We start from the raw sequence: 55,491 nt of genomic DNA on the forward strand, positions 1-55,491 counted from the left end.
GGCCGCGCCCGAGCGTCTCCGGGCGCGGCGGGGGCCGGTTCGCCGTCCGGAAACGCGTTGAAACCACAGGTCGGAGCCGGCCTGCGGCCCCGCGAAAAGCGAAACGGCTCTACGGCGCGCCGACCACCAGCCCGCCGGGACCGAACAGCCACCAGGCGAGCGCGGCCAGCGTCACCAGAACCAGCACCTTGCCCACCCGGTCTGACACGACCGGCCGGCCGGCGAAATGGGACACGATGTACCACAGCGCAGCCACGCAGAGCGCCGCCAGCAGGGCGAAGAACAGCATGCGTGCCATCGGACCCATCCATCGTCACTTGGCCTTCTCGTCTCCCGGCAGCACGTAGTCCGTGCCTTCCCACGGCGACAGGAAGTCGAAGTCGCGGTACTCCTGGCGCAGCTCGACCGGCTCGTAGATGACGCGGCGGGCGTCGACGTCGTAGCGCACCTCGACGAAGCCGGTCAGCGGGAAATCCTTGCGCAGCGGATGCCCCTCGAAGCCGTAGTCGGTGAGCAGGCGGCGCAGGTCCGGGTGACCGGTGAACAGCACGCCGTACATGTCGTAGACCTCGCGCTCGAACCAGTCGGCGCCGGGGAAGACCTCGACGGCCGAGGGCACCGGCGTGTCCTCGTCGGTCGCCACCTTGACGCGCACGCGCTGGTTCTGGCGCGGCGACAGCAGGTGATAGACGACGTCGAAGCGCTTCTCGCGCGCCGGATAGTCGGCGCCGCAGATGTCGACCAGGCAGACGAACTGGCACTGCACGTCGGTCTTGAGGAAGTTGAGCACGGCGATGACGTCGCCCGGCTCGGCGATCAGCGTCAGCTCGTCGAAGGCGACCAGCGCGTCCTGCACCTGGGCGTCGAGCCGTTCCTTGGCGTAGGCCGCCAGATCCTTGAGGGCTTCGCTCATGGCGCCTTCCTAGCGTTCGATCGTGCCGGTGCGGCGGATCTTCTTCTGCAGAAGCAGGATGCCGTACAGAAGCGCCTCGGCGGTCGGCGGACAGCCCGGCACGTAGATGTCGACCGGCACGATGCGGTCGCAGCCGCGCACCACCGAATAGGAATAGTGGTAGTAGCCACCGCCATTGGCGCACGAGCCCATCGAGATGACGTAGCGCGGTTCCGGCATCTGGTCGTAGACCTTGCGCAGGGCCGGCGCCATCTTGTTGGTCAGCGTGCCGGCGACGATCATCACGTCGGACTGGCGCGGCGAGGCGCGCGGCGCGATGCCGAAGCGCTCGGCGTCATAGCGCGGCATGGAGACGTGCATCATCTCGACCGCGCAGCACGCCAGGCCGAACGTCATCCACATCAGCGAGCCGGTGCGCGCCCAGGTGATGAGCGCCTCCGACGAGGTGACCAGAAAGCCCTTGTCGGAGAGTTCGGCGTTGACGCCGGCATAGAACGGGTCGTCGCTGCCGACCGGCTTGCCCGTGTTGGGATCGATGATGCCCTTGGGCTGCGGCGCCACCAGGCTGCCGTCGTTCAATCCCATTCCAGAGCTCCCTTCTTCCATTCGTAGATGAAGCCCACCGTCAGCACGCCCAGGAACACCATCATCGACCAGAAGCCGACCCAGCCGATCTCGCCGAACGACACCGCCCAGGGAAACAGGAACGCCACCTCGAGATCGAAGATGATGAACAGGATGGCGACCAGGTAGAAGCGCACGTCGAACTTCATGCGCGCGTCGTCGAAGGCGTTGAAGCCGCACTCGTAGGCCGACAGCTTCTCCGGATCGGGATCCTTGTAGGCGATGATGAAGGGCGCGACGATCAGCGCCGCGCACAGGCCGAGGGCCACGCCGATGAAGATCACGATAGGCAGGTACGCGCTCAGAAGTCCGTCCATGTTCCGACTTTCCGGTCGGCACCCGCGCACGCGCTCAGCGCCCCGGGCGCTTGGGCGGGCGCTTGCCTCGTCAGACCGGCAGTGCGGTGCGGCAGGGCCCGTGTTGCATCGCGGCGACGGTTAGCGCAGGGCGGTGGGGGACGCAAGCGAAACCTTGGCCTTTCGCGCCGCCGGCGGGCGTGCCGTGCGCGCCTGCGCATGCCGTGCCGCGAGGCCTAATCTAGGGTTCCCTTGGCGCCGATCAATCGTTGCCGCAGGTCACCACGTGGCGGCAGGCTGCGGCCTGCCGACGCATTGCGGGTGGCCGCGCGGCGCGCCTGCCGCTAGGCATGGAAAGCGCGGCCGGCCGGGCCGCCAGGAGGAGGCGCCGCCCGCATGACCGAAACGCTCTCGCCCGCCATGGCCCGCCGCATCGCGCTCGCCGCGCAGGGCTTCGCCGACCGCAGGCCGCGCACCGCGGTCGCCCGCCGCCACCTGATGAGCGCCATCGGCCGCACCGGGCTTCTGCAGATCGATTCGGTCAACGTGGTGTCGCGCGCCCACTACCTGCCGCTGTTCTCGCGGCTCGGCCCCTACCCGACCGCGCTGCTCGACCGCGCGGCGCAGCGCCGGCCGCGGGCGCTGTTCGAATACTGGGCGCACGAGGCCTCGCTGCTGCCGGTCGCGCTGCAGCCGCTGATGCGCTGGCGCATGGCGCGCGCGGCGGACGGCCACGGCATCTATGCCGGGCTCGCCCGGTTCGGCCGCGAGCGGCGCGGCTTCGTCGCCGAGGTGCTGGCGCGCGTCGCCGCGGAGGGTCCGCTCGCCGCCTCCGACATCGAGACGGCGCCCGGGCGCAGCGGCTGGTGGGAATGGGGCGAGGCCAAGCGGGCGCTGGAATGGCTGTTCTGGGCCGGCAAGGTGACGACGCATGCGCGCCGCGCCAGCTTCGAGCGGGTCTACGACCTGCCCGAACGGGTGCTGCCCGAAGCGGTGCTGGGCGCGCCCACCCCGTCGGCGGACGACGCGCAGCGCGCGCTGGTCGAGATCGCCGCGCGCGCCCACGGCGTGGCGACGGCGAGCGACCTGCGCGACTATTTCCGGCTGGCGCCGGCCGAGACCCGCGCCCGCATCGCCGAGCTGGTCGAGGACGGCGTTCTGGTGCCGGTCGCCGTCGGCGGCTGGCAGCACCCGGCCTATCTGCACCGCGCGGCGCGGCTGCCGCGGCGCATCGCCCGCAACGCGCTGCTCGCACCCTTCGACCCGGTGGTGTGGGAGCGCAACCGCTGCGAGCGGCTGTTCGGCTTCCGCTACCGGCTGGAGATCTACACGCCGGCCGAGCGCCGGGTGCACGGCTACTACGTCCTGCCCTTCCTGATGGGCGACCGGCTGGTCGCCCGGGTCGACCTCAAGGCCGACCGGCAGGCCGGCACGCTGCGCGTGCGCGCCGCGCATGGCGAGGCGACCGCACCGGCGGCGACCGCGCCGGCGCTGCGCGCCGAGCTCGCCCGCATGGCCACGTGGCTCGGCCTCGAGCGCGTCGCGGTGGCACCGCACGGCGACCTCGCCGCGGCGCTGGCGGCGGTCCCAGACCCGCTCGACGACGCGGCGGACGACTCGTCTGCCGGTATCGCTTCGTGAAAACATGTCGCGCGATGCGAAACGTTCTTGCCCGTCGCGACGGCCCGACCTATGGTCGCCGCAGCGCAGGAGGACGACGATGCAGGACACCCCCGAAACGGCCGCGACCGAGGACCGCAACCCCTTCCGCCGCGCCTTCGGCCGGGGCCGGCCGCTGGTCGGCACGTGGTCGATGCTCAACTCCTCCAACGTCGTCGAAGGGCTCGGCGAGTGCGGCTTCGACTGGGTGCTGATCGACGGCGAGCACTCGCCGATCACGCTTGCCGACATGATCGCGCATCTGCGCGCGATCGCCGCCTCCGACACCGTGCCGATCGTGCGGCTGCCGTGGAACGACCCGGTGCGCATCAAGCAGGCGCTCGACATCGGCGCCACCACGCTGATGCTGCCCTACGTGCAGAGCACCGGCGAGGCGCAGGCGGCCGTCGCCGCCATGCGCTATCCGCCCGAGGGCGTGCGCGGCGTGGCCGCCATGCACCGGGCGAGCCGCTTCGGCGCCGACAAGACCTATCTGGCGCGCGCCAATGCGGGCGTGGCGCTGATCGTGCAGATCGAGACGGAGGCCGCGCTCGGCCAGGTCGAGGCGATCGCCGCCACGCCGGGCGTCGACGCGGTGTTCTTCGGCCCCGGCGACCTGGCCGCCACCATGGGCCATCTCGGCCGCCCGGCCGCCGAGCCGGTGGTCGCCGCGATCCGCGACGCGCGCGCCCGCCTGCGCGGCAGCGGCGTGCGCACCGGCGTGCTGGCGCCCTCGCCCGAGCTCGCCGAAGCCTTCATCCGCGACGGCTTCGACTTCGTCTCTGTGGCCAACGACGCGGCGCTGCTGTTTTCCGGCGCAGCGGCGGCGGCCGCCCGCTTCCGCACCGTCGCCGAGGGGGTGGCGCCGCGCTGAGCGGCGCCGTCTCACAGCGCGCAGACCGCCTGCACGGCGCGCGCGATCGGGCTCGCCGGCTCGAGATACTGGTCCATGATGTTGAAGTGGTGGTAGCCGGGCAGGACGTGCACCTCGGGGTCCTGGCCGTGCCGCCGCAGATGGGCCGAGTAGCGGAAGCTCTGGTCGACCCAGGCCCACGGCTCGCGGCCGCCGGCGAAGACGTAGTTCAGCGCCTCGGTCTGCGGCGGCAGTCGCTCGGTGTCGTTGGCGCGCACCGTCTCCTCGCTCAGCGACAGCTCGGCATTGACCGAGATCAGCCGCGCCGGCGCCGGGTCGAAGATGCCGGAGATCATCACCGTGCCCTTGACGAGATCGCCCGGCAGGCCGCGCGCCCGCCAGTCGGTGGCGAGCGCGATCGAGCACAGATGCGCGCCGGCCGAGTTGCCCGACAGCGAGATGCGCTGCGGGTCGCCGCCATAGGCGGCGATGTGGCCGTGGCACCAGGCCACCGCCTCGCGCGCCGACGCGCTGACGGCGTCGAGCGTGACGGCCGGACACAGGTCGTAGTTGACGACCACCAGCGTGATGCCGCGCGGCACCAGGTCGCGCGCGATGAAGGCGAAGTTCGCCTTGTCCTGCGTGCGCCAGTAGCCGCCGTGGAAGAACATGTGCACCGGCGCGCCCTCGCCGGCGGGAAAGATGTCGACCTTGTGCAAGGCGCCCGGTCCGTAGGCGACGTCGAGATGCGCCGTCATCGTCTCCCGGCAGACCCGGCTGACGGCCGAGCGGTGCACCTGGAAGCTCTGGAAGTCGGCGACCGAATGCTGCGGGTTGAACTGGTACTCCAGCTCGTCCGCGCTGAGCTCTGTCCAGTGCATGGCGCTCACCCGGCGAAGGTCGGTTCGGGCAGCCCTCGCACGCCCAGGTCGGTGATGGCGAACAGCGCGCCGGCGAGCGGCTGGTCGGCCTCCTCGCCCGGCTTGAGGAAGCGCCGCGCGGTGACGACGTAGAGCGTGTCGAGGTTCTCGCCGCCGAACGAGCACATCGTGGGATGGCGCACCGGCAGGGCGACGCGGCGGTCGAGCTTGCCGTCGGGCGAGAAGCGGCACACCGAGCCGTCGTGGATCATGGCGCACCAGTAGTAGCCTTCGGTGTCGACGGTCGCGCCGTCGACGCGGCCCGGCATGTCGTCGGTGCGGAAGAAGACGCGGCGGTTTGCCGCCGTGCCCGTCTCGATGTCGTAGTCGTAGGCGTAGACGACCAGCGCGCGCGTGTCGGCGAAGTACATGGTGCGGTCGTCGGGCGACCAGGCGAGGCCGTTCGACACGAAGATGCCGTCGTCGATGCGGTGCGTCGTCCAGTCCGCATCGAGCCGCCACAGCACGCCGGCGCCCGGCTTGAACTCGCGATGCATGGTGCCGACGAAGTAGCGGCCGCGGCGGTCGCACTTGCCGTCGTTGAAGATGATGCCCTCCTCGGGCTGCGGATTGACCACCGGCGTGACGGAGACCGGGTCGAGCGAGACGCGGCAGAAGCCCGATTCCAGCCCGGCCACGATGCCGCCGCTGCGGTCGAAGACCAGCGAGCCGATCACCTCCGGCATCGGCCACGAATCGACCCGGCCCGTCGCCGGGTCGAGCCGGCGGATGTGGGAGCCGAAAGCATCGACCCAGTAGAGCCGGTTTTCGGCCGTGTTCCAGATGACCCCCTCGCCCAGCACGTCCTCGGTGCGGGCGGCGCACTCGATCTTCATCGCCTTGTCTCCCTCGCCAGGGCCGTTCTGCTTGTCTGGGACGCGCAGACCGGCTCCAAGTTATCGTTTCGACGCGTTTGCCAACGGCGAACCGGTTTCCGCTTCGCCTGAAAACGCCTCAATCTCTCGACTGCAGGCCGCGGCCGATCAGGATGACGGCGAGCGAGGAGACGATCAGGGCGAGGCCCGGGAAGATCGCCGTCCAGCTCGCGAACAGCACGTAGTCCTTGCTCTCCTGCAGGCTGGCGCCCCAGTCGGGCGTCGGCGGCTGCACACCGAGGCCGAGGAAGCCGAGCGCGGCCTGGATCTGCAGCGCCAGCGGAAACAGGATGATGTACTGGGTGAGGATCGCCGGCACCACGTTGGGCAGAAGGTGACGGAACACCACCCGCCCGTCGCCGAGCCCGAGCACCTGGGCCGCCTCGACATAGGGCCTGGCGCACTCGACCATGGCGGCCGAGCGCGCCGCGCGGAAGAACAGCGGCAGATAGACGACGGCCAGCGCCAGCACCAGGTTGGCGACGTTGGAGCCGAGGATGCCGGTGATCATGACGCCGAGGAAGATCGGCGGGAACGACAGGATGACGGCGATGAACTGGCCCGACACCAGGTCGGTCAGGCCGCGCAGATAGCCGGCGACCATGCCGCTCAGCCCGCCGATCAGCGCCGACAGGGCGAGCGAGCCGCCGACGATGCCGAGCGTGACGCGGGCGCCGTGCACGACGCGCGAGAAGATGTCGCGGCCGACATGGTCGGTGCCGAACCAGAAGGCGGCCGAGGGCGGCTGCAGCGCGCGGCCCATGTCGATCGCCACCGGCGAGCGCGGCGCGAACAGGCCGGGAAACAGCGCCACCACCGCGATGCACAGCGCCAGCACGCTGCCGATGGCGAGCGCGGGATTGCGCCGCAGGCGGATGAGTGCGGCGCTCATGTGCGCAGCCTCGGGTCGATGGCGCGATAGGCGACGTCGACCAGCAGATTGATGAGGATCGCCGAGATCAGCACCATGACCAGCGCGCCCTGCACGACGGGGAAGTCGCGCGCGTAGAGCGCGTTGACGAGCAGGCGGCCGAGCCCGGGCAGGCCGAACAGCGATTCGATGACGACGACGCCGCCGAGGATCTGGATGAAGATCAGCCCCATGAAGGTGATGAGCGGCACCAGGATGTTGCGCAGCACGTGGCGGCGCAGGATGGCGGCCGACGGCACGCCGCGCGCACGCAGCGCGCGCACGTAGTCCTGCCGCATCGCCTCGATGACGTGCTGGCGGACGAACTGGGCATAGGCGGCGATCTGCAGGAAGGCGAGGCTGAGCATCGGCAAAAGGAGGATGACGAGGTTCTGCCCGAGCGCGCGCAGCGGGCCCATGTAGATGGTCGGCGGCGACCAGTGCAGGAAGGTCGAGGCGCCGAACAGCAGCATCAGCGCGAGCCAGAACACCGGCGTGGCGAGGAACAGCACGTTGAAGGCCTGGATCGCGGTGTCGAGGGCGCCGCCGGCCCGGTAGCCGGCGACGAGGCCGAGCGGCACGCCGACCAGCGACGACAGGACCAGCACCAGGAAGGCGAGCTGGAACGACACCGCGAAGGCGTTGAGGACCAGCGTCGCCACCGGGCTGCCCTGGCGCCAGGAGGTGCCGAAGTCGCCGGTGACGACGCGGCCGAGCCAGTCGAGGTACTGCACGTGGACGGGCTGGTCGAGGCCGAAGAAGCGCCGCAGCGCCGCCTCGCCCTCGCTGCTGCCCATCTGGCCCATCATGGTCTCCACGATGTCGCCCGGCACCGCGCGCACCATGGCGAAGACGACGATGCTGGCCAGCAGCATCGTCACCAGCGCGGCGGCCGAGCGCCATAGCAGAAAACGGGCCATCGCCTGCGCCTACCGGTCGAGCCAGGTCTTGACGAGGCCGAAGTGCCAGCCGATCGGATGCATGGCGTGGTTCTTCACCGCATCCGACACCACCACGATGTGGTCGGCGCCGAACATCATCACCGTCGGCGCGCTCTCCGACAGCAGCTTCTGGAACTCGGCGTAGATCGCCTTGCGCTCCTCGAACGCCTTGGCCTGGCGGCCCGCGTCGAGCAGCCGGCTCGCCTCGGCGTTGTCCCAGTTGCGGAAGTCGGCACCCTCCGGCCGCTGGTGGAAGTGGCGGTAGTAGAGGATGTTGGGGTCCGGCGGCGTGCCCCAGTCGTTGAGCGTGAACCCCATCTGCCGGGCACGGAAGTTCTGCAGCCAGGTGCCGAGGTCGAGGCGCTGGATCTGCGCGCGCACGCCGCCCTGGGCGAGCTGCTGGACGAGCGCCAGCGCGGCCGGCTCCATCCAGTCGTAGCCGATGATGGTGCGCAGCTCGAGGTCGATGCCGTCGGGATGGCCGGCCTCGGCGAGCAGCGCCTTGGCCTGCTCGACGTCGACCTTCTGGGTCGCCAGCTCGTCGAGCGGCACGCCCCAGCGCTCCTGCATGCCCGGCACCATGGTGCCGAGCACCTGGCCGTAGCCGGAGATCGCCGCCTGCATGACGGCCTCCTTGTCGACCAGCAGCGCGATCGCCTTGCGCACGCGCTCGTCCGACAGCGGCCCGTAGGTGCTGTCGAGATCGAGGCTCTTCTGGTTGAGCGAGCGCGAGCGCTGGACGGTGAGGTTGCCGACCCCCTCGAGTTGCTCGGCGTCCTGCGGGCGCACCAGCACGGCCATGTCGACGCGGCCGTTGCGCACCGCCACCAGCATGCCGGCGCTGTTGGGGATGAAGTTGACGACGATCTCGTCGAGATAGGGCAGCTCCGGCTGCCAGTAGTCGGGGTTGCGCTCGAGCCGCATGTAGCTGTTCTGCACGAACTCGGCGAGCTTGAACGGACCGGTGCCGACGCTCTGCCGGTTGAGCGCGGCGCGCGCGCCCTCGCCGGCGAACCAGTCGCGCGGGATGACCGAGGCGTTGCGGTGGGTGAGCGTGATGAGGAAGGCCGAGTTCGGTTTCGACAGGGTGACGCGCACGGTGCGCGGGTCGACCGCCTCCACGCCGGCCACGTCGGCGAAGTCGAGCGCGCCGATGGTGCCGTTCTCCGGGTCGCGCATGTAGTCGAGGCTGTACTTCACGTCGGCCGCCTCGAGCGGCTGGCCGGTGTGGAAGGTGACGCCCTCGCGCAGCCGGAAGGTGTAGACGGTGACGTCGTCGCTGACCTCCCAGCTCTCGGCGAGCAGCGGGTGCGGGTTGCCGTCGTGGTCGGCGTAGACCAGCGTCTGGTACATCAGCGGCGCGACGAAGTTCACCGCCTCGCCGGCCTGGTGGTAGATGTCGAAGGACGGCGGCTCGATCAGCGAGCCGACGGTCAGCGTGCCGCCGCGCTTGGCGGCCGGATCGCCGGCGCCATAGAGCATGGCGTCGTCGGCCCGGGCGCCGGTGGCCATCAGCGGCACGCCGAACAGCGACAGCAGCGGCACGGCGGCCGCGCCCTGGAGCAGGCGTCTGCGGTCGATCGTCAGGTTGTCTTTCATTGCGGTTCTCCTTCCCTGGCAAAATTCGCGATGCAGTCGCGGATCACGGCATCCGGCGCGAAGTCCGGCACGAAGCCGGCGTCGCCGGCGATGCGCGCGGCCGAGACGAGCGGAAACACGGTGGCCTCGGGCGCCGGTGTGGCGCGGATCGGCATCGCCGGGCACAGGTCGCGGGCGACGCGGGCGATGGCGCCGATGTCGGTCGGCCCGGCATTGACGTGGTAGAGCGGCGCCAGCGGCCGCGTCGTCTCGGCCAGCACGCAAAAGGCGCGCGCGGCATCGGCGACGTGCACGATGTCGAAGCGGTGGCTGCCCCAGGCGATCTCCTGCGGGCCCGTGCGGCCGGCCGCGCAGGCCGCGAACAGCGCCTTCAGCGGGTCGAGCAGGCCGCGATAGGGGTGGTCGGGGCCGAGCACCAGCGTCGGACGCACGGCGCACACCTCGAGGCCGCACCGGGCGTGGGCGAAGGCGCCGATCTGCTCGGCGAGGCTCTTGGTCAGGCCGTAGACGCTGTCGGGATGGTGCGGCGCGTCCTCGTCGAGCGGCTGCGGACCGTGCCGCGCGGCGGGTCCGAGCACCGTGGTCGAGCTCGCCCAGACGAGCCGCGGCACGCCGGCATGGCGGCAGCCGGCGATCAGGTGGCGCAGGCCGTCGACATTGACCGCGAAGGCGGCCGCCGCGTCGCGCTCGGCCGAGACGCCGGGACCGCTGCCGCCGCCGGTGTGGGCGGCCAGGGAGACGACCACCTCGGGCGCGGCCGCCCGCACCGCCGCGGCCACCGCATCGGCATCGGCCAGCGAGCCGCGGCGGTAGTCGGCCAGTTCCGCCGGCGCGCCGGGCGCGACGTCGAGGCCGTGCACCTGCCAGCCCGCCGCGGCGAAGGCGCGCACCACGTGGCGGCCGATGAAGCCGCCGGTGCCGACAACCAGGACGCGCCGCGCGCTCATCGGCGCGCCCCGCCGGCGTCGAGCGACAGGTCGGTGCGGATGCAGGCCGTGCCGTGGCCCGGCGCCACCGGCCGGTGGCGCATGTCGGCGGTGCGGCATTCCGGCAGCGCATGGGGACAGCGCGGATGAAAGACGCAGCCGCTCGGCGGCGCCATCGGGTTGGGCGGCTCGCCCTCGAGCACGATCGGCGTGCCGGCCGCGGCGCCGGGATGGCGCGGCACCGAGCGGAGCAGCGCCTCGGTGTAGGGATGCGCCGGGGCGGAGAAGACGCGCCGCGTCGGCCCGATCTCCACCACGTGGCCGAGATACAGCACCATGACGCGGTCGGAGATGTCCTTCACCACGCGCAGGTCGTGGCTGATGAACAGCATGGCGAGCTCGTGCGCGCCCTGCAGCGTCTTCAGCAGGTCGATGATCTCGGCCTGCACCGAGACGTCGAGCGCGGAGGTCGGCTCGTCGGCTACCACGACGCTCGGCTCGACCGCCAGCGCCCGGGCGATCGCCACGCGCTGGCGCTGGCCGCCCGACAGCGCCGCCGGCAGCCGCTCGGCGATTTCCGGGCGCAGGCCCACGCCGTCGAGCGCGCGGGCGACGCGCTCGCGCAGGTCGCCGCGCGCCAGGCCGTGCAGGCGGATGCCCTCGGCGATCGCCTCGCCGATGCGGATGCGCGGGTTGAGGCTGCCATAGGGGTCCTGGAAGATGAGCTGCATGCGGCGGCGCAGCGGCCTGAGCTCGGCGCGGCCGAGCGCGGTGATGTCGCGGCCCTCGAACCAGATCGTGCCGGCGGTCGGCCGGGTGACGCGGATCGCGGCGCGGCCGAGCGTCGACTTGCCGGAGCCCGATTCGCCGACCAGCGCGACCACCTCGCCGCGCTGCAGCGAGAAGCTGACGTCGTTGACCGCATGCAGCAGCGCCTGGCGGCCCAGGCCGCGGCGCTGGGGAAAGCTGACGCCGACCCCCTCGAGCCGCATGATCGCGTCGTCGCCGGCCGCGCTCACGACGCCTCCTCCCAGAACAGGCAGCGCGCCTGCCAGCCGGGCGCGGTGTCGATCAGCGGCACCTCGTTCTCGCATTGCGGCCGCGCGATCGGGCAGCGGCTGCGGAAGCGGCAGCCGGTGAAGCCGGCGCCGATGCGCGGCACGGTGCCCGGCTTGGCGCGGCGGAAGCCGGGGCCGTCGTCGGCCGCGGCGTCGAGGCGCGGCAGGCAGGCGAGCAGCGCGGCCGTGTAGGGGTGGCGCGGCGCCGTCAGGATGTCGCCGGCCAGCCCGCTCTCGACGATCTGGCCGGCATACATGACGATGACGCGGCGGGCGACCTCGGCCACCACGCCGAGGTCGTGGGTGACCAGCACGATGGAGACGCCGCGCTCGTGCTGCAGGCGCTCGAGCAGGCGCAGGATCTGCGCCTGGATGGTGACGTCGAGCGCGGTGGTCGGCTCGTCGGCGATCAGCAGCCGCGGCTCGCCGGCCAGCGCGAGCGCGATCATGACGCGCTGGCGCATGCCGCCGGAAAGCTGGTGCGGATAGGCGTGCACCCGGCGCTCGGGCGCGGCGATGCCGACCTGGGTGACGAGCTCGACCGCGCGCCGCCAGGCGGCGGCCGCGCCGAGGCCGTGGTGCAGGCTGACGGTCTCGGCGATCTGCGCGCCGACCGTCATCAGCGGGTCGAGCGTGGCGCTGGCATCCTGGAAGACCATGGCGATCTCGGCGCCGCGGATGTCCTGCCAGCGGCGCGCGTCGGCGCTGCGCAGGTCGTGCTCGCGGCCGTCGGCCGCGCGGTAGACGACGCTGCCCTCGATCGCCGTGTCGCGGCCGTCGACGAGGCCCATCACCGACAGCATGGTCACCGACTTGCCGGAGCCCGATTCCCCGACGACGGCGAGGGTCTCGCCGCTGCCGACCTCGAAGGAGACGCCGTCGACGGCGCGCGTCTCGCTGCCGCCGGCGCCGAACGCGACGCGCAGGTCGCGCACCTCGAGCAGCGGCCGCCCGGCGGCGGGCCCGGCTGTCGCGGTGGTGTCTGCGCGCGTGCGCGGTCCGTTCAAATCGCTCCTCCCCGGTGCGACGACGCCCTCGGCATGGCGCCGCGGGGAGACCTCCGTTACAGTCGCGGGCGACCGCGACCGCCTCCCCGGCGTCATGGCGCGACGCTACAAAAGCGGCGTCGCGGAAACAAGCGGAATTTCACCATTCGGCTGCTTGTTTCGTATCTTGAAACAAATCGGACAGTCTGCTTCGCTGATGCGGGGCCGGCGAGCGGCCGGCGGAGGGACACGCAATGGCAGCGCACGGAAGAGCCGAACGCATCGCGGTGGCGCGCGTGGAAACCGCGTTGCACCGCGCGCCGGTGGCGGTGCCGGTGCGCACCTCCTTCGGCGTGATGCACGACCGGCCGGCGCTGTTCGTGCGCCTCACCGACACCGACGGCGCCACCGGCTACGGCGAGATCTGGTGCAACTTTCCGAGCGTCGGCGCCGAGCACCGGCGCAACCTCGCCGAGCAGGTGGTGGGGCCGCTTCTTCTCGCGGCCGGGCCGCAGGCGCCGGGCGGCTGCTTCGCGCGGCTGATGGAGCGGCTCGCCGTGCTCGCCATCCAGAGCGGCGAGTGGGGGCCGCTGCGCCATGTCGCGGCCGGCCTCGACGCCGCCCTGCACGACCTGGCGGCGCGCCGCGCCGGGCTGCCGCTGTTCCGCCTTCTCGCCCCCGAGGCCGCGCCCGAAATCGCCGCCTATGCCAGCGGCATCGGCCCGGAAGACCCCGCGCGGGCGGCCGCCGGGGCGCAGGCGGCCGGCCACACCGCCTTCAAGCTCAAGGTCGGCTTCGGCCGCGACACCGACCGCGCCGCGCTGCGGGCGATCCGCGCGGCGATCGGGCCGCGGGCCCGGCTGATGGCCGACGCCAACCAGGGCTGGGAGCCGGCCGAGGCGCGGCGGCTGATCGCCGACTATGCCGGCTTCGATCTCGCCTGGGTGGAGGAGCCGATCCGCGCCGACCGGCCGCTCGCCGAATGGGCGGCGCTCGCCGGCGCGGTGCCGGTGCCGCTCGCCGCCGGCGAGAACGTCAGCACCGAAGCGGATTTCGACGCGCTGATCGAATGCCGCGCCGTCGGCTATCTGCAGCCCGACGTGGCCAAGTGGGGCGGCGTGTCGGGCTGCCTGGCGGTCGCTCGGCGCGCGGCGGCGGCCGGCCTCGTCTACTGTCCGCACTTCCTCGGCGGCGGGCTCGGCCTGCTCGCCTCAGCGCACGTGCTGGCGGCGGCCGGCGGCGACGGCCTGCTGGAGATCGACAGCAACCCCAACCCGCTGCGCGAGAGCCTCGCCGGACCGCTTCTCGCCGTCGACCGGGGGCGCGTGCGGCTCGCCGAGACGCCGGGCATCGGCATCGAGCCGGATCACCTGTTCGCCTGACGCCGGGGCGGCTGGGTCCGACCGGCGTCAACTTATCTTCTTGACGCGTTTCCGGACGGCGAACCGGTTCCCACTTCGCCTGGAAACGCGTCAATCCTGCGGCGGCACGAAGGGCGCGGGGTCGAGGAAGCGGTCGACGGCGTTGCGCGTCAGCCGCGCCACGTCGTTGTCGGGTCGCGGATCGCCGAGCGAGCCGGCCCAGGCGACCGAGCCGGTCGACAGCACCGCGCCGCCGGCCGCCGTCTCGAAGAAGACGAGGTCGGCACGCAGCAGCGGGCTCAGCCGGCCCACCACAGTCGGCCGGTTGACCAGCACCTCCTCGTTGGCGAGCAGATAGCTGTCGTCCATGGCGCCGGCGCTGGCGAGCGTCAGCGCATGCTCGGGCGTGCCGAGCGCGCCGTCGGCGCGGTCGATCTCGATGCCGGCAGCACCGCCGCCCGACAGGCCGAAGTCGCCGAGCGGCGTGTCCGCGGCCGGCGGCGCACCGCCGAACAGGAAGGCGGCGCGCGGATCGGCCGCCGCCGCGGCGACCCGGTAGGGGTGGCAGCGCAGGAAGCCCTGCCCGGTGTAGCCGACGCCGACCGTCGCCTGCGGCGGCCGGCCGTTGCGCCGCCACAGCCCGCCATAGGCGCCGTCGAAGGCGTGGTAGTACTCGCCGGGCTCCGACGCCCAGCTTCGGTTGCCGTCCTCCGCGCGGCGCAGCTCGATGGTCTCGGGATGGCCGGCATGCACCGCCACGCGCCAGTAGAAGCCGTTGCCGCCGAGATAGATCAGCCGCCCGCCGCCGTCGAGGAAGCCGTCGACCGCGTCGAGGCTGGCGGCGGTGTGGTATTCGGGATGCGAGCCGGTCAGCACGCAGCGGTAGGGCGCGAGCGCCGCCGCGCCCTCGGCGTCGATCGTGTCGTCGCTGACGATCTCGCAGGCGAGCCCCTCGCGGTCGAGCCAGGTCAGGATCAACAGGTCGGCGGAGAAGTTCCACAGGCCGCTGCCGAGCGCGCCCTGCCAGGCGCGCTGCGTGTGGCGCAGGGTCAGGCACGGCCGGCGCCGGCTCGCATAGGCGACGCCGCTGCCGTCGGCATGCGTGTCGTAGAGCGACAGGCCGTATTCGGGATGCGCGGCGAGCGCCACGTCGCCCGCCGTCAGCGCCAGCAGCCGGCCGGCCAGCACCTCCGGATTGGCACCGTGCAGCAGGCAGCGGTCGTTGGCATAGGCGAGATAGGTGAAGGTCGGCGCCAGGAAGGCGAGCGCGGCCCGTTCGCCGCGACGCTTCGCCTCGACGAAGACCGGCAGCGTGTCGCGGCCGGCCGGCCCGGCGACCTCGATCAGGTAGAGGCCGCTTTCCAGGTCGTCCGGCAGCGCCAGATGGCCGGCCGCCGGCCAGCCGGCATCGGCCAGGTCGTCCTGGTGGAAATGCACGGCGGCATAGTCGCGCGGCGCATGCACCCAGCTCTGCTCGCGGCCCGACCAGCGCACGCCCTTGACCGCGCGCATCGGCAGGTTGACGAGACGCCCGTCATGGCCGCCGGCGACGTCGGCCGCGCGTGCGGTGTCGATGTGGCGCGCAAAGTCCCAGGCCGCGATGGCGCCCGGGCCGGCCTCGCCGCTGGCGGCGAAGGCGTCGAGCCGGGCGAAGGCGGCCGCCGGATCGCCGGCGCCGACGAGCAGCATCGGCGCCTCGATGCGCCCGTTGAAGGTCGGCAGGCCGTCCGCCCCGCCGTCCGCCGCCAGCGTCAGCCGGCCGGCGGCGGCGAAGGAGGGGGCGGCCGTCTCGAGCGCGGCGGCATGGGTGCGGCGGCCGGCCAGCGTGGCGAGCGCGACGCCGCCCGCTGGATCGACGGCCAGCGCCAGCCGGCTCCAGTGGCCGACGGGCAGCGCGTGCGACAGAACGAGGCGCAGCGGCGTCTCCGCGCCGGCGCCGAGCGCCAGCACCAGCCGGCCGTCCGCCGCCAGCGACAGGGCGAGGCGCGCGGCGCCGCAGTCGAGCGCGCACAGCCCGTTGCCGCGCGGGTCGAGCGCGGTCGGCCGCACCAGCATGGCGAGCGTGAAGCCGCCGGCGGGCAGCGTGCCGGCCGGCAGCGCGGCCTCGAAGCGCGAGCCGAGCGCGATCGTCTGCGGCGCCACGTCGACGGCGAACGGCGGCAGCGCGACGGGATCGGCGACGAGCTCGAGAGCGCCGTCGCGCGGCTCCAGCCGGCGGAAGCGGTGCAGCCGCACGTCGGCCCGGCAGGCGGCGTCGGCCGACAGGTGCAGCGCCACCCGCTCGCCGGGCCGGGCGGTCCAGCGGTCGGTGTAGCCGGTGATGCCGAAGTCCGGCGCCAGGCTCACGCCGCGCCCTCCCCGGCCGCGCCGCGCGCGGCCAGCCGCAGCAGGAAGACGCGCCGCTCGGCCGCCGCCAGGTCGTCGAAGCGCTCGTCGAGCAGCACGACCGGCCGGCCGCGCCCGCCGAGCCTGGCAAGACGCCAGCGCCGGCCCGGCACCTCCTCGACCAGCACGTGCTTGCCCTCGGCCGGCGCGCTGCGCAGCGTGTAGAGCAGGCGCTGCAGGTTGGGGCTGTGCTCGCCGAGCGGGTCGGCGAGGAACCCCTCGGCGAGCGCCCGCGTCGCCGGGTCGAGGCCCGACAGATCGTCCGCCATGGCCGCCATCAGTGGTCGATGCGGGCGCGGTGCACGCGCTCGAAATGCTCGTGGTAGTGATGCGGCTCGATCTGCACGTCGAGCAGCGCCGGCACGCCGCTGCGGTTGGCCTCCAGCGCCTCGTTCAGCGCGCCGTCGATCTGCTCCGGCCGCTCCACCCGGAGGCCGAGGCAGGACTGCGCCCGGGCGATCTCGGAAAAGTCGCTGTTGACCTCGAAGCCGGTCGCCACGAACGGCTTCTGGCCGAGCAGCTGGTTGTACTGCACCCAGCCGAAGGCGTGGTTGTTGAGCACCACCCAGGTGACGCCGCATTTGAGCTCCGCCGCCGTCGCCAGCTCGGCCAGCGACATCTGCATGGCGCCGTCGCCGGTGAAGCAGACGATCTTCTTGTCGGGCCGCGCGATCTTGGCGCCGATGGCGCCGATGACGCCCATGCTCATCGCCGTCTGCTCGCCCATCGGCACGCAGTCGTCGACGTCGAGCACGCGGTAGTGCGGCCAGTAGTAGCACCACAGGTCGGCACCGCCGTTCTCCTTCATCAGGATGGTGTCGCGGCCGAAGATGCGGTTGACCGCCGCCAGCACGCGCGGCACGCGGATCGGCGTCGCGTCGTCCTGCGCCCCGGCCTCGTATTTCGGCCGGTAGTCTTCCTTGAGCCGGGCGAGCTTGTCCAGCCGGCCGGCGCGCGCGGTCGCGTCGACCGGCGGCAGCGCGGCGGACAGGTCGTCGAGCGCCAGCGCCGCATCGCCGACCAGCGCGATGTCGGGCCGCATGTTCATGCCGATCGTCTCGGGGTCAATGTCGATCTGCACGAAGCGCGCGTCCTTCGGCCAGAACTGCCAGGAGTTGGTCGAGAAGGCCTCGAGCCGCGAGCCGACCGAGACGACCAGATCGGCCTCGTCGAACCAGCGCTTGCCGGCCTCGGTGAAGTAGAGCCCGGTCTGGCCCATCGCATAGGGGCCGTCCTCGGGATAGATGCCGCGCCCGCCGGGCGTCGTCATCACCGCCATGCCGACGGCGTCGGCGAGCCGCGCGACCGCCGGCCCGGCGCCGGAGAACACCGCGCCCGAGCCGCACCACAGGAGCGGCTGGCGCGCCGCCGCCAGCGCCTCGGCCGCCGCGGCGACCGATTGCGCGGCCGGCCGCGCCAGGTGGCGGCGATAGCCGGCGCGATAGGCCGGCATCTCGACCGTCTCGTCGGCCAGGTCGGACGGGATCTCGATGAACACGCCGCCCGGCCGGCCGTTCATGGCGATGGCGAAGGCGCGCTCCATCACCCACGGGATGCGGCGCGGATCGGTGACGCGCGTCGCCCATTTGGTGACCGGCCGCATCAGCGACACCGCGTCGAGCTCCTGGAAGGCGCCCATGCCCTCCTGGCCCTGCACGACGCCGTTGACGATGGCGATCACCGGCAGTGAGCCGGAGGTCGCCTCCAGCATGCCCGTCACGAGGGTGGTGATGCCGGGGCCGGGGTTGGAGAAGACGATGCCCGGCCGGCGCTTGAGCCGGGCATAGGCATAGGCGCAGGAGACGGCCGACTTCTCGTCGCGCACCAGGACGAACTCGACGGGCGTGTGCTCGGTGAGGTCGTAGACCAGGTGCTTCGGGTTGCCCGGCAGGCCGAACACGTGGTCCACCCCCTCGGCCGCCAGCGCTTCGGCGACCGCCCGCCAGATCGTCTTCTGCTGCATGTCGTTTTCCCTTACTTGGCGCGTGAGCCCGTGTGCGCGGAGAGCATGCCGCGCCCGGGGATGGAATCGATGAGGAGCTGCGTGTAGTCGTGGCGCGGCTCGAACAGCACCTGCTCGGAGGTGCCCATCTCGACGATGCGGCCGCGCTGCATCACCGCCACGCAGTCGCACACCTGGGCCGCCACCCGCAGGTCGTGGGTGATGAACAGCAGCCCGATGCCGAGCCGGTGCTGGATGTCGGAGAACAGCTTGAGCACGCGCGCCTGGATCGACACGTCGAGGGCGGAGACCGGCTCGTCGGCGACGATCAGGTCGGGCTCGAGCGCCAGCGCGCGGGCGATGCCGATGCGCTGGCGCTGGCCGCCGGAAAAGGCGTTCGGATAGCGGTCGGCGACGGCGGGATCGAGCGCCACCAGGTCGAGCAGCTCCTCGACGCGGCGGCGCGCCTCGCGGCGGCCGGTGCCGTGGGCGAGCAGTCCCTGGGCGACGATCTCGAACACCGTGCGGCGCGGGTTGAGCGAGGCGAAGGGATCTTGGAACACCATCTGCACGCGGCGGCGCAGCGGCGCCAGCTCGCGATGGCCGAGCTCGAGAAGGTTGCGCTCGACGCCGGCCAGCCGCACCTCGCCGCTGTCGGCCGTCAGGAGGCGCACGATGATGCGCGCCAGCGTCGACTTGCCGGAGCCCGATTCGCCGACGATGCCGAGCGTCTCGCCGCGCGCCAGGCTGAGCGTCGCGTCGGTGACGGCCGGCACCTCGCGGCGCGGGCCGAAGAAGCCGGAGCGCGAGGCGTAGACCTTGGTCACCCGGTCGGCCGAAAGCAGCGTCTCGGCGCCGGCCGGCTTGGTCGACGGGTTGGGCTCGAGCCGCGGCACGGCGGCCAGCAGCGTGCGGGTGTAGTCGTGCTGCGGGTTGCCGAGCACCTCGGAGACCAGACCGCGCTCGACGATCCGCCCGTGCTGCATGACGGCGACCTCGTCGCCGATCTCGGCGACGACGCCGAAGTCGTGCGTGATCAGCACGATCGCCATGTCGCGCTCGGCCTGCGCCGTCTTGAGCAGCGCCAGGATCTGCTTCTGCGTGGTGACGTCGAGCGCCGTCGTCGGCTCGTCGGCGATCAGCAGGTCGGGGTCGAGCGCCAGCGCCATGGCGATCATCACGCGCTGGCGCTGGCCGCCCGACAGGCGGAACGGATAGGCGTGGCGCAGCAGCTCGGGCTCCGGCAGGCCCATCTGCTCGAGCAGCGCGACGATGCGCGCGTCGTGCGGCCCCGGCACGCCGTGGAAGCGGAACACCTCCTCGATCTGCTTGCCCACCTTCATCACCGGGTTGAGCGCGGCCATCGGCTCCTGGAACACCATGCCGATGCGGCTGCCGCGGATGCGCCGGTGGCGGGCGGCCGGCATGCCGACGAGATTCTCGCCGCCGTAGCGGATCATGCCGTCGACCTTGAGCGGCCGCGGCACCAGCCCCATGATCGCATGCGCGGTCATCGACTTGCCGGAGCCCGATTCGCCGACGACGCACAGCACCCGGCCGCGATGCACCGACAGGTCGATGGCGTCGACGGCGCGCGCCCGGTCGCCGCCGAACGGCAGGCCGATGGTCAGCCCCTCGATCGAGACCAGCGGTTGGGTCGTGGTGATCGCGTTCATCGCTCGAGCCCGATGCGTCCCTTGAGGTGCGGGTTGAGCGCGTCGTTGAGCCCCTCGCCGACCAGGTTGATGGCCAGCACCGTCAGCACGATGGCAAGGCCGGGAAAGACCGACAGCCACCAGGCCTGGCGAAAGACGGTGCGCGCGGCGCCGATCATGTAGCCCCAGGAGATGCGGTTGGGGTCGCCGAGGCCGAGGAAGCTCAGCGCCGATTCGGTGAGGATCGCGGTGGCGATCATCAGCGAGCCCATCACGATGAGCGGCGACACCGCGTTGGGCAGCACCTCGGCCAGCATGATGCGGCCGCGCGACACGCCCGACAGCACCGCCGCCTCGACGAACTCGCGGCTGCGCAGGCTCATGAACTCCGAGCGCGCCAGGCGGGCGATCGGCGGCCAGGTGACGACGGCGATGGCGACGACGATCGAGGTCAGCCCGGGGGTCAGGATGGCGACGAGCAGGATGGCGAAGATGAAGCTCGGGATCGTCTGGAAGAACTCCACCACGCGCACCAGGACGTCGTCGACCCAGCCGCCGAAGAAGCCGGCGAGCGCGCCGATGCTGACGCCGATCACCACCGCGACGACGGTCGACAGGACGCCGATCCACAGCGAGATGCGGGCGCCGTGGATGATGCCGGCGAGCACGTCGCGGCCGAGCATGTCGGTGCCGAGCACGAAGTCGGAGCCCGGCGGCAGCAGCGGCCGGCCCTGCGTCGCCCACGGGTCGGTTGGCGACAGCACCGGCGCGGCCAGCGCGACGAAGACGATCGCCGCCAGGATGACGAGGCCGAGAAGCGCACCGCGGTTCTCGGCGAAACGCTTGAGGAACGACATCAGGCGCGGCTCCCGATGCGCGGATCGGCGACCCGCAGCAATATGTCCGTGACCATGTTGAAGAAGACGACCATCAGCGCCGACAAGAGGAAGACGCCGAGCAGGAGATTGTAGTCGCGCTGGAACAGCGCGTCGAAGGCGAGCCGGCCGATGCCCGGCCAGGCGAACACCGTTTCCACCACGATGGCGCCGCCGACCAGGTGACCGGCCTGCAGGCCGGCGAAGGTGATGATCGGCAGCAGCGCGGTGCGCAGGATGTGCGCGGTGGCCACGCGCCACTCCGGCAGGCCCTTGGCCCGCGCCGTCTTGACGTAGTCGAGCGTGGCGGTCTCCAGCATGGAGGCGCGCGTCAGGCGGACATAGACGGCGACGTAGAACAGGCCGAGCGTGACGGCCGGCAGGATCAGGTGGCGCAGGATGTCGAGCGTGCGCGCCAGCGTGCCTTCCACCGGGATCAGGCTCTGCATGCCGAACGGCGGCAGCCAGCCGAGCTGCACGGAGAACACCAGGATCAGGAGCAGGCCGACCCAGAAGATCGGCGTGGCGTAGAAGAACAGCGCCACGACCATCAGCGCGCTGTCGTAGACGGTGCGCGCCTTCATGGCGGCGATCGCACCGAGCAGCGGGCCGAAGACCAGCGCGAAGAGATAGGCCGAGCCGGTCAGCAGCAGCGTCGCCGGCAGCCGCTCGAACAGCATGTCCACGACGGCACGCTGGTTGCGGTAGCTCTGGCCGAGATCGAGCGTCAGCACGTTCTTGAGATAGATCCCGAGCTGGACGAGGAGCGGACGGTCGAGGCCGAAGTCGCTGCGGATCTGCGCCAGGAAGCGCTCGTCCGCAGCGCCGGCCTCGCCGGCCATCACGATGGCGGGGTCACCGGGCGCCAGCCGGATCAGCAGGAAGTTGAGGATGGTGATGGCGAGCACCACCACCAGCGCCTTGACGAGCCATCCCACCAGGAATCCGAGCTGGCGCATCGGTCGGCCTACTGCTCGAAGTAGGCTTCGGCGAAGTTGTCGTTCGGGCCGAGGCCGTTGCGAACGACGTTCTTCAGCTTGGCGTCATGCACGGTCGGCCACTGCAGCTCGGCGAGCCAGGCGAGCGCCACCTCGTCGGCGATGATCTTCTGCACCTCGTGGTACATCTCGAGCCGCTTCTCGTGGTTGGGCTCGGACGCCGCCTCGGCGAACAGCCGGTCGACCTCCGGATTGGAATAGCCCGCAGTGTTGGTGAACAGCACGCCCTTCTTCTGGTTGTCGGTGATGTAGCTGCGCGCCACGCCGAGCGCCGGATCCGACAGCGTCGTCAGATAGGTGGTCGACATGTCGACGTCCCAGTTGGCGATGCGGCTGCCCCAGCCGGCGACGTCGGAGGCTTCCAGCGTCACCTCGACGCCGACCTCGCCGAGCGCCTGCTTGATGTACTGCGACAGGCGGTCCCACAGCTCGCCATAGGGCAGGCCGAGCAGGCCGATCTCCGCGCGCACGCCATCGCCGTCGGGCGTCAGGCCCATCTCGTCGAGCAGCGCGCGGGCCTTGTCCGGGTCGTGCTCGTAGGTCACCACGTCGTCGGTGTAGAACGGCGACGAGGAATGGATCGGCCCGGTCGGCACCTTGGCGTAGCCGAAGAAGATGTTGTCGCGGATGAACGCGTGGTCGAGCGCGTACATCACCGCCTTGCGGAAGCGCACGTCGCCGAAGGGCTCGCGACGGTGGTTCATCTCGAGCCACGAGATCGGCGCGCCCCACTCCCAGCCCTTGGTGGTGACCTCGAGATGCGGCATCGCCTCGAGACGGCCGAGATCGACCAGCTCGATGTCGTTCTGGGTGGCGAGCTGCACCTGGCCGGTCTCCAGCGCCAGCGCGCGCGAGGCGCTGTCGGGAATGAAGCGGTAGTAGATCTCGTCGAGATAGGGCCGGCCGTCGAGATAGTAGTCGTCGTTGCGCACGAGATGGATGTACTCGCCGCTCTTCCACTCGGAGAACTTGAACGGACCGGTGCCGATCGGCGACCGGTTGACCGGGTTCTCGCGGATGTCGGAGCCGGCATAAACGTGCTCCGGCACGATCGGCGCGCCGATGGCGTCGAACGAGCGGATCAGCGGCCCGTACGGCTCCTCCAGGGTGAGCACGACGGTGTGGTCGTCCGGCGCCTCGACCTTGGCGCGGGCGAAGGTCGGCCGCGAGCGCGCATGCACCTCGGGGATGAACTCGGTCAGCGTGTAGACCACGTCCTGCGAGGTGAAGGGCTCGCCGTCGTGCCATGTCACGTCGTCGCGCAGGTTGAAGGTGTAGGTCAGGCCGTCCTCGCTGACCTCCCAGCTCTCGGCCAGCATCGGCTGCGGGTTGAGCTGGAAGTCGTAGGTGAGCAGCCCCTCGAAGATCTTGGTGCTGGGCAGGAGTGTCGGCGCGTTGAGATTGATGCCGATGACGATGCCCGGCGGCTCCGGCCACAGGGTCGAGTTCAGCGTGCCGCCACGCTGCGGCTCGGCCTGCGCCGCCGCGCCGGACACGGCGAGCGCGACGGCGGCGGCCGCCAGGCCCGTGGCCCATCTGTTGATTGTTCGTTGTGGTCGCATTGTGTTCTCCCTCACATGCACTCCAGCGACGACTATTCCCGATGAAGTGTTCTTGAGGAAGAGCCAATTCCGGCTAATCTGACGGAGCCACTTGGACAATCGGGGAGACGGCGGCGTGGCCAGGCGCGGCAAGGACAGGACCACGGAACTCTTCGCCGGCATGGACGGCGCGCAGGGCACGCAGTCGCTGCAGCGCACCGTCTACGAGCGCATCGCGGCGGCGATCCTCGACGGCCATCTGCGGCCGGGCGACCGGCTGCCGTCGACGCGCGAGCTGGCCAAGTCGCTCGGCATCGGCCGCAACACCGTCACCTGGGCGGTCGAGCAGCTCGCCGTCGAGGGCTTCGTGGAGACGCGGCACGGCTCCGGCACCTTCGTGTCGATGCAGCTGCCCGACGCGCCGCGGCCGAACGGCGACGACGCGGCCGGCCGCGCGGCGGCCGTGGCGCGCATCGCGCGGCGGGCCGAACGCTACGCGGCGGTGGCGCGCTCGCTGCGCGTGCCGCAGCGGCCGGTGCCCTTCCGCATCAACATGCCGGCGGTCGACGACTTTCCCGTGTCGCTGTGGCGGCGGCTGATGAAATCGCTGATGAGCGACAGCGCGATCGGCGCGGCCGCGCTGCTCGGCGAGACCGAGCCGGCCGGCTACGGCCCGCTGCGCGAGGCGATCGCGCGCTATCTGATGATCAACCGCGGCGTGGTGTGCGCGGCCGACCAGGTGGTCATCGTGGCCGGCGCCCAGCAGGGCCTCGACCTGGCCATGCGGCTGCTGCTCGACCCCGGCGACAAGGTGTGGTGCGAGGATCCCGGCTTTCCCGGCTCGGTGGCGGCGCTGCGCGCGGCCGGCGCGGCGATCGGCGCGGTGCCGGTCGACGCGGAGGGCTTCGACCTGGCCGCCGCGCAGCGGCTGCATCCCGACGCGCGGCTCGCCGTCGTGTGCCCCTCCTCGCAGTTTCCGCTCGGCAGCACGCTGTCGCTGCCGCGCCGGCTGGCGCTGATCGACTGGGCGCGGCAGAGCAACGGCTGGATCGTGGAGGACGACTACGACAGCGAGTTCCGCTACCGCGGCCGGCCGGTGCGCTCGCTGCAGGGGCTCGATGGCGGCGAGCGGGTGGTCTATGTCGGCACCTTCTCCAAGATGCTGTTTCCCGGCCTGCGGCTCGCCTACGTCGTGGTGCCGCGGCCCTTCGTCGAGCTGTTCGTCAACGCGCGCATCGTCGCCGGGCGCCAGTCGCCGACCTTCGAGCAGGTGATCGTCGAGCGCTTCATCTCCGAGGGGCATCTCGGCCGCCACATCGCGCGCATGCGCCGGCTCTACGCGGCGCGCCGGGCCGCACTGATCGAGGCGGCGCGCCGGCGCCTGCCCGGCCTGCTCGAGCTGCGGCCGGCCGACACCGGCCTGCAGCTTCTCGCCTGGCTGCCCGAGGGCTGGAGCGACCAGGCGGTCAGCCAGGCGGCGGCCGGCCACGGGCTTGAGATCACGCCGCTGTCGCGGCTTGCCGTCGAGCGCGCCATGCCGCCGGCGCTGCTGCTCGGCTTCGGCAACTTCACGCCGGCGGCGATCGAGGACGGGCTGGAGCGGCTCGCCGCGGCGCTGGAGGAGGCGCGGCCCGAGCGATAGAGCCATTCTGCGTTTCGCGGACGCAAAGATCGGCTCCAAGTCCTTGTCGTCACGCGTTTTCGACCGGCGAACCGGTTTCCACGTCGCCCGGAAACGCGCCAGGCCGGCTCAGCCGGCCGCCCGCACGCGGCCGGCCAGGGCGCGGCGCAGATGCGGCAGCGCCACGCCGCACAGGATGATGCCGACGAAGATCAGGTCGCTGCCGTCGAGCCTGACGCCGAGCAGCAGCGCCGCCGTCGACAGGCCGAAGACCGGCGCCAGCGCCCCGAGCAGCCCGACCCAGGCGACGGCGACGCGCGACAGCGCGTAGTTGTAGCCGAGGAAGTTCATCACCGTCATGAACAGCACCAGATAGGCCATCGCCGCCAGCTCGCCGGGGCGGGCGAGATCGGGCGGCGACCAGCCGGTGGCGGCGACGAAGACGGCCGCGGCGATGCCGGCGCCGGTGAGCTGCAGCGTCGCCACGTGGTACCAGACCGAGCGGCCGCGGTTGAAGACGCGGGCGATGACCGAATTGAGCGAGGCGAAGAACACCGCGGCCAGAACCAGCAGATTGCCGGCCATGACGCTGGTGCCGTCGGCCGAGCGCGACAGCGTCATCAGCGCCAGCCCGGCGAAGCCGACCAGGCCGCCGGCGGGAAAGGTCCAGTGCAGCCGCTCGCCGAGCAGGACGCGCGCCATCAGCGGTCCGGCGATCGGAAACAGGCCCCAGATCAGCGCCACGCTGGCGCCGTCGGTGAGCCGGGCGCCGGAGATCGCCAGCGCGAACACGAGGCCCGGCGCCAGCACGCCCCAGGCCAGGTGCAGCGCCGAGCGCCGGTCGGCCGGCGGCAGCCGGCCGGCGGCGAAGAGCGCCGCCCACATCAGCGCCGCCGCCGCGCCGAGCTGGACGAGCATGATCGAGCCGACATTGGAGCCGGCGACCAGCACCTTCTGGACGATCAGCCCCGACTGCCAGAAGAACACCGAGGCGAACACGGCGGCGAGCCCGCCGAGCGGCGCGCTCAGCGCAGCATGGACCGGCGCCGTGTCGCCGCCGCGGGCCATGCGCGGTTCAGTCTGCGGCGAGCGCGACGGGCCGCCCGGTGCGGAAGGCCTCCTCGGCCGCCAGGCAGACCTCGACGGCGACCCGCGCCTCCTCCGGCGGCAGGATCGAGCGGCCCTCGCGGAAGCCGGCGAGCGCCTGGCGGATGTTCTCCTTGAGCTCGAACACCTCGCCCGACAGCGGAATGTCGACCGCCTCCGGCTCGGCCTCGCCGCGCTGCACCTTGAGGGCGAACTCGGGATGCAGCGTGCGGTCCATCGCCCCCGACCACCAGGTGCGCGCCGCGCCGTGCGTGCCGGCCACCTCGAGCAGCGTGTGATGCTCGAAGCCCGACAGGCACTGGCTGAGCACGGCGAGCGAGCCGTCGGCCCATTCCAGCGTCGTGGCGAAGTTGCGCACCAGGCCGCCCTCGCCGCCGCTGCCATGGGCGTGCACGCGCGCCGGCTTGCCGTTCTCGCGCGCATACCACATGACGAGATCGAAGAAGTGGACGAGTTCCTCCAGGATCCACGAGCCGACCCGGGCGGGATCGTAGCGCCAGCCGCCGGAGCCCTGGCGGAACTTGTGGCGGAACAGCGACAGGTGCTGGTACTCGACGCGGCCGAGATCGCCGGCGGCGACGATGTCGCGCACCGCACCCCACTGGCGCGAGACGCGCAGCTCGTGGTTGAGCGCCACCTTGCGGCCGCTCCGCGCGGCGGCGGCGATCACCCGGTCGCACTCGGCGAGCGTCAGCCCGAGCGGCTTTTCCAGGAAGACGTCGGCGCCCGCCTCGAGCGCCGCGGCGGCGTAGTCGGCGTGCACGTGGTTCGGCGAGGCGACGACCACCACGTCGAAGCCGCCGGCGCCGAGCATGGCGCGGTAGTCGTCGAAGCGGGCGACGCCGGGAAGCTGCTCGGCCGCCGCACGGGCGGAATTCTCGCCGTGGCAGTAGAGCGCGACGATCTCGGCACCGTCGATGTCGGCCACCGCGCGCGCATGCATCTGGCCCCAGGCGCCGAAACCGGCGAGCGCGATGCGGGTGGGATTGCTCATGGTGCCTCCATTGCGTTGTCTCGATCGGATCGGCCGCCGGCCGGGCGGTCATGGCCGGCCTCGAAGGGCCTTGCGGCCGGCGCCACGAAGGTGCCGGCGCGGTAGAGCCCGGCCGGCCGCAGCAGCCAGCGGCCGCGCCGCTCGCCGCCCGTCACGTCGCGGAAGGGAAAATCGGCCGGCACCGGCGCGATCAGCGTGACGTCGGCCACCGCCCCCTCCCCCAGATGGCCGAGGTCGGGCCGGCGCAGCGCGCGGGCCGGGGCGTCGGTCGCCATCGCGAGCACGTCGGCGATCGGCACGCCGCAGGCGACGAGCTTGCTCATCGTGTGGGCGAGATCGTAGGCCGGCCCGTCGACGCACAGGCTGTGCACGTCGCTCGACACGATGTCGGGCGCGAAGCCCTCGGCCACCGCCTGCTCGGCGCTGTCGAAGCCGAAGGCGCCCATGCCGTGGCCGATGTCGAACAGCACGCCGCGCTCGCGCGCCCGGCGCAGCGCCGGCAGCACGCGGCCGGCCTCGTCGACCGGCGCGTTCGGCGCCGGCCGGAAGCAGTGGGTCAGCACGTCGCCCTGCCGCAACCGGTCGACCACCGCCGCATAGGAGGGCGGCGGCCGGCCGATGTGGCTCATCAGCGGCAGGCCCGCGCGCTCGGCGGCGTCGAGCGCGCAGTCGAGCGCGGCAAGGCCGAGCTCGCCGGAGGTGCCGGCGCCCATGCGCACCTTGATGCCGACGATCGTGTCGCGGTTGGCCTCGGCGACGGCCACGCAGTGCGCGACGGACAGCAGCGCCCGGTCGGCCGCCTCGCCCACCATCATGCCGCGGTCGAAGGCGAAGATGCCGGGATAGGAGATGTTGAGATAGGCGAGCACGCGGGTGGCGGCCGGGCGGATGACGAAGTCGCGCAGGCCGGCATAGGTGCCGGCGCCGGCGCTGCCGGCATCGACCAGCGTGGTGACGCCCGAGCGCGCGGCGAGCGGATCGGGCGCGACGCCGAGCGCGGTGGCGGAATGGTAGACATGGGTGTGCAGGTCGATCAGGCCCGGCACCACCATGAGGCCCTCGGCGTCGTGCACGCGCGCCGCCTCGGCCGGGTCGATGCGCGGCGCGACCGCCGCCACGCGGCCGCCGGCCAGCGCCAGGTCGAAGCGGCCGTCGCGGCCGGCGCGCGGGTCGACCAGCCGGCCGCCGGCGATCAGCAGGTCGTAGCGCGGCCGCCGCGTCACCATGGCAGCGGCGTGCCGTCATAGGACAGGAGCTGGCCGGTCTCGTGGTTGCCGAGCCGGGCGATCACGCCGCGCATCGAGGCGACGCTGTCGGCGACCGCCAGCGCGCCGCCACCGCCGCCGCCGGCCGTGTCGACCCAGCCGGGATGGATCAGCACCACGGTGATGCCGCGCGCGAAGAGGTCGACCGCCAGGCTGCGCATCAGCGCGTTGAGGCCGGCCTTGCTGGCGCGGTAGCCGTAGTGGCCGCCCGACAGGTTGAGGCCGATCGAGCCCATGCGGCTGGTGACCGCGGCGATGCGCCGCTCGCCGCTCGCCGCCACGTTGTCGGCCAGCGTCTCGACCAGCCGCAGCGGCCCCATCGTGTTGACCTCGAGCATCTGCCGCACATAGCCGAAGTCGAGCGCGCCGAGGCGGCCGGTGTCGAGACCGATGCCGGCATTGGACACGAGCAGGTCGATCGGCTCCGCACCCAGCGCCCGCTTGAGCGCGACGAACGCCTCCGGCCGCGTGACGTCGAGCGGCAGGTTGCGGATGCCCTCGACGCCGGCGATGGCATTGGCGATGTCGCGGTGGGTGGCGACGACCGACCAGCCGGCCCGCGCATACTGCAGCGCGAACTCGCGGCCGATGCCGGTGTCGCAGCCGGTGATCAGCGTCGTCGGCATCAGGCGCCCGCCCCGGCGGCGTCGGCCGGCCGGTAGGCAAGCCGCACGGCATGCCGCGCCGCCGCCCCCGGCGCCAGCCAGCGCATCGACGGCTTGTCGGCCAGCGTGCCGGCGAAGCCCGCCGGGTCGGAATGGCCGGTCCAGGCCTCCATGCACAGGAAGGGCGCGCCCGGCCGGCTCCACAGCGCCAGATGCGGGAAGTTCTCGACCGCCATCGCGATCGCCGCGCCGTCGGGCGCGACAAAGCGCAGGCTGCGGCTCGCCGCGTCGAGGAAGCACAGCGCCTCGCCGTCTAGCAGGCGGTCGGCGAGCGGCAGGACGCGGCCGGCGAGCGGCACGGGCCGGCGGCCGGCGCCGATCAGCCCGTCGGCCGTGATCTGCGGCACCGCGGCGCGCTCGGGCCGGGCGAAGACGACGCGGTGGCCGGCCCGCGCGCCGGCGGAAAACGGCCAGCGGAAGCCGGGGTGGAAGCCGAGCGCATAGGGCATGGCGCGGCGGCCGGTGTTGGCGACCTCGAAGGCGATCGTGAAGCGGCGCGGCGTCAGCCGGTAGCGGATGTCGAGGCGGAAGGCGAAGGGATAGAGCGCCCGGGTGGCGGGGCTGTCGACGAGCCGCAGATGCAGCCGGTCGGCGCGGCACCCGACCACCGCGAACTCGGCGTCGCGGGCGAAGCCGTGCACGCCGGGGCGGTAGCTCCGGCCGTCGGCGACGAGCCGGCCGCCGGCGAGATGGCCGACGATCGGAAACAGCACCGGGCTCGAGCGCGACCAGTGGGCGGCGTCGCCCGGCCACAGCAGATCGGCTCCGCCCGTCCGCCAGGCGACCGGCTCGCCGCCGCCGGGCGCAACGCACGCCTCGGCATCGGCCGAGACGAGCCGCACGGGCGCGCTCACCGGGCCGCCCCGCGGGGCGGCGGCCGGCGTCCTGCGAAACGACCGGCGACGGACCTCAGGGAGGAGGCGGTCCGGGCCGGCTGAGCGGGCGCGTGTTGCGGCGGCATGGGCGATCGCGTGGTCTCCTTGCGGACGGGCGTGCGCCGGCACGGCACCGCCGGCCGACAAGCGTTAGCCGACGCGGCGGCCGGCGAACAGAGCCGGTTTCGGGCAAAAGGACGGAGCCACTTTGCGCCCAGACGGCGTGCGCGGCTGCAACCGGACGTTTCCTCGCGGCGGCATGGCGTGCTAGACCAGCAGGCCGAAGAACGTGACGTGGACCGCGGACGACGCGATGAGCCTTCCAATCGATCCTGCCGGATGCATGCCAGGCCGCGCGCGGCGGCCGGCGGCACCGGGCGCAGGCGGGAAACGGACCCGATGAACGAGAACGCCCCCCTGCCCGCCGCGCAAGGCGCGGCCGAGACGGACGGCCGCTCGCGGCTTTCGGTGCAGGTCGTGCACCGCTCGCTGCGCGTGCTGGAAACGCTGTCGGCGGCGATCGGGCCGCTGTCGCTCAGCGCGGTCAGCCAGGCCGTCGGCCTGCACCGCAGCACCACGCTGCGCATCCTGCGCACGCTGGCCGACGACGGCTACACGGTGTTCGATCCCGACAAGCGCACCTGGGTGATCGGCCCGGCGATCCTGCGCCTGCAGGCCGGCGCGCGGGCGCATGGCGACCTGCGCCACGTGGCGCTGCCGATCATGCAGGCGCTGTGCGAGCGCGTCGGCGAGACGGTGCAGCTCGCCACCATGCTCAACCACCAGGTGTGCTACCTGGAGAAGGTCGAGCCGCCGGAGCAGCAGGTCAAGGTGCTGACCGAGATCGGCAGCCGCCGGCCGCTCTACTGCACCGCGCTCGGCAAGGCACTGATGAGCGGGCTGGAGCCGGCCGAGCTCGAGCCGCTGGTTGCGGCGATGGAGCTGGTGCCGCACACCGAGCGCACGGTGACCGACCGCCGCGCGCTGCTCGACCAGGTGGCCGAGGCACGGCGCCGCGGCTACGCGCTCGACCTGCGCGAATACAACCGCGCCGTGCAGTGCTCGGCCGCGCCGGTGCGCGACGCGACCGGCAGCGTGGTCGGCGCGCTCAGCATCTCGACCATCGGGCTGGAGGCCGATTCGGCGGCCTTCCGTGCGATCATCGACCGCAACGTGGAGGCCGCGCAGGCGCTGTCGCGCGCGCTCGGCTGGCAGCCGCCGGCCGCCGGGGCCGCCGACGGGGCGTGAGCCGGCCAGGCGGCGGCGTGGCCGCCGCGCCGAAGCGACCGGTCGCCGCGGCGCGGCGTGTCCGTGCTGTCGATCCGCCACCCCCGCCTTGCGCGGCGGCCCGCCCGTGCTGACCGCCGCCCGGCGCGCGATTGCGCAACGGTCGGCGCGGAAGAAACCGGGCGGACGAAAAACCGGAATGCGAGACTGGCGTCGCCGGCCGGCTGCGGCGCGACCGGCAACGGCCGCGGACACCGAGCGGCGATCCGCTCCGCTTTCGGGAAACAAGGAGGCCATTCGAGAGAATGGCGCGAGTGACGGGGCTCGAACCCGCGACCTCCGGCGTGACAGGCCGGCACTCTAACCAACTGAGCTACACCCGCGCGAACGCGTCTCTTTTCGAGCTCGCGTGTGGCGGTCAATTAGGCGGTTCTCGGAACCCTGTCAAGCAGGCGCGCGGGCTTTTCAAGCATCGCGCCGAGCCGGCGCGACCGCACCGCCCCGCCGGCCCGCGCGGGCGGCCGCCGGCGGGCCGATTTTCCTTGCGGGGCGCCGGCAAACGGCCTAAACGGACCGCCGCCGAGGGGCGATTAGCTCAGCTGGTAGAGCGCTTCGTTTACACCGAAGATGTCGGGAGTTCGAGTCTCTCATCGCCCACCACGCCATCCCTGTACGACCCGGAGACATGGGTAACAGCTTGTCCGTAAGACATGGGTGACAAGCTCGTGCTTGGCGAGGGTTGTCGCTGGTCTGCAAGGTCCCCTGTTCCAGGTCGATCTATGCCAGATCATGGTGCATGAAGCTGACCAGCCAAATGCCCTCGTCGACCTCCTTGATGCCGAGGCTTTGACCGGCCAGCACGGTCGAGACATTGACCTTCTTGCGGTGCATGCAGATGCGTCCGCTGGCGGTGACGAGGATGTCCCCTGTCGTGGAAGGGGTACTCCACGTCTGGCACGGAGCCGTTCCAACTGCCCAAGGTGCCCCTGCTGACCCAAGCGTTTCACCGGGCGATCACGTCGATCCCGGCGCAGCAGCCCCCCTTCTACGACGAGACCGGATTGATGCGGACGATCGGGCGACCGGCCTCCGACGGATCGGCAAGCCGGGGCCGCCGGATCACGGAACTGATCGAACGGCACGCCGCCTCGAGGCTGATCCACCTGCCGCCGGGCGCCGCGACGTCGAGACCCCGGCCGCACAGCGGGAACCGCAGCGTTCGGCCGGCGTTCGCCCGGCATGGACCGGACGATGCGACAGCGCGGCGCCGGGGGTGCAAAGGCGCGATGACCACGCTCTACGCCGCCACGGGCGACGGCTTCGCCCGCCTCGAGGCCGCCGCGGCGAGCCACACCACAACAGTCACGCTCGAGGGCCGCGGCGTGCGCTGCCTGACGGTCGATCCGCGCGACGGCGACACCGTCTATGCCGGCACGCCGGACGGGGTGTTGCGCAGCGCCGACGGCGGCCGGAACTGGCGCGCCCTGCCGCTCGCCGGCGCCGACGTCTTCTCGCTCGCCGTCAGCGCGGCCGACGGCGCAGTCTATGCCGGGACGGAGCCGAGCCGGCTGCACGTCAGCCGCGACGCGGGCGCCACCTGGCGGGAGCTCGACGCGCTGCGCGCCCTGCCCTCGGCGCCCGACTGGAGCTTTCCGCCGCGGCCGTGGACGAGCCATGTCAGCGCGATCGCGCCGGACCCGCACGACGCCGACCGGCTCATCGCCGGCATCGAGCTCGGCGGCCTGATGCTGAGCCGCGACGGCGGTGCGCGCTGGATCGACCATCGGCCGGGCGCGCAGAAGGACGTGCACGCGCTCGCCTGGCATCCGCGGGCGGCCGGCCGCGCCTACGAGGCGGGCGGCGGCGGCGCGGCGTGGAGCCGGGACGGCGGCGAAAGCTGGCGGCCGGCCGACGCCGGCCGGCCCGACGCCTATTGCTGGGGGCTTGAAGTCGACGCCGAAGACGCCGACACATGGTACGTTTCGACCGCACCGGGGCCGCGCCACGCGCACGACCCGGACCGCGATGCCGAAGCGGCGATCCACCGCTGGCGCGGCGACGGGCCGTGGGTGGCGCTGGCGACCGGCCTCACGAGCCTGCCGCGGGCGCTGGCGGCCGCGCCCGGGCGGCTGTTCGCCGGGCTCGGTGACGGCCGCCTGCTGGCGCTCGATCCGGCCGGCGGCGGCTGCCGGCGGCTGGCGCCCGAGGGGCCGCCGCCCGCGCGCATCGAGGCACTGGCGGTCGCCGGCTGAGCGGCGGCACGCGGGGGGCGTGCCGGCGCGGCAACTGCATCAGGAGGGGCCCTTGCCACCGAACGACATGGATCGCGTGCTCGAACATCTGCCGCTGCGCATCGGCGCCTACGTGCCCGACGACCTCCTGGAGGACTGGTTCGCGCCGGGCTCCGGCATGAACCCGGCGAGCCAGGCGGCGACCGCCGCGGCGGAAGCCTATGGCCGCCGCTTCGAGTGCGAGTTCCGCTACTATCCGGAGCGCATGGAGGGCGTGTTCTGGAAGTGGGTGCCGGCGATCTGACGGCCGCGCCGCCTCAGCGGCCGGGCGATGCCGCCGTTTGCCAGTGCCGCGCGAACTCCGCGCGCAACGCCTCCTCGCGCCCGGCATAGCGGCTGGAAAAGTGGAACGGCACCGCCGTCGCCACGCCGGCGGCGCGCGCGACGGCGCCCGCCTCGGCCGCGGTCAGGTGCCTGCGGGCGGCCGCCAGCGCGGCGTCGGCCTCCAGGAACGGCGCCTCGATGTAGAGCCGGTCGGCGCCGCGGGCGAGCGCGACCAGGCGGTCGCGGTTGCGGGCATGGCCGGCGAGGTCCGTGGCGTAGACGACGCGCTGGCCGGGGCCGTGCACCAGCACGCCGGCCTCGACCAGCCGGCCGAGCGTCACAGCATGGCCGTCCGGCAGCGCGACGGGCGTGTCGGGCGCGGCCCCGCCGCGCAGCGCCCGCTTGGCCTCGGTCAGCCAGGCGCCGACCGGCAGGCCGAGCGCGTCGAGCCGCGGTTTGTGCACGTTGACGCGCCGGCGCTCCTGCAGCGCGAAGGCGAGGCTCGGCACGCCGTGGTCGAGGGCCGCGCCCTCGACGACGAACTCGGCGTCCTCGGCGAGCAGGCCGGGGGCGAGCGGCGGCGGCGCCGCCGCCTCGCGGGCGAAGGCGGCGCGTGCGGCAAAGCGTGCGGCGCCGACGAAGCCCTGCGGCGTCCACTCCTCGGCGACGATGGCGAAGCCGGCCGAGTCGGGACCCAGCAGGTTCCAGGTGTAGGCCGACAGCTTGCCGGCGACCGCCGCGCACAGACCCGGCGGGCCGACCAGGCGCAGCGTGCGGTCCTGGTAGAGGAAGAGCCGCAGCAGCCGGTCGAAGCCGGCGAAGTGGTCCATGTGCATGTGCGAGACGAAGACCTGGCCGACGCGCAGGATCTCGCGCGGCGACAGCGCCGAAACGTCGCCCAGGTCGAACAGCAGCGCGCGCCGGCCGAAACGGAAGTCGACGTAGAGCGCCGGGTCGTCGAACGGCCCGTTGACCAGGCGCGGCTGCACCAGATGCGACATGGCTCCCCGTTTTTCCGAGCGCCGTTCCGCCTTTCACGGAATCGCCGACCGGCTCGGCTCCCGCTTGTCCTCTTGACGCGCTTCCGGACGGCGAACCGGTTTCCACGTCGCCGGGAAACGCGTCAGGCCGCCGGAGGAAAGCGCCTGGCGGCGCGAAAGGCAATGCGGCGCGGGCCGACTTTTCGAGGGAACCTCGGCGCGGCCGGTCGGTTGTCGCAGTGGGACGCGGCACGGCCGCCACCGACTGGGAGACAGCACCATGTACCGTTTCGACCGGGACCTCGAGGTCCGCCGGACGCCCGCTATCGGCCTTGCGGCCGTCGCCTTCGCCGCCGGCGCGCTGGCCGTCTACGGCGTCTATCGCGCCGGCCAGCCGCGACGGCGCGCGCGCTATGCCGGCCACGTGCCCGACAGCGCCCTGCGCGACGGCCGCCGGCTCGGCTGGCGCGAGCAGACGGTGGTCGGCCGTACCGTGACCATCGCGCGGCCGCGCTCCGAGCTCTACGCCTTCTGGCGCGACTTCGCCAACCTGCCCCGCTTCATGGAGAACGTCCGCGACGTCGCGGTCTCCGACACCCGGCGCTCGCGCTGGACCGTTGCCGCGCCGGGCGAGCGCGAGCTGAGCTTCGAGACGACGATCACCGAGGACCGGCCGGGCGAGCTGATCGCCTGGCGCTCGGACGAGGACGCGCCGGTCCGCAACAGCGGCCGCGTCGTCTTTCGTGACGCGCCGGACGGCCGCGGCACCGAGGTGGAGGCGACTATCGCCTACGACCCGCCGGCCGGCGCCGTCGGCCGGCTCGCCGCCAAGCTGTTCCAGCGCGAGCCCAACATCCAGGCCCGCCGCGAGCTGAAGCGCTTCAAGCAGCTCATGGAGACCGGCGAAATCGCGACCGCGCAACCGGGTGCTGCGGCACCGCGCGCCTGATCCGAAGGAGACACCCCATGCGAGCGCTCACCTGGCACGGCAAGAAGGACGTCCGCGTCGACACCGTTCCCGATCCGGAGATCGTCAACCCGCGCGACGCCATCGTGCGCATCACCTCGACGGCCATCTGCGGCTCCGACCTGCATCTCTACCACGCGATGATCCCGACGCTGCAGCCCGGCGACATCCTGGGCCACGAATTCATGGGCGAGGTCGTCGATGTCGGCCGCGGCAACACCAGCCTGAAGAAGGGCGACCGCGTGGTCGTGCCCTTCGTGATCGCCTGCGGCAAGTGCTTCTTCTGCGACAGGCAGCAGTTCTCGGCCTGCGACAACTCCAACCCCGTCGACAGCGCAGACATGTCGGAGACGCTCTACGGCTACCAGACGAGCGGGCTGTTCGGCTATTCTCACCTGACCGGCGGCTATGCCGGCGGCCAGGCCGAGTATGCCCGGGTGCCGTTTTCCGACGTCGGGCCGATCGTCGTGCCGGACGAGCTGGAGGACGACCAGGTTCTGTTCCTGTCCGACATCCTGCCGACCGGCTGGATGGCGGCGGAGAACTGCGAGATCGAGGACGGCGACACCGTGGCGGTGTGGGGCTGCGGTCCGGTCGGCCTGTTCGCCATCCAGAGCGCGCTCCTGATGGGCGCCCACCAGGTGATCGCCATCGACCACTACCCGCACCGGCTCGAGCTCGCCGAGAAGCTCGGCGCCAAGGTGATCAACTACAAGCACGCCAACGTGCACAAGGCGCTGGTCGAGATGACCGGCGGCATCGGCCCCGACGCGGTGATCGACGCGGTGGGCATGGAAAGCCACGGCTTCGCGCTCGACAACGTCTACGATCGCGCCAAGGAGGCGGTGATGCTGGAGACGGACCGCCCGGCAGCGCTGCGCCAGGCGATCCTGGCCTGCCGCAAGGGCGGCCGGCTGTCGATGCCCGGCGTCTATGGCGGCTTCGTCGACAAGTTCCCGCTCGGCGCGCTGATGGAGAAGGGGCTGACGGTGCGCAGCGGCCAGACCCACGTGCACCGCTACCTGCCGAAGCTGCTCGAGATGATCCGCGACCGGCGCATCGACACCACCTTCCTGATCAGCCACCGCATGCCGCTCGAGGAGGCGCCGCAGGGCTACCGCATGTTCGCCGAGGAGCAGAACCTGACGACCAAGGTCGTCCTCAAGCCGTAGGGAGACCGTCATGGCAGACCCGCGCCCCCTCGCCGTCGTCACCGGCGCCTCGAGCGGCATCGGCTACGAGCTCGCGCGCTGCTGCGCGGAGGACGGCTTCGACCTCGTGGTCGCGGCCGACGAGGCGGCGATCGCGAAGGCCGCCGAGCGGTTGCGCGCGCTCGACGCCTCGGTGACGGCCGTCGAAGCGGACCTGTCCGGCCCGGACGGGGTCGAGCGGCTGGTGGCGGCGGTCGGCGAGCGGCCGGTCGAGCTCTTGCTCGCCAATGCCGGCCGCGGTCTCGGCCACGCCTTCCTCGACCAGCAGGTCGGCGACATCCGCCGCGTCATCGACACCAACATCACCGGCACGGTGCTCTTGGTGCACCGGATCGGCCGCGCGATGCGGCAGCGCGGGCGCGGCCGCATCCTGCTCACCGGCTCGATCGCCGGCTTCATGCCGGGCAGCTTCCAGGCCGTCTACAACGCCAGCAAGGCCTTCGTCGACAGCTTCGCCTGGGCGCTGCGCAACGAGCTCAAGGACACCGGCGTGACGGTCACCTGCCTGATGCCGGGGCCGACCGACACGCGCTTCTTCGAGCGCGCCGACATGCTCGACACCCGGGTCGGCGGCGAGATGGACAAGGACGACGCGCGCATGGTGGCGCGCAAGGGCTATGCCGCCATGATGAAGGGCGAGGACGGCGTCGTGACCGGCTTCTCCAACAAGATCCAGGCGGCGATGGCGCACATGGCGCCGGCCGGCACGCTGGCCGAGCAGCACCGCAAGATGGCCGAACCCGGCAGCGCCGACGGCTAGCGCCGTTCTGCTTTTAGCGGGATCGCGGCTCGGCGCCAGCTTGTCGTCTTGACGCGTTCGCGGACGGCGAACCGGGCGCCGCCGCGCCCGCCCGCCCGCGCTGGCGGAAAAAATTGAACTTCATCATCCCCGCCGCGTTGTTCGGTCTGCGGGCGCGGCCGCAGCCGCCGGCACGGACGCGCCGCGCCGGGCGAAACGGTCCAGGGGATGCCATGCGAGCGCGCGCCAGCGCAGCCTTCGGCCTTGCGGTTCCAGCCATCGCGACCGCCGCGTGCTCCGGGCCCCAGTCGGCCCTCGACCCGCACGGCGTCGAGGCGCAGGCGGTCGCCACGCTGTTCTGGTGGATGACGCTCGCCGGCGCGCTGATCTGGTGCGCGGTCATCGGCGCGCTCGTCTATGCCGGCCGGCGCCGGCGACGCGTCTTCAGCGCCCGCGCCGCCGGCCGCATCGTGCTGTGGGCCGGCGCGGTGACGCCCTCGGTGCTGCTCCTGATCTTGCTCGGCTACGGCCTGGCGCTGATGCCCGACCTGCGGCCGGCCTCGGCGCTGACGGCGAACGACCGGCTCCACGTCGAGGTGGTCGGCGAGCAGTTCTGGTGGCGGGTGATCTATCACCGGCCGGACGGACCGCCGGTCGTCTCGGCCAACGAGGTGCGGCTGCCGGTCGGCACGCGCGTCGCCTTCAGCCTGAAGAGCGCCGACGTCATCCACGCGTTCTGGATCCCGCAGCTCGGCGGCAAGATGGACATGATCCCCGGCCGCACCAACCGCTTCTCGCTGCAGGCGACGCGGGCCGGCACCTTCCGCGGGCCGTGCACCGAGTTCTGCGGCCCCTCGCATGCGCTGATGGCCTTCGCCGCGGTCGCCATGGATGAGGAGGCGTTTGCCGGCTGGCTGGAGCGCGAGGCCGGCCCGGCGGTCCGCACCGAGGGTCCGGGCCTCGACGCCTTCCTGGCCAATGGCTGCGGCGCCTGCCACACGATCCGCGGCACGCCGGCCGACGGCACCATCGGTCCCGACCTGACGCATCTCGGCGCGCGCAAGACGCTCGCCGCGGGCGCGCTGCCCAACACCGAGGCGGCCATCGCCCGCTTCGTCGCCGCGCCCGAGGCGGTCAAGCCGGGCGCCCGCATGCCCGCTTTCGGCATGCTGCCCGAGCGCGAGATCGCCGCCATCGCGGCCTACCTGGCGGGGCTCGAATGAGTGCCGGCGCGCCGCACGAGGACGACGAGGCCGGCGCGGCACGGCGCCGGGCGCAGGAGGAGCGGCTGCGCCGGGTGTGGGACAACCCGAAGGGCTGGCGCTACTGGACGGCGGTCAACAACACCGAGGTCGGGCTGTGGTACACGGCCATGGCCTTCGCCTTCATGCTGTTCGCCGGCGTGCTGGCGCTGATGATGCGCGTGCAGCTCGCCGTGCCCGACAACGACTTCCTGTCGGCCGACCTGTTCAACCAGGCCTTCACCCTGCACGGCACGGTGATGATGTTCCTGTTCGCCGTGCCGGTGTTCGAGGCGGTGGCGATCACCATCCTGCCGCAGATGCTGGGCGCGCGCGACCTGCCCTTCCCGCGGCTTTCGGCCTTCGGCTTCTGGTGCTTCGTCATCGGCGGCGTGTTCGTGTGCGGCTCGATCTTCTTCGGCGCGGCGCCCGACACCGGCTGGTTCATGTATCCGCCGCTGTCGACCGACCACGAGTATGCCGGCATCGGCGCCGACATCTGGCTGCTCGGCCTGTCCTTCATCGAGGTCGCCTCGATCGCGGCGGCGGTGGAGCTGATCGTCGGCGTGCTGAAGTGCCGGCCGCCGGGCATGCGCATCAACCTGACGCCGCTCTACGGCTGGTACGTGCTGGTGGTCGCCGGCATGATCCTGTTCGCCTTCCCGCCGCTGATCGCCGGCGACATCCTGTTCGAGCTCGAGCGCATGTTCGACTGGCCGTTCTTCGACCCGGCGCGCGGCGGCGACCCGATCCTGTGGCAGCACCTGTTCTGGATCTTCGGCCATCCCGAGGTCTACATCATCTTCCTGCCGGCGATCGCGCTCCTGGCGATGATCGTGCCGACCTTCGCGCAGCGGCCGATCATCGGCTATTCGTGGATCGTGCTGGCGGCGGTCGGCACCGGCTTCCTCAGCTTCGGGCTGTGGGTGCACCACATGTTCACCACCGGCCTGCCGTCGATCTCGCTCGGCTTCTTCTCGGCCGCCTCGGAGGCGGTGGCGATCCCCACCGGCGTGCAGATCTTCGTCTTCCTGGCGACGCTGCTGGCCGGGCGGGTCGTCTCCTCGGTGCCGATGCTGTTCGCCGGCGGCGCGCTGGCGATCTTCGTCATCGGCGGGCTGACCGGCGTGATGGTGGCGCTGGCGCCGTTCGACTGGCAGGCGCACGACACCTACTTCGTCGTCGCCCACCTGCACTACACGCTGATCGGCGGCATGCTGTTTCCCACCTTCGCCGGCCTCTACTACTTCTATCCGATGATCGGCGGGCGCATGCTGTCGGAGCGGCTCGGCCGGATCGGCTTCTGGCTGATGTTCGTCGGCTTCAACGTCGCCTTCTTCCCGATGCACCTGTCGGGCCTGCGCGGCATGCCGCGGCGCGTCTTCACCTATCCCGAGGAGCTCGGCCTGACCGTCCTCAACATGGTCTCCACCGTCGGCGCCTTCGTCTTCGCCGCCGGCGTGCTGGTCATCGTGTGGGCGGTGGTGCGGCCCAAGGGCGGCGAGCCCTACGCCAGACGCAACCCGTGGAACGCCGGCACGCTGGAATGGCTGATCGAGATGCCGGGCGAGAACTGGGGCGTGCGCTCGGTGCCGATCATCGAGAGCCGCTACCCGCTGTGGGAGCAGGAAAACCTGATGCGCGACGTCGACGCCGGGCTCTACTACCTGCCCGACGCGGAGGAAGGCCGGCGCGAGACGCTGGTCACCAGCGTGCTCGACGGCAAGCCGATCCAGTGCCTGCGCGTGCCCGGCCCGGCCTATGTGACGATCGTCGCGGCGGCGGCGCTCGGCTCGGTCTTCATCTTCATGACCTACAAATGGTGGCTCGCCGCGCTGGCCGGCGGCATCGTCGCCACCGCCGCCATTCTCTACTGGCTGTGGACCGGAACCGCCGAGATCCCGGAAAAGCCGGAGAAGGACATCGGCCGCGGCGTCAGCCTGCCGCTTTACGTGTCCGGCCCCCGCTCGGTCGGCTGGTGGGCGATGTTCATCACCATGGTGGGCGACGGCACGGCGCTCGCCAGCCTGCTGTTCGGCTATTTCTTCTACTGGACGGTACATCCCGACTTCACCGATGCGGCGGCCGGCCCCGGCACCGCCTGGCCCTCGGCGGCGGTCGCGCTGACGGCGGCGGCCTGGGCGGCCATGCTGGCCGCGCGCGCCCTCAACCGGCGCGGCCGGGCCGGCACCATGCGGCTGGCGCTGCTCGCGGCCATGGCGCTGGCCGTGCTCGGCGCGGCGGCCGGCCTCGCCGGCCCCTGGACGCACGGCATGCAGCCGACCACCCACACCTATCCGGCGATCGTCTGGACGCTCGTCATCTGGATCGCCGTGCACGGCGCGGTCGGCGTCGTCATGCAGGCCTACTGCGTGGCGCGCAGCCTGGCCGGCCGGCTGACGCGCGAGCACGACATCGACCTGGAGAACGTCGTGCTCTACTGGCACTTCATGCTCGTCTCGGCGGTGCTGACCTTCGCCACCGTCGGCTTCTTCCCGCTGGCGACGTGAGGTGGCGATGCGGCTCGTCCCCAAAGAGATCGAGAGCCTGTGGACGCTGTTCACCGGACCGGTGGTGTGGGCGGCGCACTTCCTCGTCTGCTATGTCGGCGGCGCGGTCTACTGCGCGCGGCGCGAGTGGCTCGGCTTCGGCTTCGAATGGGTGCGCATCGGCGTCGGCGCGGCGACCGCGGTGGCGCTGGCGCTGATCGTCGCCGCGGCCTGGCTGTCGTGGCGGCAATGGGGCTTCGGCACCGAGGACCCGCCGCACGACGCGGCCACGGCGCACGACCGGCGCAGCTTCCAGGGCTTCGCGACGCTGCTGCTGTCGGGGCTGAGCTTCGTCGCCGTCGTCTACACCGCGCTGCCGGTGCTGATGATCGCGGAGTGCAACCCGTGAGGCGGGCGGCGCTGACCGGCGGGCTGGCCGCGCTGGCGCTCGTGTGGGGCGGCCCGCTGCTCGGCCTCGCCGAGGCCTCCTTCACCCGCCACATGATCGTGCACATGGGGGTGGTGGCGGTCGCCGCGCCGCTGCTCGGCATCGGCCTCGCCGGCAGCCGGCTCGACCCCTCGCCGTTCGTGCCGGTGCTGTTTTCGCCCGTCGTCGCCTCGCTCGTCGACCTCGTTGTGGTGTGGCTGTGGCACGTGCCGGCGATGCGCGCGCTGGTGGCGGTCTCCGTGCCGGCGGCGATCGCCGAGCAGGCGAGCTTCCTGGCAGCGGGGCTGGTGCTGTGGCTGGCCTGCCTCGGCGGCCCGGCGGCGGCCGGGCCGCGGCGCGAGGCGGCCGGCGCCTTCGGCCTGCTGCTCACCTCCGTCCACATGACGCTGCTCGGCGCGCTGCTCGCGCTCGCCCCGCGCGCGCTCTACGGCACCGGCGCCGTGACCTGCTTCGGCGTGAGCCTGTCGCCGGCCGAGGACCAGCAGATCGGCGGCGTCGTCATGCTGCTCGTCGGCGCCGCGGTCTACACGGCCGGCGGGCTGGCGCTGCTCGGCCGGGTGCTTTCGCCGTCGCCGGCGGCCGGGGACGGACTGCGATGAAGGTGCGGATCAACTGGAAGCGCGCGGCGATCGCGCTGGCGGTGCTGCCCGTCGCGGCGCTGTTCGTCGCCTGGCTCGGCTTCTTCAACGTCGGCGCGGCGAGCGGCCACTGGAAGATCACCGAGTGGTTCCTGCATTTCGCCATGCGCTCGGCGGTGCGCACCTACGCGCTGCCGATCGCGCCGCCCGACGGCCCGCCGCCGGTGGGGGTGCGGCCGGCGGCCGGTCACTACGCGGCGGGCTGCGCCATGTGCCACGGCGCGCCGGGCGCACCGCGCGGCGCCACCGTGCGCGCCATGCTGCCGGCGCCGCCGGCGCTGACGGCCGCCGCGCTCGCCGACTGGAGCGACGCCGAGCTGTTCCGCATCGTCAAGCACGGCCTGCGCTTCACCGGCATGCCGGCCTGGCCGGCGCAGGCGCGCGACGACGAGGTGTGGGCGATGGTCGCCTTCCTGCGCCGGCTGCCGGAGCTGGCGCCGCGGGACTATCGTTCGCTGGCCTATGGCGAGGCGCCGCCCGACAGCGCCGGCGACGTCGCCAACCGCTTCGAGGGCGCGCTCGCCGGCTGCGCACGCTGCCACGGCCGCGACGGCACGGGCGGCGGCGAGACGGTGCCGGTGATCGCCGGCCAGCGGCCGGCCTATCTGGCGGCGAGCCTGGCCGCCTATGCCGAGGGCCGCCGGGCGAGCGGCATCATGCAGCTTGCCGCCGGCCAGGCCGACGCCGCGCTGTTCGACCGGCTGGCGCGCCACTATGCCGGGCAGAGCGCGCCCGCAGCACCGCCGACGGACGCCGCGCCGGAGCTGATCGAACGCGGCCGGGCGATCGCCCGCCGCGGCATTCCCGAACGCGACGTGCCGGCCTGCCTCGGCTGCCACGGCCGGCCGGAGCGCAACCCGGTCTATCCCGGCCTCGACGGCCAGCGGCCGGACTATCTCGCCAACCAGCTGCGCCTGTTCGCCGCCGGCGTGCGCGGCGGCACGCCCTACAGCCATCTGATGACGGCCTTCGCCGACGAGCTGACGGTGCGCGAGCGCGCGGCGCTGGCGGCCTATTTCGCCTCCCGTCCGGCGCGCTGACGCGGCCGCCGCTCACACGAACAGCAGCACGATCGAGCCGGCATAGAGCAGCAGCACCGCGGCGCTCTCGAAGCCGATCTTGACGACGCCCTCGCGCTGGCGGCGGATCATGCCGAGCAGCAGGACGCCGGTCATCAGGATGGCGATCAGCGTGGTGGTGCGGTCCTGGCCGGTCATCTCGGCATAGATCGAGCCGTCGTAGAACATGTCTGCCGCGGAGAGGAACATCACCTCGAAGGAATTGCCGCCGATGACGTCGCCGACCGCCAGGCTGACGGCCCCGATGCGCACCGCCGCGATGGCGGTGACGAGCTCGGGCAGCGAGTTGGCCACGGCCGCGAAGGCGGTGCCGACGGCGGTCTGCGACAGCGGCGAGATCGCCACCAGCGCCAGGCTCGATTCGCCGATCGTGTAGCCGGCCGCCGCGGTGATGGCCGCCAGCACCGCGAATTCGAGCCACAATCTGCGGTCGGAGGCGGGGTTGTCCTCCTGGCGCGGCTCCGACTGCTCCTCGCGCGTCTCGGAGGTCTGCACCGGCTGCCACATCGGCTCCTCCTTGATGAGCGTGAGAAGCCGCAGGCCGAAGGCGTAGCACGCGAGGATGACCAGCGAGGCCGGGTGCACGCCCCACAGCGTGAACGGCGGCTGCGCGTTGGCGAGCAGCGGGATCGCCAGCAGCACGGTCAGCAGCACGCCCTGGGCGAGGCCGGTGACGCTCGCCGCGGCGTGTTCGAGATTGGCGCGCCGGTAGAACAGGTCGGCCACCGCGATGAAGGCCGTCTGCGCCGTCAGGCCGCCGAGCGCATTGCCGATGGCGAGCTGCGGCGCGTCCTGGGCGGCCGTCGACATCGAGGTGATGGCGCCCGGCAGCGAGGTCGCCGCGCCGACGAACACGGCGCCGGCGACCACCTCGCCCATGCCGGTGCGGTCGGCGAGCTTGTCGGCCACCGAGGACAGCCGCCAGCCGGCCGCCGTGATCGCCGCGGCCGACAGCACGAAGACGCCGACGACGATCCAGGCCGGCTGGCCCGTCAGGTCGATCATCGTGCGCCCGCCGGTCCCACCGGCCGTCGCTGACGGACGGCCGGCGCCGGCGCGCGCGGAAACCCGGCATGCATGGTGGCTGCCTCCGCGGTTCGCGCTCGGGAGGCGAACGGCCGCAGCAGCAAAGCGTTCCGTTGCCGCGCCGCCGGCCGTCCCATGAGGGACAGGGAACCATTCGCCCGTCCCCCGGTTGCCCGACACGACCCCGGCTTGCCGCCGCGCCGCCCTTGGCACGCGCGCGAGCCCTCCACCCCAGAGGCCGAGGACAGACCGCCATGACACGACCCATCGCAGCCATCGCCCCCCTCGCCGCCCAGGCGCTCGTTCTGGCGCTCGCCGGCGGCGCGCACGCGCAGGAAGCGCAGCCGAAGACGGACGGCTGCCGGGCCGACCACGTGCGCGTGATGGCGTGGGCCGCGAGCACCGATTCGCGCGAGATCGCCGAGGTCATCGACGAGATCGAGCTCAGGCGCGGCCCGTCGGCCTCCTGCGAGGGGTTCTATCTCGTGCCGGCGGCCGGCACGGTGGAGGTGATCGGCTGCGCCAACGACTGGTGCGGCGTCTCCTACGGCACGCGCACCGGCTACCTGCCGGCCGTCGCCCTCGACGACATGCCCAACCGGGCGCCGCCGCTGCCCGAAAGCTGAACCGGCCGCCCGCGCCGGCAGGCGGTTTGACAAGCCGGCTCCGCTCGCCGAGATGGGGGGCGGAACGGAACGGAGACGCTGCCGGTGACACTCGAGCCCGGGCTCGCGGACGACACGGTGCGGTGGCGCATGGGCCACAGCAACCGCTGGAACTGGGCGTCGACGCTGGCGGCCTGCGAGGAGGCGCGCGACAGCATCGCCATCGAGCAGTACATCCTGGCGCCGCAGGGCATCGGCCGCACGCTGCTCGAGCTTCTCGCCCGGCGCGCGCGCGAGGGCGTCGCGGTGCGGGTGATGCTCGATTCCTTCGGCAGCGCGAGCGCCTTCAGCTCGCAGCCGGCGCGGGCGCTGCAGAAGGCCGGCGGCGCGCTGCGCAGCTTCCACGGCCTGTCGGCGCTGATGCGTCACCCGATCGGCGCGCTGCCGCGGCTGCACCGCAAGACGGTGATCTGCGACCGCGCCGCCATGCTCGTCGGCGGCTCGTGCTTCGAGCAGCGCATGGCCGACTGGCGCGACACCATGGCGTGGATCGAGGGGGCGCCGGCCGCCGCCGCGGCAGCCGCCTTCGACCGCATCTGGCAGGCGCCGCGGGCGACGCGGCATGCCCGCGTGCCGCCGCCCCCCGCGCCCGAGACGGAGCCGGTCTGGCAGCACGTGGTGAGCGGCGAGGACGGCGGCACCGTCGCCTATCCCGACCTCCTGCTCGACCGGATCGCGGCCGCCGAGCGCTCGGTCGTGCTCGCCGCACCCTATCTGCTCTACGACCCGTGGCTGTGGCGCACGCTGCGCGGCGCGCTCGCCCGCGGGGTCGCGCTCACCCTCATCGTGCCGGCCAGGGGCGATATCGGCTGGGTCAACGTGCTGACGCGCCAGAGCGGCCGGATGCTCGCCAGGGCCGGCGCGCGCGTGCTCGCCTACCAGCCGGCCATGCTGCACGCCAAGCTGGCGCTGATCGACGACGCCTGGGCGGCCGTCGGCAGCCTCAACCTCGATCCGCTCAGCCTGCGGGTGAACTTCGAAGCGGGCATCGCCAGCCGGCATCCCGCCTTCTGCGCCACGCTCGGCGAGCGGCTCGCCGAGGATGCCGCGCAGGCGGCCTCGTTCTAGCCGCAAAGGCGAGACGGAAACCGGCGCGGGAACGCGCCGCAAGGCCGCGCCGGCGCCGGCCTGTGATTCGGTGCGCTGCCGGCCTGGCCCGGGCCATGCCGTCAAGGGGAAACCCGTTGTCTCTGCTGGCTTTTTTTTGACCTTCCGCCGCAACCGGACGGCGCAGGTGCGAATTGGGAGGGGCGGTCGAGGGCGGCCGCGAGATCCTCCTGGCAAGGACGCGACCCATGTCGAAAGCGGTACGCCGCATCAGCACGGCGGAAGCGATCGAAACGCTGGTGCACGGCTGGGGTCCCGGCCGCATCGTGTCGATGGCCGACGCGGTGCGCGCCGTGCGGACCCTGGCGCCGCACTGCGAGCTGACCGACGACGAGCTCGTCGAGCCGATCGCGCGGTGCGCGCTGGCGCGCCGGGTGACGCTCAATTTCGACCTGCCGCGCGACGGCAGCCTGGCGCCGGTCACGCGGCCCGCCGGCGGCGACTGACGGCCGGCCGGCGCCGGCAGGCCGCCCGCGTCTCAGCGACGGCGGTCGGGCAGCAGGCCGACGCCGTGACGGTAGACCAGCTCGCCGCCCGCCCAGCCGGTGACGGCGAGCATCAGCACCATCAGCACGGTGAGCGCGACGCCCCAGCCGGCGATCGGCGCCGCCGCGTCTGCGGTGCGCAGGTAGACATTGACGATCGCCACCACGAGCACCGCCGCATTGCCCCAGGCGTGCAGCTGGCCCTGCCGGTTGCGCGCATGGCCGATGCTGGTGAAGTCGAGCAGGCCGATCAGCCCCGCGACCGCGCCGCCGAGAATGCCGACGACGAGCAGCCAGAACGAGGCGCGCGCCCAGAAGGCGTCGCCGGTGCCCAAAAATGCCAGGTCGCTGAGCAGCAGCATCAGGAAGGCGCCGATCGGCAGCGGCACCACCATGGGATGCAGCGGATGGCCGCGGAAGGCGGCGTAGCTGGCGTGCGCCGGCGCGGTGGGGTGATCGTGATGCGCGTGGTCGTCGTGCTGTGCCATCGGCTCAACCCTTCTTCGAGAGATCGGCCAAAACACGCCATCGGTGCAGCGGTTCCCGCGACCGGCCGGCCGGCCGGGGAATTGTTCTCGGCCGTACAGAAGGCGGCCGCCCGGACGCGCACGCTGCGGCCTGCGGCGGCCGCGCGGGTGGCTGGCGCCCATGCGCCGTTTCCGGCTCGTTTGCGGGCTGCGCGGGGAACCCGCCGTGCCGCTGTCCGCGCGTCACACCGCGACGCGATCTAGTGGCCCTGCCGGTAGACCTCGCGCGTCGCCTCGCGTTGCGCCTCCGCCTCGCGCCGGCTCAGCCGGCGGCGGCGGAAAAGCGCATAGGCAAAGGCGACCCCGAGGATCACCGGGCCGCCGGCGACGGCGAGAAACCATAGCCATTGATCCATGACATCGTCCTTCCGTGGTCCTGCCACGGCAACGGCCGACACGCGCTGCCGTTCCGCGGCAGGCACCGGCGTGCCGCCGCGCCAGGAATGCGGCCGGGTGCAGGAACAAGACCCACGCGCAGGCGTTGCACCTGATCCGGCCCATCGACGCGGCGGCCCCGGAGCGAGGCACGCCGGTGCACCGGCCGGTCCCAGACACAACGTCGCGGAGAACAACCATGAGCTGGACGACAGGCAACGGCACGCAACACCGGGCCGGCGGCTTCGCACGCTGGTACGCCCGGCTGATCGGAGCCCTTCTCGTCGTGATCGGCGTGCTGCTCGGCGCGGGCGGCGTGTGGCTGATCACGCTCGGCGGCTCCTGGTACTATCTGGTCGCCGGACTCGGCCTGATCGCGGCCGGCGCGCTGCTCGCCGGTCGCTCGATGCTCGGCCTATGGATCTATCTCGCCGTCTACGCCTTCACGCTCGTGTGGGCCTTCTGGGAGGTCGGCACCGACTGGTGGGCGCAGGTGCCGCGCCTGGTGGCGCCGAGCGTCCTGCTGCTGCTGGTGCTGGCCGCCATTCCGGCGCTCGGCGGCGGCCGCGCGTCCCGCTCCGGCGGCCGGCTGGCCGCCGGCGGTGCGGCGGCGCTGCTGGTCGCCGCCGGCGCGGCCTACGGGGTGACGGCGCTGCCGCGTGCCGTGGCGCAGGAGGAAACCCCGCCGCAGCAGGAAGAGCCGCAGACGCAGGCGCCCGTCGAGACCGCACCGCAGGACCAGGCGCCGGAGGCGCGCGACCCGGACGCGGCCGGGCCGGACGACGAGACGGCCGGCGAGGCCCGCGCGCCTGCCGGGCCGACCGACCGGGCGCAGGAGGGCGCGCCGGACGAGCCGGCCGGCCGGACACAGGCGATGACGCAGACGCGCCCGCAGGTCGGCGCGGACTGGCCGGCCTATGGCGGCACCAACATGGCGCAGCGCTACTCGCCGCTCGACCAGATCAACCGCGACAACGTCGCGCAGATCGAGCGCGTGTGGACCTACCGCACCGGCGACATGCCGAGCGAGGAGGCGAACGGCAAGTACGCGCCGGAGACGACGCCGCTCAAGGTCGGCAACACGCTCTATCTGTGCTCGGCGATGAACACGCTGATCGCGGTGCACGCGGCGACCGGCAAGGAACGCTGGCGCTACGATCCCGGCGTCGACGAGGACGCCATCCCCTACAGTGCGAGCTGCCGCGGCGTCGCCTATTTCGAGAACCCGGAGGCCGAGCCCGACGCGCCCTGCGCGGCGCGGGTGGTCGAGACGACGCTCGACGCGCGCATCGTCGCCGTCGACGCTGAGACCGGCCAGCCCTGCCCCGATTTCGGCTTCAACGGCGAAGTCAACCTGCGCGAGGGCATCGGCGAGACCGTGCCGGGCTGGTATTCGGTGACCGCCGCGCCAACCATCGTCAACGGCGTCGTGGTGGTCGGCGCGCAGGTGCTCGACGGCCAGGCCGAGGACGCGCCGTCAGGCGTGGTGCGCGGCTACGACGTGGTGACGGGCGAACTGCGCTGGGCCTGGGACATGTGCAAGCCCGACCTGACCGGCGCGCCGCCGGAAGGCGAGGTCTACACGCGCGGCACGCCCAACATGTGGACCAGCGTCGCCGCCGATGCCGAGCTCGGCATGGTCTACCTGCCGATGGGCAACTCGGCCGTCGACTACTATGGCGGCAACCGCGCGCCGTGCGAGAACGAGTACAGCACCGCGCTGGTGGCGCTCGACGCGGCGAGCGGCGCGGTCGAATGGTCGTTCCAGACCGTGCATTACGACGTGTGGGACTACGACCTCGGCTCGCAGCCGAGCCTGGTCGACTTTCCCGCCGAGGACGGCTCGGTGCCGGCGCTGATCCTGGCCAGCAAGCAGGGCGACATCTACGTGCTCGACCGGCGCACCGGCGAGCCGCTGTTCCCGGTCGAGGAGCGGCCGGTGCCGGGCGGCGGCGTGGAGCCGGAGAACCTGTCGGACACGCAGCCCTTCTCCGCCTACCACACGCTGGCCAAGGACCCGCTCGAGCCGCGCGACATGTGGGGCATGTCGCCGCTCGACCAGCTGTGGTGCCGCATCCAGTATCACCGCGCGTCCTATGACGGCATCTTTACGCCGCCGACGGTCGACCGGCATTTCGTCCAGTATCCGGGCTACAACGGCGGCAACGACTGGGGCAGCCTCGCCGTCGACACCGAACGCGGCGTGCTGGTCGCCAACTACAACGACATGCCCAACCACAACCGGCTGCTGACGCGCGAGGAGGCCGAGGAGCGCAACCTGACGCCGATCTACATCCCGCGCGGCGAGCACGACAACCCGCAGGCCGGCGCGCCCTACGCGATCACGGTCAATGCCGGCTGGCGGCTGTTCACCGGGCTGATGTGCAAGCAGCCGCCCTATGGCGGCATCCGCGCCATCGACCTGGCGACGGGCGAGACGCTGTGGGACCAGCCGCTCGGCGAGGCGCGCCGCAACGGGCCGTTCGGCATCCCCTCGATGCTGCCGATCCGCATCGGCACGCCGAACAATGGCGGTCCGCTGGTCACCGCCGGCGGTCTCATCTTCATCGCGGCGGCGACGGACAACCTGATCCGCGCCATCGACATCGAGACCGGCGAGGTGCTGTGGCAGGACGCGCTGCCGGCCGGCGGCCAGGCGACGCCGATCACCTACGAGATGCAGGGCGAGCAGTATCTGGTGTTCATGGCCGGCGGGCACCACTTCATGGAAACGCCGATCGGCGACTACGTGCTCGGCTGGAAGCTGCCCTCGCCCGACGAGTGACGGCGCGCGGCGGCCGGCTCCGCCAGGTCCCGGCCGCCGGCCCGCCGCGCCGTGCAGCAAGCGATCCGCCCGACGGCACGGACCCTCAGAGCCGATCCGCTTTTCGCGCAATCGCAGATCGGCTCCACGCTGTTGTCCTGACGCGTCTGCGAACGGCGAACCGCTTTCCGCTTCGCCTGGAGACGCCACAGGTCGAGATTCAGTTTGCCATTCGGTGAACCAACGTCTATGGTTCACCGTATGGCAAACCATAGCGCCTCCCTCGACACTGCGTTCCACGCCCTGGCGGACCCCACCAGAAGGGCCGTCGTCCATCGTCTGGTTCGCGGCGCCGCACCGGTCAAGGAGCTCGCGGCGCCCTTCGAGATGGGGCTGCCGGCGTTCCTGAAACATCTGCGCGTGCTCGAAGAGAGCGGCCTGATCGCCACCGAAAAGCGCGGGCGGGTGCGCACCTGCCGATTGCAGCCCGGCCGCCTGACGGAGACCGAGAGGTGGCTTTCGAGACAGCGCGCGCTCTGGGACGCGAGCGCCGAACGGCTTGCCGCCTATGTCGAAACCCAGATGGAAGAGGACGAGACCGAATGATGCCGCAGGACCAGCAGCTTTCCGTAACGCGCTTCATCAAGGCGCCTCCGCGCAAGGTCTGGATGGCGTGGAGCAGGCCGGAGCATCTTGCGCGATGGTGGATCCCCGATCCGATCGAATGCCGCGTCGTGAAGCTGGATCTGCGGCCCGGAGGCGGCTTCGAAACCCTGATGCGTGAGGGAGACGGCGACTTCCAGCCGCATGTGGAGGCGTGCTTCCTGGACGTCGTGCCGGAGCGCCGTCTGGTGTGGACGACAGCGCTCGCCGAGGGATGGCGGCCCATCGAGCCGTGGCTCACCCTGACCGCGACGATCACGTTCGCCGCCGAGGCGGACGGCACGCGGTACGCGGCCCATGTGATGCACAAGAATGCCGCCGACAGCCGCAAGCACGAAGAGATGGGATTTCACGAGGGCTGGGGCACGACGATCGATCAGCTGGCGGCCTATGCGACGCAGCTCGCGTGACCGCGGCTCAAGCCGCTTGGACGACGACGCCCGTCGCGATGCAGCCGCCGGACGCATGGCGCATCGCCCCGCTCCGCCGGCAGCGCCGACGCCTCGAGCGTTTCCGGGCGAATGGAACCGGTTCGCCGTCCGCAAACGCTTCAAGTCAACAAATCGCAGCCGATCCGCGCGTGCGTGAAACGCAGATCGGCGCTAGCGGCCGTAGATGCGGTCGACCAGCCGTGCGCCGGCGACGAAGTCCTCCGCCGCCGGGTCGAAACGCTCCCCGGCGGCGAGCCGGGCGGCCCAGTCGCAGGCCGCACGCGGCCCCCAGGCATCCGGCGGGGCGCACAGCACCTCGGTCTCGGTGCCGCGGTGCAGCGCGGCGGTGAAGTCGTAGAACGAGCCGTCGACGTTGCGGAACGCGGCGCCGCCCTCGGTGCCGCAGAGCTCGGCGCCGATCACCGCGCCGCGTCCGGCATGCAGGTGCCAGGAGCAGGCGAGCCGCACCGTCGCCCCGCCCTCCAGCGTCAGCGTGGCGAAGGCGGCATCCTCGACCGTGTCGGTTGCCGGGGCGAGCAGCCGGCCCGCCCGGTAGAGCCGGCTTTCCACCGCCTCGACCCGGCGGCCGGGAAACAGCCACAGCGCCAGGTCGGCGAGATGCACGCCGAGATCGATGACACAGCCGCCGCCCGACAGCGCCTTGTCGAAATACCACGGCTTGTCCGGTCCGTAGGCGTTGTGGAACACCAGATCGGCGGCGAAGACCTCGCCCAGCGCGCCGCCCAGCACCGCCTCGCGCAGCCGCGCCAGGCCCTCGGTGCGGCGATAGGACAGGTCGACGCCGAGCAGCCGGTCGGCGCGCCGCGCCGCGGCGACCACGCGACCGGCCTCCGCCGCGGTGCGGCCGAGCGGCTTCTGACAGAACACCGCCACGCCGCGCTCGAGCGCGGCGATCGCCTGCTCGGCGTGCAGCGCGCTGGGCGTGGCGACGACGATGCCGTCCGGCGCCTGGTCGAGCACCGCGTCGAGCCCGTCCGCGCACACCGCATCGGGCGCCAGCGCCCCGGCGCGCTCGCGCATCTCGCGCGAGGGATCGCACAGCGCCACGACGTCGGCCTGGCCGGCGTCGACGATGCCCCTCATGCGGTCGAGCCCGATCCAGCCGACACCGAGGAAGCCGATGCGCGGCCGGCGCCGCGTGGCCGCGGCGACCGGCTCGGCGATGCGGGCGCGCGCCGTCATGGCCGCACCCACGCCTTGAGGAAGCCTGCGGGCCGGTCACGCGTGGCGTCGAGCGCCTCGCCGAGCGCGGCCAGCGGATAGGTGTGGGTCAGCAGCGGCCGCGGATCGAGCCGGCCCGCCGCCACCGCGTCCACCGCCTGGCGCATGCCGCGCATGTAGACGGCGGGGTCGCGCTCGTGCGCGTTGACCACGTCGAGGCCGCGCCAGTTCCAGAGCTGCATGTTGACCTGGCGCGGGCCGTCCTGGTGGTAGCCGGCGACGACCAGCCGGCCGCGCTCGGCGGTCAGCTCGCCGGCCAGGTCGAGCGGCCACTGCATGCCGACGGCCTCGATGACCCGCTCGCAGAAGCGGCCGCCGGTCGCCTGGCGGACGACCTCGATGATGCGCCAGTGATCGTCCAGCACGATGCTCTCGTCGGCCCCCATGCGGCGCGCCACCTTAAGCGAGAACGGCCGGCGCGAGATCGCCAGCACGCGCGCGCCGGCGTCGGCGGCGAGCCGCGTCAGCAGCGCGCCAAGAAAGCCGATGCCGATGATCGCGACGGTCTGGCCCGGCGCGATGGCGCTGCGGCGGAAGATGTTCATCGCGCAGCCGAGCGGCTCGCCGGGAAACGGCATGCCGTCGAGCGCGGCGGGAAGCGGCACCAGCCGGTCCGCCTCGGCCAGGTCGCATTCGGCATAGGCGTGGTAGGAGAGCGCCGCCACCCGGTCGCCCGGCCGCACGGCGTCGACGCCGGCGCCGACCGCCTCGACGGTGCCCCAGCCCTCGTGGCCGAGGCCGCCGGGCTCGGTCGGAAACGTCATCCAGTCCGGCCCGGCCCAGGGGCCGAGATTGGAGGCGCACACGCCGCAGCCCTCGAGCCGCAGGCGCACCTGGCCGGGCCCCGGCTCGGGTCGCCGCACCGTCTCGACGGCGAGGCGGCCGGGCCCGGTGAGAACCGCCGCGCGCATCGTCGCCGCGCGCGCCTCGCCGCGCGCCGGCTCGCTGGTCACCTGTGCCATGCCGCCGCCCGCTCAGTCGCGCTCGACGAACTTGTTGAAGCGGCTCGTCTGACCGCCCGACACCTCCTCCTGGTAGAGGAAGGCGAGCCGGTTCTCCTCGAAGATGCGGAAGAACTCGTCCCACGAGATCGCCTCCAGCCGCTCCTCCGGCTCGCCGAAGTCGATGCGCAGGATTCCGCCGGGGCTGGTCGATTCGACGCGTGCCGGGCGGCCGCCGCGCTGCTCCGCCCAGCGGCGGATCTCGTCGTGGTTGGTGGTGGTGCTGGAGCTCGTCATGGCGGCCTCCTGTTGCTGGTGGTCGGTGGCGCCGGTCGGCCTCAGGCCGGCGAGGCGGCGATGCGCTCGTAGTCGCGGGCGCCGCCCGGGCGGGTGCCCGCGGCGCGCGCGTCGCGCCGGGCCGGCCGGCCGATGCCGACGAGATCGAGCCGGTGGCGGCGCGCTTCGGCGGGATCGACGAGGTTGCGGCAGTCGACGATCGTGCGGCCGCGCGCGGCGCTAGCGAGCCGGCCGAGATCGAGCGCGCGGTAGTCGTCCCATTCGGTGAGGATGACCACCGCGTCCGCACCCTCGCAGGCACGGTACGGGCAGTCGTGCAGGGCGACGCCGGGCAGGTGCGGCCGGGCCGTCTCGATCGCCTGCGGGTCGTGCGCGCTGACCCGGCAGCGGGCCTGCTGCAGCGCCGGGATGACGGTGAGCGCCGCCGATTCGCGCACGTCATCGGTGCGCGCCTTGAAGGCGAGGCCAAGCACGGCGACGTTGCGTCCCGGGCCGGCGCGCTCGAGCTCGCCGAGGATGCGCGCGGCCAGCCGGCGCTTGCGCTCCTCGTTCTTGTCGATCAGCGTCTCGATCATCCACTGCGGCGCGCCGTGGCGGCGGCCGAGCGCGGCGAAGGCGCGCGTGTCCTTGGGAAAGCACGAGCCGCCATAGCCGGGGCCGGGCGCGAGGAAGGCCGCGCCGATGCGCCGGTCGAGACCGACGCCGCGCGCCACGTCGGCGACGTCGCCGCCGGCCGCCTCGCACAGATCGGCGACATGGTTGATGAAGCCGATCTTCAGCGCCAGGAAGGCGTTGGCGGCGTATTTCACCATCTCGGCATTGACGGTGTCGGTGTCGACATACGGCACGCCGCGCTGGCAGAGCGGCCGGTAGATGCGGCGCAGGCAGCGGGCGGAGCGGCGGTCGTCGGCACCGGCGACGATGCGGTCGGCCTCCAGGAAGTCGCCGACGGCCGAGCCCTCGCGCAGGAATTCCGGATTGGCGGCGACCGGCACGCGCTCGTCGCCGCGCGCCTCGGCGACCAGCCGGCGCAGCCGGCGGGCGGTGCCGGCGACCACCGTCGACTTGACCACGATCACCGCGTCGGGCCGCACGTTCGGCGCCACCTGGCGCGCCGCGCGCTCGATCGGCGTCAGGTCGATGTCGCCGTCGGGACCCGACGGCGTGCCGACGGCGAGGAAGACCGCGTCGGCATCGCCGACGCCGGCCGCCACGTCGTCGCCATAGGCAAGCCGCCCGGCCTCGCGGTTGACCCGCGACAGGGCCTCCAGGCCGGGCTCGTAGATCGGCATCTCGCCGGCCTTCAGCCGGGCGATCCGCCGCGCATCGATGTCGAGGCAGGTCACGGTGTGGCCGATCTCGGCCAGGCAGGCTCCGGTCGTCAGCCCGACATACCCGGCTCCGACAATGGCAATCTTCATGGCGTTCGCTCCGTCCCTCTAGAGCCGGGTTCGGGGCCGCCCCTCCTGCGGCAGTTCGTGTCGCCCAACGCATCCCGTGGCGAGACGGTTCCTGCGGATGCTTCAGCAACGCGAACCGGTGCGAGCAAC

53 protein-coding genes and 2 tRNA genes are annotated in these 55,491 nt (G+C 72.5%); 22 read left to right on the forward strand and 33 right to left on the reverse strand.

The genetic code is table 11. The features are described from left to right. Positions 1–109: 109 nt before the first annotated feature. The 4 genes from N1F89_RS01295 to N1F89_RS01310 are packed head-to-tail and all read right to left on the reverse strand — an operon-like array spanning position 110 to position 1,854. Positions 110–298, reverse strand: coding sequence for a hypothetical protein (locus tag N1F89_RS01295; RefSeq protein ID WP_290080723.1), 189 nt, complete (start codon positions 296–298; stop codon positions 110–112). Positions 299–313: 15 nt separating this feature from the next. Further along, positions 314–913 (reverse strand): NADH-quinone oxidoreductase subunit C, encoded by a 600-nt coding sequence (locus N1F89_RS01300; RefSeq protein WP_290080725.1) that lies wholly within the window; start codon positions 911–913, stop codon positions 314–316. 9 nt (positions 914–922) lie between these two features. Further along, complete coding sequence (locus tag N1F89_RS01305) at positions 923–1,498, reverse strand: NADH-quinone oxidoreductase subunit B (RefSeq protein WP_290080726.1); 576 nt, start codon at positions 1,496–1,498, stop codon at positions 923–925. Then, positions 1,489–1,854: an NADH-quinone oxidoreductase subunit A gene (locus N1F89_RS01310; RefSeq protein WP_290080729.1), complete on the reverse strand. Its 366-nt coding sequence runs from the start codon at positions 1,852–1,854 to the stop codon at positions 1,489–1,491. Before N1F89_RS01310 ends, N1F89_RS01305 begins: the two co-directional genes overlap by 10 nt. A 375-nt stretch (positions 1,855–2,229) precedes the next feature. On the opposite strand from N1F89_RS01310, the gene N1F89_RS01315 reads away from it, so the two are divergent. Both N1F89_RS01315 and N1F89_RS01320 read left to right on the forward strand, forming a co-directional pair. After that, positions 2,230–3,474 (forward strand): winged helix-turn-helix domain-containing protein, encoded by a 1,245-nt coding sequence (locus N1F89_RS01315; protein ID WP_290080730.1) that lies wholly within the window; start codon positions 2,230–2,232, stop codon positions 3,472–3,474. Between the two features lie 79 nt (positions 3,475–3,553). Next, positions 3,554–4,366: an aldolase/citrate lyase family protein gene (locus N1F89_RS01320; RefSeq protein ID WP_290080732.1), complete on the forward strand. Its 813-nt coding sequence runs from the start codon at positions 3,554–3,556 to the stop codon at positions 4,364–4,366. 11 nt (positions 4,367–4,377) lie between these two features. On the opposite strand, the gene N1F89_RS01325 is transcribed toward N1F89_RS01320, so the two are convergent. The 8 genes from N1F89_RS01325 to N1F89_RS01360 form a co-directional block, all read right to left on the reverse strand. Next, complete coding sequence (locus N1F89_RS01325; RefSeq protein ID WP_290080734.1) at positions 4,378–5,226, reverse strand: alpha/beta hydrolase; 849 nt, start codon at positions 5,224–5,226, stop codon at positions 4,378–4,380. 5 nt (positions 5,227–5,231) lie between these two features. Next, positions 5,232–6,101 carry an SMP-30/gluconolactonase/LRE family protein gene (locus N1F89_RS01330; RefSeq protein WP_290080737.1) on the reverse strand — a complete coding sequence of 290 codons (870 nt, stop codon included), beginning with the start codon at positions 6,099–6,101 and terminating at the stop codon, positions 5,232–5,234. Positions 6,102–6,219: 118 nt separating this feature from the next. Further along, the gene (locus N1F89_RS01335) at positions 6,220–7,032 is read right to left on the reverse strand and encodes an ABC transporter permease (protein ID WP_290080739.1); all 813 of its coding nucleotides are present in this window, start codon (positions 7,030–7,032) and stop codon (positions 6,220–6,222) included. Continuing rightward, complete coding sequence (locus tag N1F89_RS01340) at positions 7,029–7,970, reverse strand: ABC transporter permease (protein WP_290080740.1); 942 nt, start codon at positions 7,968–7,970, stop codon at positions 7,029–7,031. The genes N1F89_RS01335 and N1F89_RS01340 overlap by 4 nt, the downstream gene beginning before the upstream one ends. A gap of 9 nt (positions 7,971–7,979) precedes the next feature. Further along, a complete protein-coding gene (locus tag N1F89_RS01345) occupies positions 7,980–9,590 on the reverse strand; it encodes an ABC transporter substrate-binding protein (protein ID WP_290080741.1) in 1,611 nt (536 codons plus the stop codon). After that, entirely contained in the window at positions 9,587–10,537 is a 951-nt protein-coding gene (locus N1F89_RS01350) for an NAD(P)-dependent oxidoreductase (protein ID WP_290080743.1), read from the reverse strand. Before N1F89_RS01350 ends, N1F89_RS01345 begins: the two co-directional genes overlap by 4 nt. Then, entirely contained in the window at positions 10,534–11,535 is a 1,002-nt protein-coding gene (locus tag N1F89_RS01355) for an ABC transporter ATP-binding protein (protein ID WP_290080744.1), read from the reverse strand. Before N1F89_RS01355 ends, N1F89_RS01350 begins: the two co-directional genes overlap by 4 nt. Then, complete coding sequence (locus tag N1F89_RS01360) at positions 11,532–12,581, reverse strand: ABC transporter ATP-binding protein (protein ID WP_290080746.1); 1,050 nt, start codon at positions 12,579–12,581, stop codon at positions 11,532–11,534. The genes N1F89_RS01355 and N1F89_RS01360 overlap by 4 nt, the downstream gene beginning before the upstream one ends. Before the next feature lie 233 nt (positions 12,582–12,814). On the opposite strand from N1F89_RS01360, the gene N1F89_RS01365 reads away from it, so the two are divergent. Continuing rightward, the gene (locus tag N1F89_RS01365) at positions 12,815–13,942 is read left to right on the forward strand and encodes a mandelate racemase/muconate lactonizing enzyme family protein (protein WP_290080747.1); all 1,128 of its coding nucleotides are present in this window, start codon (positions 12,815–12,817) and stop codon (positions 13,940–13,942) included. 90 nt (positions 13,943–14,032) lie between these two features. On the opposite strand, the gene N1F89_RS01370 is transcribed toward N1F89_RS01365, so the two are convergent. From N1F89_RS01370 to N1F89_RS01400, 7 genes are read right to left on the reverse strand one after another with little or no spacing between them, the layout of a single operon-like run. After that, positions 14,033–16,267, reverse strand: a complete 2,235-nt coding sequence (locus N1F89_RS01370; protein ID WP_290080748.1) for a N,N-dimethylformamidase beta subunit family domain-containing protein — start codon at positions 16,265–16,267, stop codon at positions 14,033–14,035. After that, positions 16,264–16,575, reverse strand: coding sequence for an ABC transporter permease (locus N1F89_RS01375; protein WP_290080749.1), 312 nt, complete (start codon positions 16,573–16,575; stop codon positions 16,264–16,266). The genes N1F89_RS01370 and N1F89_RS01375 overlap by 4 nt, the downstream gene beginning before the upstream one ends. Before the next feature lie 8 nt (positions 16,576–16,583). Beyond that, positions 16,584–18,269, reverse strand: coding sequence for a thiamine pyrophosphate-binding protein (locus N1F89_RS01380; RefSeq protein ID WP_290080751.1), 1,686 nt, complete (start codon positions 18,267–18,269; stop codon positions 16,584–16,586). Positions 18,270–18,280: 11 nt separating this feature from the next. Continuing rightward, a complete protein-coding gene (locus tag N1F89_RS01385; RefSeq protein ID WP_290080752.1) occupies positions 18,281–19,924 on the reverse strand; it encodes an ABC transporter ATP-binding protein in 1,644 nt (547 codons plus the stop codon). Next, positions 19,921–20,760 carry an ABC transporter permease gene (locus N1F89_RS01390; RefSeq protein WP_290080754.1) on the reverse strand — a complete coding sequence of 280 codons (840 nt, stop codon included), beginning with the start codon at positions 20,758–20,760 and terminating at the stop codon, positions 19,921–19,923. The genes N1F89_RS01385 and N1F89_RS01390 overlap by 4 nt, the downstream gene beginning before the upstream one ends. Next, positions 20,760–21,737: an ABC transporter permease gene (locus N1F89_RS01395; RefSeq protein WP_290080756.1), complete on the reverse strand. Its 978-nt coding sequence runs from the start codon at positions 21,735–21,737 to the stop codon at positions 20,760–20,762. Before N1F89_RS01395 ends, N1F89_RS01390 begins: the two co-directional genes overlap by 1 nt. A gap of 8 nt (positions 21,738–21,745) precedes the next feature. Further along, on the reverse strand, positions 21,746–23,338 hold the full coding sequence (locus N1F89_RS01400; RefSeq protein ID WP_290080759.1) for an ABC transporter substrate-binding protein: 1,593 nt from the start codon (positions 23,336–23,338) through the stop codon (positions 21,746–21,748). 115 nt (positions 23,339–23,453) lie between these two features. Here N1F89_RS01400 and N1F89_RS01405 point away from each other — a divergent pair, with 115 nt between their 5' ends. Next, the gene (locus N1F89_RS01405; protein WP_290080762.1) at positions 23,454–24,959 is read left to right on the forward strand and encodes a PLP-dependent aminotransferase family protein; all 1,506 of its coding nucleotides are present in this window, start codon (positions 23,454–23,456) and stop codon (positions 24,957–24,959) included. Between the two features lie 108 nt (positions 24,960–25,067). Here the strand turns inward: N1F89_RS01405 and N1F89_RS01410 are convergent, their stop codons facing one another. The 5 genes from N1F89_RS01410 to N1F89_RS01430 are packed head-to-tail and all read right to left on the reverse strand — an operon-like array spanning position 25,068 to position 29,823. Continuing rightward, on the reverse strand, positions 25,068–26,006 hold the full coding sequence (locus tag N1F89_RS01410; protein WP_290080764.1) for a DMT family transporter: 939 nt from the start codon (positions 26,004–26,006) through the stop codon (positions 25,068–25,070). A 7-nt stretch (positions 26,007–26,013) separates the two neighbouring features. Continuing rightward, positions 26,014–27,039, reverse strand: a complete 1,026-nt coding sequence (locus N1F89_RS01415; protein WP_290080765.1) for a Gfo/Idh/MocA family oxidoreductase — start codon at positions 27,037–27,039, stop codon at positions 26,014–26,016. Continuing rightward, entirely contained in the window at positions 27,036–28,265 is a 1,230-nt protein-coding gene (locus tag N1F89_RS01420) for an amidohydrolase/deacetylase family metallohydrolase (RefSeq protein WP_290080766.1), read from the reverse strand. Before N1F89_RS01420 ends, N1F89_RS01415 begins: the two co-directional genes overlap by 4 nt. Further along, positions 28,259–28,930: an SDR family oxidoreductase gene (locus tag N1F89_RS01425; protein ID WP_290080767.1), complete on the reverse strand. Its 672-nt coding sequence runs from the start codon at positions 28,928–28,930 to the stop codon at positions 28,259–28,261. Before N1F89_RS01425 ends, N1F89_RS01420 begins: the two co-directional genes overlap by 7 nt. Continuing rightward, complete coding sequence (locus tag N1F89_RS01430; RefSeq protein ID WP_290080769.1) at positions 28,930–29,823, reverse strand: aldose 1-epimerase family protein; 894 nt, start codon at positions 29,821–29,823, stop codon at positions 28,930–28,932. Before N1F89_RS01430 ends, N1F89_RS01425 begins: the two co-directional genes overlap by 1 nt. Positions 29,824–30,243: 420 nt before the next feature. On the opposite strand from N1F89_RS01430, the gene N1F89_RS01435 reads away from it, so the two are divergent. Further along, positions 30,244–31,092: an IclR family transcriptional regulator gene (locus N1F89_RS01435; RefSeq protein WP_290080771.1), complete on the forward strand. Its 849-nt coding sequence runs from the start codon at positions 30,244–30,246 to the stop codon at positions 31,090–31,092. Between the two features lie 285 nt (positions 31,093–31,377). Here N1F89_RS01435 and N1F89_RS01440 read toward each other — a convergent pair. Next, a tRNA-Asp gene (locus tag N1F89_RS01440) sits at positions 31,378–31,454 on the reverse strand. Between the two features lie 201 nt (positions 31,455–31,655). Between N1F89_RS01440 and N1F89_RS01445 the strand changes: the two genes are divergently transcribed. From N1F89_RS01445 to N1F89_RS01455, 3 genes are all read left to right on the forward strand, one after another. Further along, a tRNA-Val gene (locus N1F89_RS01445) sits at positions 31,656–31,731 on the forward strand. A gap of 626 nt (positions 31,732–32,357) precedes the next feature. Beyond that, positions 32,358–33,323 carry a hypothetical protein gene (locus tag N1F89_RS01450; protein ID WP_290080773.1) on the forward strand — a complete coding sequence of 322 codons (966 nt, stop codon included), beginning with the start codon at positions 32,358–32,360 and terminating at the stop codon, positions 33,321–33,323. Positions 33,324–33,375: 52 nt separating this feature from the next. Continuing rightward, entirely contained in the window at positions 33,376–33,606 is a 231-nt protein-coding gene (locus N1F89_RS01455) for a hypothetical protein (RefSeq protein WP_290080776.1), read from the forward strand. Between the two features lie 13 nt (positions 33,607–33,619). Here the strand turns inward: N1F89_RS01455 and N1F89_RS01460 are convergent, their stop codons facing one another. Continuing rightward, on the reverse strand, positions 33,620–34,627 hold the full coding sequence (locus tag N1F89_RS01460) for an MBL fold metallo-hydrolase (RefSeq protein WP_290080777.1): 1,008 nt from the start codon (positions 34,625–34,627) through the stop codon (positions 33,620–33,622). A gap of 259 nt (positions 34,628–34,886) precedes the next feature. On the opposite strand from N1F89_RS01460, the gene N1F89_RS01465 reads away from it, so the two are divergent. The 8 genes from N1F89_RS01465 to N1F89_RS01500 all read left to right on the forward strand — a co-directional run bounded on the left by N1F89_RS01465 (position 34,887) and on the right by N1F89_RS01500 (position 43,379). Next, positions 34,887–35,555: an SRPBCC family protein gene (locus tag N1F89_RS01465; protein ID WP_290080779.1), complete on the forward strand. Its 669-nt coding sequence runs from the start codon at positions 34,887–34,889 to the stop codon at positions 35,553–35,555. Positions 35,556–35,572: 17 nt separating this feature from the next. Beyond that, positions 35,573–36,745 carry a zinc-dependent alcohol dehydrogenase gene (locus tag N1F89_RS01470; RefSeq protein WP_290080782.1) on the forward strand — a complete coding sequence of 391 codons (1,173 nt, stop codon included), beginning with the start codon at positions 35,573–35,575 and terminating at the stop codon, positions 36,743–36,745. A gap of 10 nt (positions 36,746–36,755) precedes the next feature. Next, positions 36,756–37,544 carry an SDR family NAD(P)-dependent oxidoreductase gene (locus N1F89_RS01475; protein ID WP_290080784.1) on the forward strand — a complete coding sequence of 263 codons (789 nt, stop codon included), beginning with the start codon at positions 36,756–36,758 and terminating at the stop codon, positions 37,542–37,544. Between the two features lie 212 nt (positions 37,545–37,756). Then, entirely contained in the window at positions 37,757–38,746 is a 990-nt protein-coding gene (gene coxB, locus N1F89_RS01480) for a cytochrome c oxidase subunit II (protein WP_290080787.1), read from the forward strand. Next, positions 38,743–41,274: a cytochrome c oxidase subunit I gene (gene ctaD, locus N1F89_RS01485; RefSeq protein WP_290080788.1), complete on the forward strand. Its 2,532-nt coding sequence runs from the start codon at positions 38,743–38,745 to the stop codon at positions 41,272–41,274. The genes coxB and ctaD overlap by 4 nt, the downstream gene beginning before the upstream one ends. A 7-nt stretch (positions 41,275–41,281) precedes the next feature. Then, on the forward strand, positions 41,282–41,662 hold the full coding sequence (locus N1F89_RS01490) for a hypothetical protein (RefSeq protein ID WP_290080789.1): 381 nt from the start codon (positions 41,282–41,284) through the stop codon (positions 41,660–41,662). Then, the gene (locus N1F89_RS01495; protein WP_290080790.1) at positions 41,659–42,300 is read left to right on the forward strand and encodes a cytochrome c oxidase assembly protein; all 642 of its coding nucleotides are present in this window, start codon (positions 41,659–41,661) and stop codon (positions 42,298–42,300) included. The genes N1F89_RS01490 and N1F89_RS01495 overlap by 4 nt, the downstream gene beginning before the upstream one ends. After that, positions 42,297–43,379, forward strand: coding sequence for a c-type cytochrome (locus N1F89_RS01500; RefSeq protein ID WP_290080793.1), 1,083 nt, complete (start codon positions 42,297–42,299; stop codon positions 43,377–43,379). The genes N1F89_RS01495 and N1F89_RS01500 overlap by 4 nt, the downstream gene beginning before the upstream one ends. Before the next feature lie 12 nt (positions 43,380–43,391). On the opposite strand, the gene N1F89_RS01505 is transcribed toward N1F89_RS01500, so the two are convergent. Beyond that, positions 43,392–44,423: a sodium:calcium antiporter gene (locus tag N1F89_RS01505; protein WP_290080795.1), complete on the reverse strand. Its 1,032-nt coding sequence runs from the start codon at positions 44,421–44,423 to the stop codon at positions 43,392–43,394. 275 nt (positions 44,424–44,698) lie between these two features. Here N1F89_RS01505 and N1F89_RS01510 point away from each other — a divergent pair, with 275 nt between their 5' ends. The 3 genes from N1F89_RS01510 to N1F89_RS01520 all read left to right on the forward strand — a co-directional run bounded on the left by N1F89_RS01510 (position 44,699) and on the right by N1F89_RS01520 (position 46,662). After that, a complete protein-coding gene (locus N1F89_RS01510; RefSeq protein WP_290080799.1) occupies positions 44,699–45,070 on the forward strand; it encodes a hypothetical protein in 372 nt (123 codons plus the stop codon). Between the two features lie 84 nt (positions 45,071–45,154). Continuing rightward, positions 45,155–46,177 (forward strand): phosphatidylserine/phosphatidylglycerophosphate/cardiolipin synthase family protein, encoded by a 1,023-nt coding sequence (locus N1F89_RS01515; RefSeq protein WP_290080801.1) that lies wholly within the window; start codon positions 45,155–45,157, stop codon positions 46,175–46,177. A 227-nt stretch (positions 46,178–46,404) separates the two neighbouring features. Further along, the gene (locus tag N1F89_RS01520) at positions 46,405–46,662 is read left to right on the forward strand and encodes a hypothetical protein (RefSeq protein ID WP_290080803.1); all 258 of its coding nucleotides are present in this window, start codon (positions 46,405–46,407) and stop codon (positions 46,660–46,662) included. A gap of 32 nt (positions 46,663–46,694) precedes the next feature. Here N1F89_RS01520 and N1F89_RS01525 read toward each other — a convergent pair whose 3' ends face one another. Further along, on the reverse strand, positions 46,695–47,189 hold the full coding sequence (locus N1F89_RS01525) for a DUF2231 domain-containing protein (protein WP_290080806.1): 495 nt from the start codon (positions 47,187–47,189) through the stop codon (positions 46,695–46,697). Between the two features lie 239 nt (positions 47,190–47,428). Then, positions 47,429–47,584, reverse strand: a complete 156-nt coding sequence (locus N1F89_RS01530; protein WP_290080807.1) for a hypothetical protein — start codon at positions 47,582–47,584, stop codon at positions 47,429–47,431. 218 nt (positions 47,585–47,802) lie between these two features. Between N1F89_RS01530 and N1F89_RS01535 the strand changes: the two genes are divergently transcribed. The 3 genes from N1F89_RS01535 (at position 47,803) to N1F89_RS01545 (ending at position 51,440) form a co-directional block, all read left to right on the forward strand. Further along, positions 47,803–50,388 carry a membrane-bound PQQ-dependent dehydrogenase, glucose/quinate/shikimate family gene (locus N1F89_RS01535; protein WP_290080809.1) on the forward strand — a complete coding sequence of 862 codons (2,586 nt, stop codon included), beginning with the start codon at positions 47,803–47,805 and terminating at the stop codon, positions 50,386–50,388. A gap of 240 nt (positions 50,389–50,628) precedes the next feature. Next, positions 50,629–50,973 (forward strand): metalloregulator ArsR/SmtB family transcription factor, encoded by a 345-nt coding sequence (locus N1F89_RS01540; protein WP_290080812.1) that lies wholly within the window; start codon positions 50,629–50,631, stop codon positions 50,971–50,973. Continuing rightward, positions 50,970–51,440 carry an SRPBCC family protein gene (locus N1F89_RS01545; protein WP_290080813.1) on the forward strand — a complete coding sequence of 157 codons (471 nt, stop codon included), beginning with the start codon at positions 50,970–50,972 and terminating at the stop codon, positions 51,438–51,440. The genes N1F89_RS01540 and N1F89_RS01545 overlap by 4 nt, the downstream gene beginning before the upstream one ends. Positions 51,441–51,632: 192 nt before the next feature. Here the strand turns inward: N1F89_RS01545 and N1F89_RS01550 are convergent, their stop codons facing one another. The 4 genes from N1F89_RS01550 to N1F89_RS01565 are packed head-to-tail and all read right to left on the reverse strand — an operon-like array spanning position 51,633 to position 55,362. Next, positions 51,633–52,664, reverse strand: a complete 1,032-nt coding sequence (locus N1F89_RS01550; protein WP_290080816.1) for a Gfo/Idh/MocA family oxidoreductase — start codon at positions 52,662–52,664, stop codon at positions 51,633–51,635. Next, positions 52,661–53,665, reverse strand: coding sequence for a zinc-binding dehydrogenase (locus N1F89_RS01555; RefSeq protein WP_290080817.1), 1,005 nt, complete (start codon positions 53,663–53,665; stop codon positions 52,661–52,663). Before N1F89_RS01555 ends, N1F89_RS01550 begins: the two co-directional genes overlap by 4 nt. A gap of 12 nt (positions 53,666–53,677) precedes the next feature. Then, the gene (locus tag N1F89_RS01560) at positions 53,678–53,941 is read right to left on the reverse strand and encodes a hypothetical protein (protein ID WP_290080820.1); all 264 of its coding nucleotides are present in this window, start codon (positions 53,939–53,941) and stop codon (positions 53,678–53,680) included. Between the two features lie 41 nt (positions 53,942–53,982). Then, positions 53,983–55,362 (reverse strand): UDP-glucose/GDP-mannose dehydrogenase family protein, encoded by a 1,380-nt coding sequence (locus tag N1F89_RS01565; protein ID WP_290080822.1) that lies wholly within the window; start codon positions 55,360–55,362, stop codon positions 53,983–53,985. Positions 55,363–55,491: the final 129 nt, after the last annotated feature.

Source organism: Aquibium sp. A9E412 (assembly GCF_030398335.1).
In the GTDB taxonomy this organism is placed as follows: domain Bacteria; phylum Pseudomonadota; class Alphaproteobacteria; order Rhizobiales; family Rhizobiaceae; genus A9E412.

Coding starts and splice junctions, on each gene's coding strand:
- N1F89_RS01295 (WP_290080723.1), bottom strand. CDS start 298: ATGGCACGCATGCTGTTCTTCGCCCTGCTGGCGGCGCTCTGCGTGGCT.
- N1F89_RS01300 (WP_290080725.1), bottom strand. CDS start 913: ATGAGCGAAGCCCTCAAGGATCTGGCGGCCTACGCCAAGGAACGGCTC.
- N1F89_RS01305 (WP_290080726.1), bottom strand. CDS start 1,498: ATGGGATTGAACGACGGCAGCCTGGTGGCGCCGCAGCCCAAGGGCATC.
- N1F89_RS01310 (WP_290080729.1), bottom strand. CDS start 1,854: ATGGACGGACTTCTGAGCGCGTACCTGCCTATCGTGATCTTCATCGGC.
- N1F89_RS01315 (WP_290080730.1), top strand. CDS start 2,230: ATGACCGAAACGCTCTCGCCCGCCATGGCCCGCCGCATCGCGCTCGCC.
- N1F89_RS01320 (WP_290080732.1), top strand. CDS start 3,554: ATGCAGGACACCCCCGAAACGGCCGCGACCGAGGACCGCAACCCCTTC.
- N1F89_RS01325 (WP_290080734.1), bottom strand. CDS start 5,226: ATGCACTGGACAGAGCTCAGCGCGGACGAGCTGGAGTACCAGTTCAAC.
- N1F89_RS01330 (WP_290080737.1), bottom strand. CDS start 6,101: ATGAAGATCGAGTGCGCCGCCCGCACCGAGGACGTGCTGGGCGAGGGG.
- N1F89_RS01335 (WP_290080739.1), bottom strand. CDS start 7,032: ATGAGCGCCGCACTCATCCGCCTGCGGCGCAATCCCGCGCTCGCCATC.
- N1F89_RS01340 (WP_290080740.1), bottom strand. CDS start 7,970: ATGGCCCGTTTTCTGCTATGGCGCTCGGCCGCCGCGCTGGTGACGATG.
- N1F89_RS01345 (WP_290080741.1), bottom strand. CDS start 9,590: ATGAAAGACAACCTGACGATCGACCGCAGACGCCTGCTCCAGGGCGCG.
- N1F89_RS01350 (WP_290080743.1), bottom strand. CDS start 10,537: ATGAGCGCGCGGCGCGTCCTGGTTGTCGGCACCGGCGGCTTCATCGGC.
- N1F89_RS01365 (WP_290080747.1), top strand. CDS start 12,815: ATGGCAGCGCACGGAAGAGCCGAACGCATCGCGGTGGCGCGCGTGGAA.
- N1F89_RS01375 (WP_290080749.1), bottom strand. CDS start 16,575: ATGGCGGACGATCTGTCGGGCCTCGACCCGGCGACGCGGGCGCTCGCC.
- N1F89_RS01380 (WP_290080751.1), bottom strand. CDS start 18,269: ATGCAGCAGAAGACGATCTGGCGGGCGGTCGCCGAAGCGCTGGCGGCC.
- N1F89_RS01385 (WP_290080752.1), bottom strand. CDS start 19,924: ATGAACGCGATCACCACGACCCAACCGCTGGTCTCGATCGAGGGGCTG.
- N1F89_RS01390 (WP_290080754.1), bottom strand. CDS start 20,760: ATGTCGTTCCTCAAGCGTTTCGCCGAGAACCGCGGTGCGCTTCTCGGC.
- N1F89_RS01395 (WP_290080756.1), bottom strand. CDS start 21,737: ATGCGCCAGCTCGGATTCCTGGTGGGATGGCTCGTCAAGGCGCTGGTG.
- N1F89_RS01400 (WP_290080759.1), bottom strand. CDS start 23,338: ATGCGACCACAACGAACAATCAACAGATGGGCCACGGGCCTGGCGGCC.
- N1F89_RS01410 (WP_290080764.1), bottom strand. CDS start 26,006: ATGGCCCGCGGCGGCGACACGGCGCCGGTCCATGCTGCGCTGAGCGCG.
- N1F89_RS01415 (WP_290080765.1), bottom strand. CDS start 27,039: ATGAGCAATCCCACCCGCATCGCGCTCGCCGGTTTCGGCGCCTGGGGC.
- N1F89_RS01420 (WP_290080766.1), bottom strand. CDS start 28,265: ATGGTGACGCGGCGGCCGCGCTACGACCTGCTGATCGCCGGCGGCCGG.
- N1F89_RS01425 (WP_290080767.1), bottom strand. CDS start 28,930: ATGCCGACGACGCTGATCACCGGCTGCGACACCGGCATCGGCCGCGAG.
- N1F89_RS01435 (WP_290080771.1), top strand. CDS start 30,244: ATGAACGAGAACGCCCCCCTGCCCGCCGCGCAAGGCGCGGCCGAGACG.
- N1F89_RS01450 (WP_290080773.1), top strand. CDS start 32,358: ATGACCACGCTCTACGCCGCCACGGGCGACGGCTTCGCCCGCCTCGAG.
- N1F89_RS01460 (WP_290080777.1), bottom strand. CDS start 34,627: ATGTCGCATCTGGTGCAGCCGCGCCTGGTCAACGGGCCGTTCGACGAC.
- N1F89_RS01465 (WP_290080779.1), top strand. CDS start 34,887: ATGTACCGTTTCGACCGGGACCTCGAGGTCCGCCGGACGCCCGCTATC.
- N1F89_RS01470 (WP_290080782.1), top strand. CDS start 35,573: ATGCGAGCGCTCACCTGGCACGGCAAGAAGGACGTCCGCGTCGACACC.
- N1F89_RS01475 (WP_290080784.1), top strand. CDS start 36,756: ATGGCAGACCCGCGCCCCCTCGCCGTCGTCACCGGCGCCTCGAGCGGC.
- coxB (WP_290080787.1), top strand. CDS start 37,757: ATGCGAGCGCGCGCCAGCGCAGCCTTCGGCCTTGCGGTTCCAGCCATC.
- ctaD (WP_290080788.1), top strand. CDS start 38,743: ATGAGTGCCGGCGCGCCGCACGAGGACGACGAGGCCGGCGCGGCACGG.
- N1F89_RS01490 (WP_290080789.1), top strand. CDS start 41,282: ATGCGGCTCGTCCCCAAAGAGATCGAGAGCCTGTGGACGCTGTTCACC.
- N1F89_RS01500 (WP_290080793.1), top strand. CDS start 42,297: ATGAAGGTGCGGATCAACTGGAAGCGCGCGGCGATCGCGCTGGCGGTG.
- N1F89_RS01505 (WP_290080795.1), bottom strand. CDS start 44,423: ATGATCGACCTGACGGGCCAGCCGGCCTGGATCGTCGTCGGCGTCTTC.
- N1F89_RS01510 (WP_290080799.1), top strand. CDS start 44,699: ATGACACGACCCATCGCAGCCATCGCCCCCCTCGCCGCCCAGGCGCTC.
- N1F89_RS01520 (WP_290080803.1), top strand. CDS start 46,405: ATGTCGAAAGCGGTACGCCGCATCAGCACGGCGGAAGCGATCGAAACG.
- N1F89_RS01525 (WP_290080806.1), bottom strand. CDS start 47,189: ATGGCACAGCACGACGACCACGCGCATCACGATCACCCCACCGCGCCG.
- N1F89_RS01530 (WP_290080807.1), bottom strand. CDS start 47,584: ATGGATCAATGGCTATGGTTTCTCGCCGTCGCCGGCGGCCCGGTGATC.
- N1F89_RS01535 (WP_290080809.1), top strand. CDS start 47,803: ATGAGCTGGACGACAGGCAACGGCACGCAACACCGGGCCGGCGGCTTC.
- N1F89_RS01540 (WP_290080812.1), top strand. CDS start 50,629: ATGGCAAACCATAGCGCCTCCCTCGACACTGCGTTCCACGCCCTGGCG.
- N1F89_RS01545 (WP_290080813.1), top strand. CDS start 50,970: ATGATGCCGCAGGACCAGCAGCTTTCCGTAACGCGCTTCATCAAGGCG.
- N1F89_RS01550 (WP_290080816.1), bottom strand. CDS start 52,664: ATGACGGCGCGCGCCCGCATCGCCGAGCCGGTCGCCGCGGCCACGCGG.
- N1F89_RS01555 (WP_290080817.1), bottom strand. CDS start 53,665: ATGGCACAGGTGACCAGCGAGCCGGCGCGCGGCGAGGCGCGCGCGGCG.
- N1F89_RS01560 (WP_290080820.1), bottom strand. CDS start 53,941: ATGACGAGCTCCAGCACCACCACCAACCACGACGAGATCCGCCGCTGG.
- N1F89_RS01565 (WP_290080822.1), bottom strand. CDS start 55,362: ATGAAGATTGCCATTGTCGGAGCCGGGTATGTCGGGCTGACGACCGGA.